The 56154-nt window shown below is 62.9% G+C and carries 53 protein-coding genes, 1 pseudogene and 1 riboswitch (1 of these 55 cut by a window edge); of the genes and pseudogenes, 30 read left to right on the forward strand and 24 right to left on the reverse strand.

What is annotated here, in order from left to right:
- Positions 1 to 766, reverse strand: a pseudogene (locus BM151_RS21520) (chemotaxis protein CheA); the annotation flags it as partial.
- Between the two features lie 154 nt (positions 767 to 920).
- Here BM151_RS21520 and BM151_RS00935 point away from each other — a divergent pair.
- Positions 921 to 1595: a thiamine diphosphokinase gene (locus BM151_RS00935; RefSeq protein ID WP_090055787.1), complete on the forward strand. Its 675-nt coding sequence runs from the start codon at positions 921 to 923 to the stop codon at positions 1593 to 1595.
- A gap of 7 nt (positions 1596 to 1602) precedes the next feature.
- On the opposite strand, the gene BM151_RS00940 is transcribed toward BM151_RS00935, so the two are convergent.
- Positions 1603 to 2550 carry a DMT family transporter gene (locus BM151_RS00940; RefSeq protein ID WP_090055790.1) on the reverse strand — a complete coding sequence of 316 codons (948 nt, stop codon included), beginning with the start codon at positions 2548 to 2550 and terminating at the stop codon, positions 1603 to 1605.
- Positions 2551 to 2653: 103 nt separating this feature from the next.
- Positions 2654 to 3022 (reverse strand): YbaN family protein, encoded by a 369-nt coding sequence (locus BM151_RS00945; RefSeq protein ID WP_090055792.1) that lies wholly within the window; start codon positions 3020 to 3022, stop codon positions 2654 to 2656.
- Positions 3023 to 3225: 203 nt separating this feature from the next.
- On the opposite strand from BM151_RS00945, the gene rpiA reads away from it, so the two are divergent.
- The 5 genes from rpiA to BM151_RS00970 all read left to right on the forward strand — a co-directional run bounded on the left by rpiA (position 3226) and on the right by BM151_RS00970 (position 9474).
- Positions 3226 to 4011 carry a ribose-5-phosphate isomerase RpiA gene (rpiA, locus tag BM151_RS00950; protein WP_090055813.1) on the forward strand — a complete coding sequence of 262 codons (786 nt, stop codon included), beginning with the start codon at positions 3226 to 3228 and terminating at the stop codon, positions 4009 to 4011.
- Between the two features lie 116 nt (positions 4012 to 4127).
- Positions 4128 to 5489: a glutathione-disulfide reductase gene (gene gor, locus BM151_RS00955; protein WP_090055817.1), complete on the forward strand. Its 1362-nt coding sequence runs from the start codon at positions 4128 to 4130 to the stop codon at positions 5487 to 5489.
- A 141-nt stretch (positions 5490 to 5630) separates the two neighbouring features.
- The gene (hflK, locus tag BM151_RS00960) at positions 5631 to 6788 is read left to right on the forward strand and encodes an FtsH protease activity modulator HflK (protein ID WP_090055821.1); all 1158 of its coding nucleotides are present in this window, start codon (positions 5631 to 5633) and stop codon (positions 6786 to 6788) included.
- Positions 6788 to 7663: a protease modulator HflC gene (gene hflC, locus BM151_RS00965; RefSeq protein ID WP_090055824.1), complete on the forward strand. Its 876-nt coding sequence runs from the start codon at positions 6788 to 6790 to the stop codon at positions 7661 to 7663. The genes hflK and hflC overlap by 1 nt, the downstream gene beginning before the upstream one ends.
- A gap of 317 nt (positions 7664 to 7980) precedes the next feature.
- Positions 7981 to 9474 (forward strand): Do family serine endopeptidase, encoded by a 1494-nt coding sequence (locus BM151_RS00970; protein ID WP_090059051.1) that lies wholly within the window; start codon positions 7981 to 7983, stop codon positions 9472 to 9474.
- A gap of 83 nt (positions 9475 to 9557) precedes the next feature.
- On the opposite strand, the gene BM151_RS00975 is transcribed toward BM151_RS00970, so the two are convergent.
- Entirely contained in the window at positions 9558 to 10088 is a 531-nt protein-coding gene (locus tag BM151_RS00975) for a peptidoglycan-binding domain-containing protein (protein WP_090055826.1), read from the reverse strand.
- Positions 10089 to 10375: 287 nt separating this feature from the next.
- On the opposite strand from BM151_RS00975, the gene BM151_RS00980 reads away from it, so the two are divergent.
- Positions 10376 to 10699, forward strand: a complete 324-nt coding sequence (locus BM151_RS00980) for a 2Fe-2S iron-sulfur cluster-binding protein (protein ID WP_090055829.1) — start codon at positions 10376 to 10378, stop codon at positions 10697 to 10699.
- Positions 10699 to 11424 carry an FG-GAP repeat domain-containing protein gene (locus BM151_RS00985; RefSeq protein WP_090055832.1) on the forward strand — a complete coding sequence of 242 codons (726 nt, stop codon included), beginning with the start codon at positions 10699 to 10701 and terminating at the stop codon, positions 11422 to 11424. The genes BM151_RS00980 and BM151_RS00985 overlap by 1 nt, the downstream gene beginning before the upstream one ends.
- Positions 11425 to 11925: 501 nt before the next feature.
- Here BM151_RS00985 and purD read toward each other — a convergent pair.
- Entirely contained in the window at positions 11926 to 13191 is a 1266-nt protein-coding gene (gene purD / locus BM151_RS00990; RefSeq protein ID WP_090055834.1) for a phosphoribosylamine--glycine ligase, read from the reverse strand.
- A gap of 75 nt (positions 13192 to 13266) precedes the next feature.
- Between purD and xseA the strand changes: the two genes are divergently transcribed.
- A complete protein-coding gene (xseA, locus tag BM151_RS00995) occupies positions 13267 to 14856 on the forward strand; it encodes an exodeoxyribonuclease VII large subunit (RefSeq protein ID WP_090055837.1) in 1590 nt (529 codons plus the stop codon).
- Between the two features lie 15 nt (positions 14857 to 14871).
- On the opposite strand, the gene BM151_RS01000 is transcribed toward xseA, so the two are convergent.
- Both BM151_RS01000 and BM151_RS01005 read right to left on the reverse strand, forming a co-directional pair.
- Positions 14872 to 15282: a hypothetical protein gene (locus BM151_RS01000; protein ID WP_090055840.1), complete on the reverse strand. Its 411-nt coding sequence runs from the start codon at positions 15280 to 15282 to the stop codon at positions 14872 to 14874.
- Between the two features lie 55 nt (positions 15283 to 15337).
- The gene (locus tag BM151_RS01005) at positions 15338 to 16402 is read right to left on the reverse strand and encodes an alkane 1-monooxygenase (RefSeq protein ID WP_090055842.1); all 1065 of its coding nucleotides are present in this window, start codon (positions 16400 to 16402) and stop codon (positions 15338 to 15340) included.
- Positions 16403 to 16493: 91 nt separating this feature from the next.
- Here BM151_RS01005 and BM151_RS01010 point away from each other — a divergent pair, with 91 nt between their 5' ends.
- From BM151_RS01010 to BM151_RS01030, 5 genes are all read left to right on the forward strand, one after another.
- Complete coding sequence (locus BM151_RS01010; RefSeq protein ID WP_090055845.1) at positions 16494 to 17153, forward strand: lysoplasmalogenase family protein; 660 nt, start codon at positions 16494 to 16496, stop codon at positions 17151 to 17153.
- 40 nt (positions 17154 to 17193) lie between these two features.
- Positions 17194 to 18609, forward strand: a complete 1416-nt coding sequence (ftsY, locus tag BM151_RS01015) for a signal recognition particle-docking protein FtsY (protein ID WP_090055847.1) — start codon at positions 17194 to 17196, stop codon at positions 18607 to 18609.
- The gene (locus BM151_RS01020; RefSeq protein ID WP_090055850.1) at positions 18609 to 19040 is read left to right on the forward strand and encodes a GNAT family N-acetyltransferase; all 432 of its coding nucleotides are present in this window, start codon (positions 18609 to 18611) and stop codon (positions 19038 to 19040) included. The genes ftsY and BM151_RS01020 overlap by 1 nt, the downstream gene beginning before the upstream one ends.
- A 202-nt stretch (positions 19041 to 19242) precedes the next feature.
- Complete coding sequence (locus tag BM151_RS01025) at positions 19243 to 20145, forward strand: DMT family transporter (RefSeq protein ID WP_090055852.1); 903 nt, start codon at positions 19243 to 19245, stop codon at positions 20143 to 20145.
- Positions 20146 to 20155: 10 nt separating this feature from the next.
- Complete coding sequence (locus BM151_RS01030; RefSeq protein WP_090055856.1) at positions 20156 to 20782, forward strand: inner membrane-spanning protein YciB; 627 nt, start codon at positions 20156 to 20158, stop codon at positions 20780 to 20782.
- A 10-nt stretch (positions 20783 to 20792) separates the two neighbouring features.
- Here the strand turns inward: BM151_RS01030 and BM151_RS01035 are convergent, their stop codons facing one another.
- From BM151_RS01035 to BM151_RS01045, 3 genes are read right to left on the reverse strand one after another with little or no spacing between them, the layout of a single operon-like run.
- Positions 20793 to 21962, reverse strand: a complete 1170-nt coding sequence (locus tag BM151_RS01035) for an alpha/beta hydrolase (RefSeq protein WP_090055858.1) — start codon at positions 21960 to 21962, stop codon at positions 20793 to 20795.
- The gene (locus BM151_RS01040) at positions 21931 to 22638 is read right to left on the reverse strand and encodes a glutathione S-transferase family protein (protein WP_090055862.1); all 708 of its coding nucleotides are present in this window, start codon (positions 22636 to 22638) and stop codon (positions 21931 to 21933) included. The genes BM151_RS01035 and BM151_RS01040 overlap by 32 nt, the downstream gene beginning before the upstream one ends.
- 53 nt (positions 22639 to 22691) lie before the next feature.
- Positions 22692 to 23615: a DUF726 domain-containing protein gene (locus BM151_RS01045; RefSeq protein WP_177212985.1), complete on the reverse strand. Its 924-nt coding sequence runs from the start codon at positions 23613 to 23615 to the stop codon at positions 22692 to 22694.
- Positions 23616 to 23780: 165 nt separating this feature from the next.
- A riboswitch (SAM riboswitch) is annotated at positions 23781 to 23859 on the forward strand.
- Between the two features lie 74 nt (positions 23860 to 23933).
- On the opposite strand from BM151_RS01045, the gene metZ reads away from it, so the two are divergent.
- The 4 genes from metZ to BM151_RS01065 all read left to right on the forward strand — a co-directional run bounded on the left by metZ (position 23934) and on the right by BM151_RS01065 (position 29532).
- Positions 23934 to 25130, forward strand: a complete 1197-nt coding sequence (gene metZ / locus BM151_RS01050) for an O-succinylhomoserine sulfhydrylase (RefSeq protein ID WP_090055870.1) — start codon at positions 23934 to 23936, stop codon at positions 25128 to 25130.
- A 263-nt stretch (positions 25131 to 25393) separates the two neighbouring features.
- Positions 25394 to 26839, forward strand: a complete 1446-nt coding sequence (locus tag BM151_RS01055; RefSeq protein ID WP_090055873.1) for an MATE family efflux transporter — start codon at positions 25394 to 25396, stop codon at positions 26837 to 26839.
- A 65-nt stretch (positions 26840 to 26904) separates the two neighbouring features.
- Positions 26905 to 28014 carry a GTP cyclohydrolase FolE2 gene (gene folE2, locus BM151_RS01060; RefSeq protein WP_090055875.1) on the forward strand — a complete coding sequence of 370 codons (1110 nt, stop codon included), beginning with the start codon at positions 26905 to 26907 and terminating at the stop codon, positions 28012 to 28014.
- Positions 28015 to 28083: 69 nt separating this feature from the next.
- A complete protein-coding gene (locus BM151_RS01065; RefSeq protein ID WP_090055878.1) occupies positions 28084 to 29532 on the forward strand; it encodes a TrkH family potassium uptake protein in 1449 nt (482 codons plus the stop codon).
- A gap of 143 nt (positions 29533 to 29675) precedes the next feature.
- Here BM151_RS01065 and BM151_RS01070 read toward each other — a convergent pair whose 3' ends face one another.
- On the reverse strand, positions 29676 to 31475 hold the full coding sequence (locus BM151_RS01070) for a serine protease (protein ID WP_177212986.1): 1800 nt from the start codon (positions 31473 to 31475) through the stop codon (positions 29676 to 29678).
- A 255-nt stretch (positions 31476 to 31730) separates the two neighbouring features.
- Here BM151_RS01070 and BM151_RS01075 point away from each other — a divergent pair, with 255 nt between their 5' ends.
- The 8 genes from BM151_RS01075 (at position 31731) to glmM (ending at position 42541) form a co-directional block, all read left to right on the forward strand.
- Positions 31731 to 32672, forward strand: coding sequence for a glycine--tRNA ligase subunit alpha (locus tag BM151_RS01075; protein WP_090059053.1), 942 nt, complete (start codon positions 31731 to 31733; stop codon positions 32670 to 32672).
- Entirely contained in the window at positions 32673 to 33200 is a 528-nt protein-coding gene (locus tag BM151_RS01080) for a DUF6446 family protein (RefSeq protein ID WP_090055883.1), read from the forward strand.
- A 2-nt stretch (positions 33201 to 33202) separates the two neighbouring features.
- Positions 33203 to 35431: a glycine--tRNA ligase subunit beta gene (gene glyS, locus BM151_RS01085; protein WP_090055886.1), complete on the forward strand. Its 2229-nt coding sequence runs from the start codon at positions 33203 to 33205 to the stop codon at positions 35429 to 35431.
- Positions 35432 to 35556: 125 nt separating this feature from the next.
- Positions 35557 to 38115 carry a putative PEP-binding protein gene (locus BM151_RS01090; RefSeq protein WP_090055888.1) on the forward strand — a complete coding sequence of 853 codons (2559 nt, stop codon included), beginning with the start codon at positions 35557 to 35559 and terminating at the stop codon, positions 38113 to 38115.
- 205 nt (positions 38116 to 38320) lie between these two features.
- Entirely contained in the window at positions 38321 to 39019 is a 699-nt protein-coding gene (locus BM151_RS01095) for a cell wall hydrolase (RefSeq protein ID WP_090055891.1), read from the forward strand.
- A 189-nt stretch (positions 39020 to 39208) separates the two neighbouring features.
- Entirely contained in the window at positions 39209 to 40138 is a 930-nt protein-coding gene (locus BM151_RS01100; protein ID WP_090055893.1) for a dihydroneopterin aldolase, read from the forward strand.
- 13 nt (positions 40139 to 40151) lie between these two features.
- Positions 40152 to 41198 (forward strand): dihydropteroate synthase, encoded by a 1047-nt coding sequence (gene folP, locus BM151_RS01105; RefSeq protein WP_090055896.1) that lies wholly within the window; start codon positions 40152 to 40154, stop codon positions 41196 to 41198.
- On the forward strand, positions 41195 to 42541 hold the full coding sequence (glmM, locus tag BM151_RS01110) for a phosphoglucosamine mutase (RefSeq protein WP_090055899.1): 1347 nt from the start codon (positions 41195 to 41197) through the stop codon (positions 42539 to 42541). The genes folP and glmM overlap by 4 nt, the downstream gene beginning before the upstream one ends.
- 23 nt (positions 42542 to 42564) lie before the next feature.
- Here glmM and BM151_RS01115 read toward each other — a convergent pair whose 3' ends face one another.
- Positions 42565 to 43488: an NADP-dependent oxidoreductase gene (locus BM151_RS01115; protein WP_090055901.1), complete on the reverse strand. Its 924-nt coding sequence runs from the start codon at positions 43486 to 43488 to the stop codon at positions 42565 to 42567.
- 101 nt (positions 43489 to 43589) lie between these two features.
- On the opposite strand from BM151_RS01115, the gene BM151_RS01120 reads away from it, so the two are divergent.
- The gene (locus BM151_RS01120) at positions 43590 to 43970 is read left to right on the forward strand and encodes a winged helix-turn-helix transcriptional regulator (RefSeq protein ID WP_218151313.1); all 381 of its coding nucleotides are present in this window, start codon (positions 43590 to 43592) and stop codon (positions 43968 to 43970) included.
- Between the two features lie 101 nt (positions 43971 to 44071).
- Here BM151_RS01120 and BM151_RS01125 read toward each other — a convergent pair whose 3' ends face one another.
- The 7 genes from BM151_RS01125 to ilvC all read right to left on the reverse strand — a co-directional run bounded on the left by BM151_RS01125 (position 44072) and on the right by ilvC (position 49063).
- On the reverse strand, positions 44072 to 44530 hold the full coding sequence (locus BM151_RS01125; RefSeq protein WP_090055910.1) for a hypothetical protein: 459 nt from the start codon (positions 44528 to 44530) through the stop codon (positions 44072 to 44074).
- A gap of 17 nt (positions 44531 to 44547) precedes the next feature.
- Complete coding sequence (locus tag BM151_RS01130) at positions 44548 to 44967, reverse strand: hypothetical protein (protein WP_090055912.1); 420 nt, start codon at positions 44965 to 44967, stop codon at positions 44548 to 44550.
- Between the two features lie 99 nt (positions 44968 to 45066).
- A complete protein-coding gene (locus BM151_RS01135) occupies positions 45067 to 45600 on the reverse strand; it encodes a hemerythrin domain-containing protein (protein ID WP_245781062.1) in 534 nt (177 codons plus the stop codon).
- 90 nt (positions 45601 to 45690) lie between these two features.
- Positions 45691 to 46623: a DMT family transporter gene (locus BM151_RS01140; RefSeq protein ID WP_090059060.1), complete on the reverse strand. Its 933-nt coding sequence runs from the start codon at positions 46621 to 46623 to the stop codon at positions 45691 to 45693.
- Positions 46613 to 47107 (reverse strand): cupin domain-containing protein, encoded by a 495-nt coding sequence (locus BM151_RS01145; protein ID WP_090059063.1) that lies wholly within the window; start codon positions 47105 to 47107, stop codon positions 46613 to 46615. The genes BM151_RS01140 and BM151_RS01145 overlap by 11 nt, the downstream gene beginning before the upstream one ends.
- Before the next feature lie 124 nt (positions 47108 to 47231).
- Positions 47232 to 47861, reverse strand: a complete 630-nt coding sequence (locus BM151_RS01150) for a VPLPA-CTERM sorting domain-containing protein (RefSeq protein WP_090055915.1) — start codon at positions 47859 to 47861, stop codon at positions 47232 to 47234.
- Positions 47862 to 48040: 179 nt separating this feature from the next.
- A complete protein-coding gene (gene ilvC / locus BM151_RS01155; protein WP_090055919.1) occupies positions 48041 to 49063 on the reverse strand; it encodes a ketol-acid reductoisomerase in 1023 nt (340 codons plus the stop codon).
- A 157-nt stretch (positions 49064 to 49220) separates the two neighbouring features.
- Here ilvC and BM151_RS01160 point away from each other — a divergent pair, with 157 nt between their 5' ends.
- The 3 genes from BM151_RS01160 (at position 49221) to BM151_RS01170 (ending at position 51200) form a co-directional block, all read left to right on the forward strand.
- Positions 49221 to 49679 carry an Lrp/AsnC family transcriptional regulator gene (locus BM151_RS01160; protein WP_090055920.1) on the forward strand — a complete coding sequence of 153 codons (459 nt, stop codon included), beginning with the start codon at positions 49221 to 49223 and terminating at the stop codon, positions 49677 to 49679.
- 135 nt (positions 49680 to 49814) lie between these two features.
- Positions 49815 to 50270: an Lrp/AsnC family transcriptional regulator gene (locus BM151_RS01165; protein WP_090055923.1), complete on the forward strand. Its 456-nt coding sequence runs from the start codon at positions 49815 to 49817 to the stop codon at positions 50268 to 50270.
- Between the two features lie 120 nt (positions 50271 to 50390).
- A complete protein-coding gene (locus BM151_RS01170) occupies positions 50391 to 51200 on the forward strand; it encodes a dioxygenase family protein (RefSeq protein ID WP_090055926.1) in 810 nt (269 codons plus the stop codon).
- Between the two features lie 84 nt (positions 51201 to 51284).
- Here the strand turns inward: BM151_RS01170 and BM151_RS01175 are convergent, their stop codons facing one another.
- The 5 genes from BM151_RS01175 to BM151_RS01195 all read right to left on the reverse strand — a co-directional run.
- Positions 51285 to 51881 (reverse strand): cytochrome b/b6 domain-containing protein, encoded by a 597-nt coding sequence (locus tag BM151_RS01175; RefSeq protein WP_090055930.1) that lies wholly within the window; start codon positions 51879 to 51881, stop codon positions 51285 to 51287.
- A 20-nt stretch (positions 51882 to 51901) separates the two neighbouring features.
- On the reverse strand, positions 51902 to 52360 hold the full coding sequence (locus BM151_RS01180; protein WP_090055933.1) for a c-type cytochrome: 459 nt from the start codon (positions 52358 to 52360) through the stop codon (positions 51902 to 51904).
- A 239-nt stretch (positions 52361 to 52599) separates the two neighbouring features.
- A complete protein-coding gene (gene pepN / locus BM151_RS01185) occupies positions 52600 to 55149 on the reverse strand; it encodes an aminopeptidase N (protein WP_090055936.1) in 2550 nt (849 codons plus the stop codon).
- A 142-nt stretch (positions 55150 to 55291) separates the two neighbouring features.
- Positions 55292 to 55744, reverse strand: a complete 453-nt coding sequence (locus BM151_RS01190) for an SRPBCC family protein (protein ID WP_090055938.1) — start codon at positions 55742 to 55744, stop codon at positions 55292 to 55294.
- Positions 55744 to 56154: the 3' portion of an SRPBCC family protein gene (locus BM151_RS01195; protein WP_090055941.1), read on the reverse strand. 57 nt of this gene lie beyond the right edge of the window; the window shows 411 of its 468 coding nt (coding positions 58–468); its start codon lies off the right edge, out of view; it ends in the stop codon at positions 55744 to 55746. The genes BM151_RS01190 and BM151_RS01195 overlap by 1 nt, the downstream gene beginning before the upstream one ends.

The raw sequence follows: 56154 nt of genomic DNA on the forward strand, positions 1-56154 counted from the left end.
CTTCGGCTTCGGCTTCGGCTTCGGCTTCGGCTTCGGCGACAGGCGATTCCGGAGTGGTCTCTACGATGTCCTCGACAGTCTCTTCGACGGCGATCTCTTCAACCGCAACCTCAACATCAACCTCGGGCTCGTCTTCGACGTCCATCGGGATCGGTTGCGATGTGGCGGCGAAGCTCATGGCTGCGCCCTGATCTTCGGTCTGATCCTCGGTGAACTCGGCCTGGTTGCGCTGTGCCACGGCGGCGCGGATGCGCTCGAGCTTGTCGGCAATCGAGTTGCCGGCGAGCGGCGCGGCGGCAGCGGCGGTTTCGGCGCGTTTCGGGGCCGTCGGCGTTGCGGTCGTTTGTTCCGGAGCGGCTTTCGCGTCCTGACGCTTCACCTTGGTGACAGGGGCCTTTTTCGGAGCCTCGGTTTCCGGGGTGTCCTGAGTCGCGGGCTGAGCGGCGGCGTGCTGAGCGGGCACATCCTGCGGCGGGGCATCTGTCACCACCGGGGCGGGCTGTTTGTCCTCGTCCAATTGACGCAACACCAGACCGTCGTCCTGCACCCGGGCCTCGACCCGGCGCTGGATCTCCTTTTCGGCGATGGAATGCAGCATCTGCGGGTCCGGGGTCGGCGGTTCCGCCCCGAAATAGCGGTCATCGGCCGCAAGGTCGCGGAAATACTCCGCGATGGATCGCATCGTGGAGAACGGGTCGTCGAACCCTTCCAACGTACAGGAGAAGGTCCCATAAGAGACCGTCAGGATTTTACTGTCACTCACCATGCCTTAACTCGCTTTCTCGCCTTGCTCAGCCTCTCTTGTTTACCATGAATTGGTTCGCAAATCGGAACAGAACAAGGATATGGTCGTGATCTTTTCCTGTCCTAAATGTGGCAAAGAGGTTAACAAAATGCGTAGCGCAGAGATTCAACCCCTTATGATTGTTGAGAAAAATGCGACTTTTCTAGGGGGCGGAAGGGCTTGCCACGAGGATTTGTTGTTGGCGCTCACTTTGGCACCGCATCTAGTTGCCGCGGATGGGGCGGCGGGCACTGCACTTTCTTTCGGGCATATGCCGGAACGGGTGATCGGGGATTTCGATTCTCTCACCGATGACATGCGTCGGGTGATTCCCCCGGACCGGCTGTGCCATGTGCCGGAACAGGACAGCACGGATTTCGAGAAATGCCTGACCCGGGTCGAGGCGCCGATGGTGCTGGCCGTGGGCTTTACCGGCGCGCGGATCGATCACGAGCTGGCGGTCTATGCCGCGCTTACCCGCCTTGCCCATCGGCGCTGTATCGTCCTCGGGGAAGAGGACATTTGTTTCATCGCCCCGCCGGTGCTCAGCCTGGCGGTCGAACCGGGGCAGCGGGTGTCGCTTTTCCCGATGCGACCGGTGCGCGGGTGCTCCGAGGGGCTTCACTGGCCGATCGACGGGTTGGATTTCGCGCCCGACAGGCGGATCGGCACCTCGAACACGGCCGATGGTGAAGAGATTCGGCTCAGGTTCGATGCGCCCGGAATGCTGATGATTCTGCCGCGCCAGATGCTGAGCGCGGATTTGATCCGGCGGCTGATCGACGCGCCGGGCTGGCCGCAGGAGGTCTGAGCGCGCCTCAAAGCGCGGTCGGATCACCGGGCAGGGCGGGTTTGCGCAGGTTCACCCGCTCGCGGTGAATGAGGTAGAGCCCCGCCGCGACGATCACCACGATGCCGAGCCAGACCATGGGGGCCGGGAAGTCGCCGAAGACGACGAAACCCACGAGGGTGGAAAAGGCCAGTTCGAGATAGGCCAGTGGCGCAAGCGTGGCCGAGGGCGCCAGCCGGAGCGCCAGGGTCAGCCCCTGATGCGACAGGGTGGCGGCAACGCCGACGCCGGCGAGCCAGAGCCACATGATGCCTTTGGGCATCACCGGATCGAGCGCACCGCCCAGGATATCGGGGCCGGAGCCGTCGAACAGGAGCAAGAGCGGCAGGGCGACGCTCAGCGCCGCCACGGCGGTGGAGGCCTGAAGCGCCACCGGTTGATAGCGTCTGAGCGCCCGGGTCACCAACATGTAGCAGGCGAAAAAGAACCCGGCGGCCAGCGGCAGAAGGGCGGCCGGGCCAAAGGCCAGAAGCCCCGGGCGAACCACGAGCAGCACACCGAGAAAGCCGACGATGGCGGCGATGATCCGGCGCGGTCCGACCTCTTCGCCGAACAGGGCCCAGCCGAGAAACAGGATGATGAAGGGTTCGACAAAGGTGATCGCCAACGCATCGGCCAGTGGCATGATCGAGACAGCCCAGACAAAGGCGAATGTGGCGGCCAGCGTCAGAATCCCGCGCAGAAAGATCAGCCCGGCGTCGCGCCAATTGGCAACGAGGTTTTGCCGCAAGACGAGCGCGATCGGCAGCAGCAAAGCCCCCTGCACGAGAAAGCGTGCGGCGGTGATCTGGCCCACCGGATGCTCGGAGGCGGCCAGTTTCGCGAAAGCGTCGATCATCGGCGCCACGGCGCAATAGACGAGCATCATGCCCATGCCAAAGAGCGGGCGATCCTGGGTGAGGGAAGGTTGCGACATGCGCCTTTGTCGCGGTCCGCTCTGGGGGATGCAAGTCTTGTGGCTGTGCAGGGATGCGGGGCGCTGTTCGCCTGCGCTCAGCCCGGTCTCATAGCCCTGTCTGTTACCCGTCCGGTCGGGTCAGGATATAGAGCGCGCCGGCGCCGATCAGGGCGGCCTGTAGCCCGAGATAGATCGGCGGCACCGCCAGCAGGAGCGTCGGGATAAAGCTCATCATCATCATCGTGATCGAGATCGCCTTGATCCGCCGTGGAATCGCCCCGGTTTTTTCCCAGGCGCGGATGCCCGGTCCGAAATGCGCATGATCCAACAGCCATTGCCGCAGGCGCGGCGAGCCCTTGGTGAAGAAGAATGCCGCCAGAATCAGGAAGATCGTGGTTGGCATCACGGGCAGGAACACACCGATGAACCCCAGCGCGACGCAGAACACGCCGAGGGTCAGGTGGATATATCTGATGATCCGGTCGGTCATGGGGCAAGCCTGACATATCTGTCTCAGGAAAACATCTACGGCAATGTGTCGCCCTGTCCAGAGGGCTTGTCGCAGAGGGTGTCGCACAGGAGCCGCACAGGGCGCCGGGATTGATTTTCCTGTTCTTCGGATGGGGTTCCGCCTATAAGCCAAGGTACCGATATTGACCATGTTTCTGCCGAATCTTCGGGGAGGACCCAGCCATGTCCGACACGCTGTCGCCGATCGATACCGCCAAATTCGTCGCCGCGAAAAAAGCGGTGGAATATGTCGAGGATGGGATGAAGCTCGGGCTTGGCACCGGCTCGACCGCGGCCTGGATGGTGCGCTGTCTGGGCGAGATGGTGCGCGAGGAAGGGCTCAACATCGTGGGGGTGCCGACCTCGACCCGCACCGCCGAACTGGCGCGCCAGCAGGGGATCAAGGTGATTTCTCTCGATGAGGCGAAATGGCTCGACCTGACCATCGACGGCGCCGACGAGTTCGACCCGGAGCTGAACCTGATCAAGGGCGGCGGCGGGGCGCTTTTGCAGGAAAAGATCGTCGCCACGGCCTCCGATCAGATGATCGTGATCTCGGATGTCTCGAAACAGGTCGACACGCTCGGGCATTTCCCGCTGCCGGTCGAGGTGATCCCCTTTGGCTGGCAGACCACCAAGGCGCTCGTTGAGGAAACGCTGGTCGCCATGGATGTGCTGGGGCAGCAGGCGACGCTCCGGATGAATGGCGAGGCCGCCTATGTCACCGATGAGGGCAATCATATCATCGACCTTCATCTGCAACGCATCGGCAATGCCCGCCAACTTGCCCTGGTGCTCAATCAGATCCCCGGCGTGGTGGAAAACGGACTTTTCATCGATATTTGCGACCGGGTGATCATCGGCCACGGTGACGGCCGGGTGACGACCAGGGACATCCTCTCCGGCGAAGAGAGCGAAGATCAGGTCGAATTTGCCGAGAGCGAGAATATTTTCGCCGATCTGGGGTGAACCGATCTTCTGGGTGAAAACCGCAAAGGCCCCTGTGCAGATGCCTGAGGGTTTTCCTTTTGCGGCAACTCCCCTACATCTACCGGCGACTTAGAATTCTTCCAAAGGCGGAACTTATGGATTTCGACTATGATCTTTTCGTGATCGGTGGTGGCTCGGGCGGCGTGCGGGCGGCGCGTCTGACGGCGGCGGGCGGCCAGAAGGTGGCGATGGCAGAGGAATACCGCATGGGCGGCACCTGTGTCATTCGCGGCTGTGTGCCGAAAAAACTGATGGTCTTTGCGTCGCAATATGCGGCGGCGGCCGATGAGGCGTGGAAATACGGCTGGGACGTCAAGCTCGGCGATTTCAACTGGTCGTCGTTTCAGGACAAGCTGAAAGCGGAACTCTCCCGGCTCGAGGGCATTTACACCAAGAACGCCGGCAATGCGGGCGTCGAGATCCTGGCGCAGCGCGCCACCGTCAAGGACCCGCACACTGTGGTTCTGGCCGATGGCAGTGAGAAGACCGCGAAGCATATCCTCATTGCCGTGGGCGGTACCCCCTTCGTGCCGGAGCACACGCCGGGGATCGAACATGCGATCACCTCGAACGAGATTTTCGACATCCCGGAACTGCCGAAACGCATCCTGATCGTCGGCGGCGGCTATATCGCCTGTGAGTTTGCCTGCATCTTCAACGGGCTCGGGTCCGAAGTGACGCAGGTCTACCGCGGCGCGCAGATCCTGCGCGGGTTCGACGACGAGGCGCGCGGCCATATCGCCGAACTGATCGAAGGGCAGGGGGTGACCCTGCACGTGGGCACCGATATCGAGCGGCTGGAAAAGCGCGACGACGGCATCTGGGTCAAGACCACCGACGGGCGCGAGGCGACCTTTGACGTGGTGCTCTACGCCACGGGGCGCAAACCCAACACCAAGGGCCTCGGTCTCGAGGAGGCCGGCGTCGCGCTCGGCCGTCATGGCGAGGTCAAGGTGGATGAGTACAGCCAGACCAACATTCCCTCGATCTTTGCCGTGGGGGACGTGACCGACCGCATCCAGTTGACGCCGGTGGCGATCCGCGAAGCGGTGGCCTTCCACGAGACCGTGTTCAAGGGCAATCCGATGAAGCCGGACCATGCCAATGTGCCTTCGGCGATCTTCACCCAGCCGGAATATGGCGCGGTCGGGCTGACCGAGGAACAGGCCCGCGACGAAGGCCCGGTCGAGGTCTATTCCGCCGCCTTCCGGCCGATGCAGAACTCGTTCATCGAAAAGAACGAGCGTGTGATGTTCAAGCTCATCGTCTGCGCCGATACCCGCAAGGTTCTGGGCTGTCACATCATCGCACCGCATGCCGGCGAGATGATCCAACTCGCGGGCGTGGCGGTGAAAATGGGCGCCACCAAGGAAGATTTCGATGCCACCGTGGCGGTGCACCCGACCATGGCCGAGGAAATCGTGCTGATGAAAGAGCCGGTGCGGGTTCACGACTGAGCAAAAAGCCGGGGGAAAAGCGGGGTGCGACAGTCGCGCACCCTTGAAACTCGGTCCTGGAACGAACAGGTTACACACGAGCCTTGACCCGACAGGTGCCGCCTGCCGGGTCAGACCCATACGAGAGAGGACTTGACCTTAATGGCCAGCAACAATGGCGGACCCTGGGGGGGAGGCGGTGGCAATCGCCCGACCGGAGGAGACGAACGCGGAAACGGGCGCGGGGGAGACCGTGACAACAACGGGCGCCGTCCCGGCGACCAGCCGCAAATCCCCGAAATCGACGAGATGCTCAACAAGGGCAACGAGTACCTGAAAGTGCTGATGGGCGGCAAAGGCGGCGGCAATGGTCGTTTCGGCGGCCCCGGTGGCGAAGGTCCCGGCGTGTCCAAGGGCATGATCGGACTGGCCGTTTTGGGCGCAGTTGCGATTTGGGCCTATTCCTCTTTCTATACCGTGAAACCGGAAGAACAGTCGGTCGAACTGTTCCTCGGCGAATTCTACAAAATCGGTCAGCCGGGTCTGAACTTTGCCCCCTGGCCCCTGGTGTCCTACGAGAAAGTCGTGGTGACCGGTGAGCGGACCGAAACGGTCGGCGGCGTCGGACAGGGCAACACCGGCATGATGCTGACAACCGACGCCAATATCGTCGACATCGATTTCCAGGTGGTCTGGAACATCAACGACCCGGCGAAATATCTGTTCAATCTGAGCGATCCGCGCCAGACGGTGCAGGCGGTGTCGGAAGCCTCGATGCGCGAGATCATCGCCGCCTCGACGCTCGCGCCGATCCTCAACCGCGATCGTGGTCTGATTGCCGACAATGCGATGACCCTGATCCAGTCGACCCTCGACAGCTATGACAGCGGCATCACCGTGATCCGCGTCAACCTCGACAAGGCCGACCCGCCCGGTGAGGTGATCGACGCCTTCCGCGACGTGCAGGCAGCAGAGCAGGAGCGTGACCGTCTTGAGCGTCAGGCCGACGCCTACGCGAATACCGTGCTCGCAGGCGCCCGCGGTTCTGCGGCACAGATCCTCGAGGAGGCCGAAGGCTATCGCGCGCAGGTGATCAATGCCGCCGAGGGTGAGGCCAGCCGTTTCACCGCCGTTCTCGAAGAATATAAAAACGCGCCGGAAGTGACGCGCAAGCGGCTCTATCTCGAAGCGATCGAAGAGGTCTATGGCGGCATGGACAAGATCATTCTCGACGACAATGCCGGTGGCGGTCAGGGCGTCGTGCCCTACCTGCCTTTGAATGAACTGAAGAAATCCACCACCACCGAGGGAGCGAACTGATGAAGAAACTTCCCATTCTTTTCGGCGTCCTGTTCCTCGCCGTGGTGCTGGTGATGTCGTCGCTGTTCATCGTCGACGAGCGCCAGAAAGCGCTTGTTCTGCAATTCGGTCAGATCAAATCGGTGAAGGAAGACCCGGGTCTCGCCTTCAAGATCCCGTTCATTCAGGAAGTGGTCTATTACGACGACCGTATCCTGTCGCTCGAGACCCCGGAGATCGAGGTCACGCCGTCGGATGACCGTCGTCTTCTGGTCGATGCTTTCGCCCGCTACCGGATTTCCGATGTGGTGCGGTTCCGCCAGGCCGTGTCCACCGGCGGTGTGCGTCTGGCCGAAGATCGTCTCAAAGGCATCCTGAACGCGCAGCTGCGCGAAGTTCTGGGTGCCGATACGGTGACCTCGAACACGATCATCTCCGCAGATCGCGGCGATCTCGCGCTGCGTATCCGCGATCAGTCCCGTGCCGAAGCGGCGTCTCTCGGCGTCGATATCGTGGACGTGCGTCTGAAACAGACCTTCCTGCCGGATCAGAACCTCGATGCCACCTTTGCCCGGATGCGGGCCGAGCGCGAACGGGAGGCCGCCGATGAGCGGGCCCGTGGTGAAGAGGCCGCACAGCGCGTGCGGGCACAGGCCGACCGGACCGTGGTCGAACTCGAATCCGACGCCCGCCGTCAGGCCGAGATCACCCGCGGTGAGGCCGATGCGGCGAAGAACAAGATCTACGCCGATGCCTATGGCGCCGACCCGGATTTCTTCCAGTTCTACCGCTCGCTCGACGCCTATCGTCAGGGTCTCAAGGGCTCCAACACCACCATGGTGATGTCGCCGGACAGCGAGTTCTTCGACTACCTGAAATCCGACGCCGGACGCTGAGCGCCACTAGGCGCGCAGAAGCTTTGACGCAGAGTATTCGACAGGGCCGGGCATCGCACCGGCCCTGTCTTTTTGCCGGCATCTGGCCGGCAGCCGGCGGATGTTTTTTCGGCAGTGAGCGCTCTGGCGCGCGGCCGGAAAATTTCCCCGCCAATGCACCGGGGTTTCTCCTTGTCACACGGCCCTCACATGCTGTTGACTGGATGCGACCGACTTTGAATTGTGCTGGGACGGGCCTAAATGTAGCCCTGTGGACAGTTGTCAGCGCCAACATGGCCTTTTGCCCAAAGGCGCATCATACGGAGGATTTTGTACCGATGACACAGGCTCGCGCCGCATCAATCGCCCTGAGGGAGCCCCTGCGAGGCGCCCGCGTGGATTTGCGCACCTTGTTCATTGCCCTGATCGGGGCGATGGCGCTCATGTTCCAGACCATGGCGGCCGAGGCGCGGGGCGCGCCGGAAAGCTTTGCCGATCTCGCCGAAAAGGTCAGCCCGGCCGTGGTCAATATCACCACCACCACCGTGGTCGAGGCTGCGACCGATCAGCAGCCGATCGTCCCCGAGGGCTCGCCCTTCGAGGATTTCTTCCGCGATTTCATGGATCGCAACGGGCAAGGCCCGCAAGGTCCGCGTCGCTCGCAGGCGCTGGGCTCCGGTTTCGTGATTTCCGAGGATGGCTATATCGTCACCAACAACCATGTCATCGAGGGCGCCGACGAGATCGAGATCGAGTTCTACGAAGGCTTCACCCTGCCGGCGAAACTCGTGGGCACCGATCCCAAGACCGATATCGCGCTTTTGAAAGTCGAAAGCGACAAGCCGCTGACCTATGTGCCCTTCGGCGACAGCGATGCCGCCCGTGTCGGCGATTGGGTCATGGCCATGGGCAACCCGCTCGGCCAGGGTTTTTCGGTCTCCGCCGGTATCGTGTCGCAACGCGGCCGGGCCTTGTCGGGGGCTTATGACGATTACATTCAGACCGACGCCGCCATCAACCGCGGCAATTCCGGCGGTCCGCTGTTCGACATGGCGGGCGAAGTGATCGGCGTGAACACCGCGATCCTGTCGCCCAACGGCGGCTCGATCGGCATCGGCTTCTCCATGGCGTCCAATGTCGTCTCGAAAGTCGTCGGCCAGCTCAAGGAATTCGGCGAGACCCGCCGCGGTTGGCTCGGCGTGCGGATTCAGGACGTCACCGCCGACGTGGCCGAGGCCATGGGGCTCGACGGTGCCAAGGGCGCGCTGGTGACCGATGTGCCGGACGGTCCGTCGAAGGACGCCGGCATCGAATCCGGTGACGTGATCCTGAGCTTTGACGGCACCGAAGTGACCGACACTCGCGCGCTGGTGCGCACGGTCGGCGAGACCGAGGTCGGCAAGGCGGTGCGCGTCGTGGTGTTCCGCGATGGCAAGACCCAAACGCTGATGGTCACTCTGGGCCGTCGTGAAGAGGCCGAGAATGTCGCCTTCCCGACCGAGGCTCCGGCCCAGCCGGAAGCCCCCGAGACCACCGAGATGCTCGGCCTGACGCTGCAGCCGCTGGATGACACGCTGCGCGAAGAGCTGGGGGTTACCGCCGGCACCACCGGTCTTGCGGTGGTCGAGGTGGACGAGAGCACCGAAGCCTTCACCAAGGGCCTGCGTGCCGGTGATGTGATCACCGAAGCCGGGCAGCAGAAGGTGGCCTCCGTCGAGGATCTGCAATCGCGGATCGATGAGGCACGCGAGGCCGGTCGCAAGACCGTGCTGCTGCTGGTGCGTCGCGCCGGCGAGCCGCGTTTCGTGGCACTGGGTGTGGCGGAGGACTGATCCCCGCACCAGAAGGTTCAGCAACGCAGAAAGGCGGCCTCCGGGCCGCCTTTTTTCTTTGCGATCGCGAGGGGCGAGGACAATCAGCCGTTGTCGCGCGGCACTTCCTTGAGACCCAGTTGACGCGCGGCGGCGAGCGAGAGGATGTCGCTGTCGACCCCCTGTTCCACCTGATAGGCACGGATTGCGCGTTTGGTGGCATGGTCCATCCGGCCATTGGCCGCACCGTTGTAATAGCCGCGCACGGCCAGGGCGCGCTGCACCGAGGCTACGAACTCCGGCGTCAGCTCTTCGGTACAGAGTGTCTCGAACCAGAGCTCCTTGCGTTCGCGCACGATCTCCTGCCGGGTTTCCGTGCGATAGACGGCCGGGTAGCTGACCGCACCGCTGGCATCGATCTGTGGCGGTTGCACCAGAACCTGTTCGGTCACGGTCTCGATGATCGCGGGGGTGACATGGCGGCCGTAACAGGCATCGGGATCTGCGCCGGGCGGCGCGCCGGGGGTCTCGGAGGCGCGCAGGATCTCGGAAGACGGCGCACTCATCTGACAGGCGCTCAGAAGCGCGATCGATAGAACCAGGGGAAAGCCCGCGCGGGCGTGCTGTCGTCTCATCTGCTCGTTTGCCTGTTGTCGCTGGCCTGTTTCATCTGGGCCTGTTTTGCACGGCCTTTGCCCAACACTACTCTCATATGGGGGATTTCCAAAGCGGCAATGCGGGAAGTTTTTCTGCGCCCCCGCGGCGCGGTGCCCAAAAATTGGGGGCGGCCCTTGGGACTGCCACAAAATAAGGCCTCGTATGGGCATCGGACGGGGAGTCGCGACGGAATGGCTCTTTTCTCCGGCGGAGCGGCAGGCTAAGCCTGTTCCCGACGCGAAAAGAGCGATGAGAAGGACAAACGATGGTCAAGATCACCTATGTCGAATTCGGCGGCACCGAGCATGTCGTGGACGTTCCCGTGGGCCGCACCGTGATGGAAGGCGCCCGTGACAATGGCATCCCCGGCATCGATGCCGATTGCGGCGGGGCCTGTGCCTGTTCCACCTGCCATGTCTATGTGGCGCCGGAGTGGGTCGAGAAACTCCCGCCCCGGGACGACATGGAAGAGGATATGCTCGACTTCGCCTTTGAACCCGATCCGGTGCGCTCGCGCCTGACCTGTCAGATCAAGGTGACCGAGGCGCTTGACGGGCTTCTGGTCAACATGCCCGAAAAGCAGATCTGATGCTGAAGCTGGCCGCAATTTTCGCAATGGTGGCCAGCCCGCTTGCCGCTGGTGAGGGCGCTGCGCGGATTACCGGGGCCTCTTATGCCGAACCGACCGAGGTCTATGGCCATGGCGCGGTGAAGGGCGGTGAAAACGCCAAGATGGTGGTGGCGCTCGATGACGGCAGCACCCGCGAGGTTTCCTTCAAGAAAAGCATTTTCGAGGACACCGCGCCACGGCTTCACGATTTCAACGGCGATGGTGCGCCGGAGATCGTCACCGTGGTCAGCGGCTTTGCCACCGGGTCCTGGGTTCAGGTCTGGTCTCTCGATGCTGAGGCCCGTCTGGTGCCGGCCAAGGCTTCGGCTCCGATCGGTCAGCGTCACCGCTGGCTCGCCATTGCCGGCATTGCCGATTTCGATGGGGACGGGGTGGACGAGATCGCCTATGTCGATCGTCCGCATCTTGCCAAGGAATTGGTGCTGATGCCGGTCGAACTGGCGCGCGAGGGCATGCTGGTGGCCTCGGCCCGTGCGCAGGGGCTGACCAATCACCATCTCGGCGCCGAGGAGATCGAGGGCGGGGTCCGGGACTGTCCGGGCGAGCTGCCGGTGATCCTGACCGCCGATGCGGAGTGGCAGAATATCGTCGAGACCCGCTATGAGGGCGGGGACTTACACGCGACCGTCGTGGCGCCCTATGCTGGCGCCGACAGTTTCTCTGCCTATCTGAGATGTGAGTGACGGTTTTCGGGACTCGATGTCTTTGGGAAGCCCGGTGTCTTTGGGAAGATCGTCGCCGACAGGTTTGAAACCTCTGGAAAATCGCCCGCGATCAAAGAGCCCGAGCAAAGGGCCTGGACACAGGATCCGGACAAAGGAAAGGCGTGCCGTTCGAGCACGCCTCATTCTGTCGCGACAGCCTCTTGAAGGATCGATCCTCCTGGGCTTTTACACCAAAGTACCAAATCGACATTTCCATGCCGGAGGGCCATTCGAGCCGATGGTGCCTTTCGCCCGTTCTTTGTCGGCGAGCAGGGTTAAAAGGCAATTAATTAAAATTGGTTTCTGAAGTGAGAAATAGGAACAATGCAGTTAAAAATCTATGTAACTCGAGGCGTGGCAAAGGGCCTTGCCTGACGGCAGCTTGAGGCCCTGATGGGGCAGAAGAAAAGCCGCTTTCGTGTCAGAGGGTTACGGGCGACACGCGCCTGTAACCAGAGCTGACATGAAGGTGCGCCCGGCTTAGGATAGCGCGCGCCAGCCGATATCGGTGCGGTTGAACCCTTCGGGCCAGTCGATTTCATTGATCATCGCATAGGCGCGGTCACGGGCGTCCTTGAGGCTGTCGCCGCGCGCCGTGACGTTCAAAACCCGCCCGCCGGTGGCGACGATCTGGCCGTCTTTCTCGGATGTGCCGGCGTGGAACACCATGTTCTTGCTGTCCTCGGGCAGGGCATCGAGGCCGCGGATCACGGAACCTTTCTCATAGGCGCCCGGATAGCCATTTGCCGCCATGACCACGGTCATCGCGTGATCGTCGGCCCAGTTGACCCGGGCCTGATCGAGCGTGCCCTCGGCGGTGGCGAGCATCAGATCCAAGGCCTGTGCGCCCAGACGCATCATCAGCACCTGACATTCCGGATCACCGAAGCGGCAATTGTATTCGACCAGCCGCGGCTGGCCGTCCTTGATCATGAAACCGGCATAGAGCACGCCTTGGTACGGCATGCCGCGCTTTGCCATTTCCGCAACCGTCGGCTTGATGATCTCACTCATCGCCTTGTCGATCACCGCATCCGTCATCACCGGCGCCGGCGAGTAAGCCCCCATGCCACCGGTGTTGAGCCCGGTGTCGCCATCGCCCACACGTTTGTGGTCCTGCGCCGTGCCCACGGGCAGCACGTTTTCACCGTCGCAGAGGATGAACCAGGAGGCCTCTTCGCCTTCCATGAACTCCTCGATCACCACCTCGGCGCCAGCTGCGCCAAATTCACCGCCGAACATGTCGTCGATGGCATCCAGAGCGGTGGCCTCATCCATGGCGACGATCACGCCCTTGCCGGCGGCCAGACCGTCGGCCTTGACCACGATCGGTGCGCCCTGTTCGCGGATGTAGGCTTTGGCCGCCTCGGCCTCGGTGAAATGCGCATAGCCCGCGGTGGGCGCGCCGGAGGCATCGCAGATGTCCTTGGTAAAGCTTTTCGAGGCCTCGAGCTGTGCCGCTGCCTTGGAGGGGCCGAAGGTCAGCACGCCGGCGGCGCGCAGATCGTCGGCAACCCCGGCGGCCAAGGGGGCTTCCGGGCCGATGATGACGAAATCGATGGCGTTCTCCTCGACGAAAGAGGCCACCGCCGCGCCGTCATTGATGTCGAAACTGGCGCATTCGGCGATCATCGCGATCCCGGCATTGCCCGGGGCGACAATCAGCTTGTCGCATTTCGGGTTCTGCATCACCGCCCAGGCGAGCGCATGTTCGCGACCGCCGCTGCCAAGGATCAGAATATTCATGATGGCTCTCCGCTTCACCTTTGCTTGCGGGCGTTCTAAGGTCAGCGCGACCCTGACACAAGCACGAGCCACCATATGTCTGAGCTTTTCGAGGATGACGGCCCTGCCGGGACCGGCAATGGCGCCTCCAACGCCCCCGAATTTTCCGTTTCCGAACTGTCGGGCGCGGTGAAAAAGCTGATCGAGGGCGAGTTCGGCTATGTCCGGGTGCGCGCGGAAGTCGGCCGGGTGTCGCGCCCGCGCTCGGGTCACATGTATTTCGATCTGAAAGACGACCGGGCGGTGATCAATGCGGTGAGCTGGAAAGGCCAGGTCGCGCGCATGGAAGTCCAGCCGGAAGAGGGGATGGAGGTGGTGGCCACGGGCCGGATGACCACCTTCCCCGGTGGCTCGCGCTATCAGCTTATCGTCGACACGGTGGAGCCGGCGGGCGCCGGTGCGCTGATGGCCATGCTCGAGAAGCGCAAGAAGGAGCTTGCCGCCGAGGGCCTGTTCGATGCGGGCCGCAAACGTCCGATCCCCTATCTGCCGGAGGTGATCGGTGTGGTGACCTCGCCCTCGGGCGCGGTGATCCGCGACATCCTGCATCGGCTGCGTGACCGCTTTCCGCGTCATGTGCTGATCTGGCCCGTGGCCGTGCAAGGCGCGAAAAGTGCCGCCGAGGTGGCAAATGGCATCAAAGGCTTCAATGCCCTGCCCGAAGGCGGGGCGATCCCACGTCCCGATCTGATCATCGTCGCGCGCGGCGGTGGCTCGGTCGAGGATCTCTGGGGCTTCAACGAAGAGGTGGTGGTGCGCGCGGCGGCAGAGTCCGCGATCCCGCTGATCTCCGCCGTGGGGCACGAGACCGACACCACGCTGATCGATTTTGCCTCTGACAAGCGGGCGCCGACGCCGACGGCGGCCGCCGAGCTGGCGGTGCCGGTGCGACGCGAGCTCTGGGTCACCATTCAGGAAATGCGCGCCCGGATGGAACGGGCGCTGACCGGCGGGGTGGAGTACCGGCGTCAGCGGCTCACCGATCTTGCCCGCGCCTTGCCGCAGAAGGAACGCCTGCTCGATGGGCCGCGCCAGCGGGTCGATCAGATGGATCTGCGGCTGACCCAGGGGCTGATCAATGGCGTGCGCAACCGGCGGCTGAAACTTTCAGAGGCCTCCTCGGTGCTCCGGCCACGGCTGTTGCAAGGCCGGCTGGAGAGCGGGGGCGAGCGGGTCGCGGCCTTGTCGGGGCGGTTGTCGCCCGCTCTGTCGCGCGGGATTGCCGATCATCGGCGCGATTTGACCCGCCTGTCAGCGCGGCTGTCGCCCACCACGGTGTCGCGCAACACGCTCGAGGCACGGGGAAGGCTGACGCAGCTTTCCGACCGGTTCGACCGGGCGGCGCAAACACAGGTCGAGCGCTGGCGCTCCGATCTCGACCGCCGGGCCAGTCTTCTCACTGCGCTGTCCTACAAGGAAACGCTCAAACGCGGCTATGCGGTGGTGCGGGATGCCTCCGGCGGGGTGGTGCGCTCGGCGCAGGACGCGGCGCGTATGCATGAGGTGGAATTCGCCGACGGCAAAGTTCAGATCGGCGGTGGGGCGGTGGCTGTTCCCGCGAAGCCCAGACCCAAGCCAAAAGCCAAACCACCGTCGGAGGACGGCGGGCAGGGCAGTCTGTTCTAAGTCGGGAAGAGGGGCTCAGACGCCCACTTGCGGTCCCATGCAGGCCAGCGGCCCGTCCGAGGTCCAGGCTTCGTAAAGCTCGGTGCCGCTGTCGCCCTGGAACACCGCCTTGAGCTTGTCGCTCTCGACGAAGAACTGCCAGCATTGCGGCTCCGTGCCGTCCTCATAGACGAAGCAGATGTTGCTCTCCTTTTCGTACCAGAACCCTTCCTTGCAGGTGTCCTGATCGAAGGCCCAACGCACCCGGTTGCCCGGCAAATATTGCTCGGCGCCATAGGGCTGGCCATCCTCGGCAAAGGTCAGCGTCTTGCCGGTGGCATAGGCGCCGAATTCCTCGCCCGAGAGCGGATCGGCCAACGCGGGCGCGGCAAGTGCCAGAAGGGCGGCACAGGGCAGAAAACGGGGGAGGACGCAGGTCTTCATCATGTGACAATCATATCCGAGCGCGGTGAGTCGCTCCACTCACATTCTTAACAGCTGGTTACCTGCCGACCGTGCCGTCCATCTGCTGCGCGGCCAGGAGCCGTTCCACGCGTTTGTCCATCACCCGGCGCCACAGCGGCGGGATGAGTGCCAGCGTCGCCATCGCCGGCAGCGAGCGCGGCAGTTGCGGCATCTCTTCGGTCAACTCGAGCGCGACATAGGGTTTCATCGGGTGGGCGTGATGATCGGAATGGCGCGGCGCGTTCAACATCAGAAAGGATGTGAACCATTGCGGGCTGTTCCAGCTGTGTGCCGGACCGACCGGCTCGAATTTCCCCTCGGAAATCTCGCGCCGTCTGAGCCCGTAATGCTGCACGTAATCCGAGAGCATCAGCTGGGCCGAGGCATAGCCCGCGAGCAGCACATATTTGATCACGCCCGTGACGCCGCCGATCAGAAAGGCCAGGATGAGACAGGCGATGGCGCCGCCGATATAGAGCGCATAGGGGTGCAGATCGGTCGATCCGGCGCGGGCGCGCATCGCGTTTTCCTCGCGCAGCCCGGCTTTGAACGAACCCAGCCAGGCCCGCGGCAAAAAGCGGTAATAGCTCATGCCGAATGGCGCGGAATTCGGGTCCGTCGCTGAGGCGGCATAGCGGTGATGCACACGGACATGCGCCGTGGCATGATGGCCGAACAGCAGTGTGATATAGACCCAGGTGCCGAGCCGGCGCAGCGTCCGGTCGGAGCGATGCACCAGCTCATGGGCGTTGGAGTTCGACACCTGTCCGAAAAACAAGCCCATGCCGAAAAAGACCAAAAGCCGCTCCCAAAAGGCGAGCTGACCATTGGAAAGCGCCCAGACCCCCAGCGGCAAAAGCGCGAAATGCGCCAAGGCCAGGACCACCGATAGCGCGTTTGCGTCCGGGAATTCCGCCTCCGGGTCGTCCGGGTCTCGCGCCAGATTGACCAGCTGGTCCAATGAGTAGGCCAGCGCGGTCATGTAGAGAAACCCGGCCAGGGCAAAGACACCGCCGAACAGGGCCCCGAGCGCCAGGAGCGCCACCGGGGCCATGGTGGAAACCGCAAAGAATCGAATGATATGAGAGGTTTTACGAGCCATGTCCGCGCCTGTCTGATAGGCAGGACTATAGGCAGCGCGGCAATATCATGCAAAAGCTAATGCCGCGACAGACACAGGTGGGGAGAGGCGGATGAGCGGGGCACAGATGGCCGTTGGAGTAACCGGGCTGGCGGGGCTTTTCGCACTGGCCTATCTGCCGCTGACATCCGCAGCCGAAAGCCTGCGGCGCACGGCGATCAAAACCGTGCCTTTGGCGCTTCTGGCCCTGTGCGGCTTTGCCTTGGGCGCGCCGCTGTTGCTCGGGGTCGGTCTGGCCCTCTCGGCACTGGGAGACCTTGCCCTGTCGCGCCCCGGTGAGCGCGCCTTTCTCATGGGGCTGGTGAGTTTCGCGCTGGCACATGTCTGTTACCTGCTGCTGTTTTGGGGTGCGGTCGAGGCGGTTTATTGGCCCGGCGCGCTCGGGCTTGCGCTGTTCGCGCTCTCGTCCGAGCGCTGGCTCAGCCCCTATACGGGGGCGCTGCGCTGGCCGGTCCGGGTCTATGTGATGCTGATCTGTGCCATGGTGATCGCGGCGCTGAGCCTGCCCGCCGGGTTGCATCTCGCCACGCTCGGCGCGGTGATGTTTCTGGTCTCCGATCTGATCCTGTCGCTGCAGCTGTTTCGGATGAAGGAGGGCACGCAAAGAGCGCGGATCGCGGGTTACGCGCTCTGGGGCCTCTATATTGCCGGGCAAATGGCGATCTTTTGGGCGTTTTTGCCACGCGGCACCGGGGCTTGGGGGCTTTCATAAGGCCGCAGAACCGATTAAGTGACGAAGGAACGGAGGCCCCATGTCGCTTTTTTCGAAACTGAAATCCCGCCTGTTGAAAACCTCGTCGAAACTCGATGAGGGGTTGGAAGCCATCGTCGAGGACGGTGGCGAGAAAAGCACGGAAGCCGAAGCTTTCGTCGAAGAGGTGATGGAGCAGGCCGCGCCCGAGCCAGAGGTGACGCCCGAGCCTGTGCCAGAGCCGGACCCTGTGCCCGCACCTGAGCCACACCCCGAGCCTGAGCCCGAGCCCGCTCCGGCCCCGCAGCCCGAGCCTGCGCCGGAACCTGTCCCGGAGCCTACACCTGAACCGCAGCCGATCCCGCAACCGACCCCCGAGCCCAGCCCGGCGGACGTGCCGGAAGCGCCCGTCGAAATTCCTGCCGAAATCCCTGCCGAGACCCCGGCGGAGATGCCCGTCGAAGCGCCGGTCGAGACCCCCGTGGATATTCCGGCAGAAATGCCCGCAGAGACCCCGGTCGAGATGCCGGCCATGCCGACACCGATGGAAATTCCGCCGGTTGAGGATGGGATCGAAGCGGCGCCGGTCAAACCGGGGTTCCTGGGCCGTCTTCTTGGTCGCAAGGAAACGAAAACTGTCACCCGCCGCACGCTTGACGACGATATGCTCGAGCAACTCGAGGAGCTGTTGATCACCGCCGATATGGGGGTCGAGACCTCGATGCGCGTGACCGCCGCCATGGCCGAAGGCCGCTATGGCAAGAAGCTCTCGGTCGAGGAAATCAAGCGCCTGATGGCGCGTGAGATCGCCCGGATCATGGAGCCGGTGGCGAAACCCATGCCGCTTTACCCCAAGACCCCGCAAGTGGTGCTGGTGGTCGGAGTCAACGGCTCCGGCAAGACCACCACCATCGGCAAACTGGCCAGCCAGTTCAAAGCCGCCGGCAAATCCGTGGTGATCGCCGCCGGCGACACGTTCCGCGCCGCCGCGGTCGAGCAGTTGCAGGTCTGGGGCGAGCGCGCCGGTGTGCCGGTGCTGACCGCGCCCGAGGGCTCTGATCCGGCCTCTCTGGCCTTTGATGCGATGACCAAGGCGCAGGAGAGCGGTGCCGATCTGTTGATGATCGACACGGCGGGGCGGTTGCAGAACCGTCAGGACCTGATGGAAGAGCTGGCGAAAATCGTCCGGGTGATCCGCAAGAAAGACGAGAGCGCGCCGCATAACACTCTGCTTGTGCTCGACGCCACAACAGGGCAGAACGCGGTTTCGCAGGTCGAGATCTTCCAGAAAATCGCGGATGTCTCCGGTCTTGTGATGACGAAACTCGATGGGACGGCGCGCGGCGGGGTGCTCGTGAGCCTGGCCGACAAGTTCGGTCTGCCGATCCATGCCATTGGCGTGGGCGAGCAGATCGACGATCTGGCGCCGTTCGATCCCGAAGAATTTGCCGCGGCCCTGACGGGTCTGGAGGTTTGATGCTCGAAATTCTACACGCCATCGGTCCCAACAGCTGGGTTGCGTCCCACGATCCGGTGGCGCGCCGCGAAGCCATGCAGGAGCTGTTCTTCGATCATCCGGTCTGTCCGGAGGAAACCGGCGAGGACTGGCCCGAGGATCGCGAGCTCTATTCCGAGATGGTCATCGTTGATGGAAACCGCCTCGTCGGCACCGCCATGCTGGTGGTCGACCCGGAGCGCGAAGATCGTCCGGCCCGGATCTGGGGCATGGGGGTTCTGCCGGAATATCGCACGGAATTCGTCATTCGCACTCTCGAGGAAGCGCTGATCACCGCCGGCTACCTCGATCCGGCCTATGCCTTTATCGAGGCGACCGACGGCATGCTGGTGCCCAATCCCTACTCCGATATGCCGGGGCTGATCCAGGTCGGAGATCCCCGCGCGGTCTGAGCGCATCGCAGGACCTGTGGCGCCTTCAGCCTTGTTCCGCGCCAGGAGGTGAATGCCCCCAAAGGGCACTTCGCGACCGCACGGCCAGGCCCGGTTGAGCTCCCCCGGGGGCAAGGCCATCTGCTCTTCGCGGGAATTTGCCAATCAGCCTGTGCAAAATCATGCTCTGGACCTTTCAGGGCGCGACAGGTAGCAGAAGCGCATGAGCGAGTTCATTCTTTCCTTGGAAGGCACCGAGACCGGCCATCAGGCGGCGCTGATTCTGGCGCTGATGGCGGCGTTTCTGCATGCGCTGTTCGGGGCCCTGCAAAAGGGGCGGCACGATCCGTGGCTGTCCCGCGGCGCCATGGATTTCTTCTACGGCATCATCGCCGCACCTTTCGCGCTCTTCGTCGTGCCCTGGCCCGAGCCGCATATGTGGATCATCTTCGCCGGCATGTTTCTCATTCATCTGGGCTACAAGATCGCCCAGGGCTACACCTACACCAAGGGCGCCTATACCGTGGTCTACCCGGTGGTGCGCGGCTCCGGTCCGCTGTTTGCGGTGATCGGTGCCGGGTTTGTCTTTGGCGAACATTTTACCCTGATCCAATGGCTGGGGGTTCTGGTGCTTCTGGCCGGCATCTTTGGCCTGGCGATCTACAATCTGCGCACCATCACCGTCGGGCGCGAGACCATGGTGCCGGCCCTGATGCTGGCCGTGCTCACCGGCGGCTTTGTCGCGCTCTACACCACCTATGACGCCTTCGGTATCCGTTCCACCGCCGATCCGTTCACCTTTCTGGCGTGGTTCTTCTTCCTCGATGGCTGGGTGATGCCGGTGGTGGCCTTCCTGCGCTACCGCCAGATGGAATTCAAACCGGAGCTTGGCCCTCTGGCCGTCAAAGGCTTCTTCGGCGGTATCGTCGCCTATTTCTCATTCGGCTGTATCATGCTGGCGACCCGTCTGGACAATGTCGGCGAGGCCGCCGTGCTGCGTGAGACCTCGACCGTTTTCGCCGCACTGATCGGCTGGATCGTCCTGGGCGAAAAGGTCGGGCCGCGCCGTTTGGGGCTGATGGCCTTGATTGCGGCGGGCGCGGTCATAGTTGAGATGGGTAGCTGAGAGGAAACGCATGTCCGAGCAACCTGAAAAACAGATGAAACCCTGGCTGAAACCGGCGCTGGAAATGGGGCCGATCCTGGCGTTTTTCGCGGGCTATATCGCGCTCCGGGACAAGATGTTCCAGATCGCCGGTACGGAATATTCCGGCTTCATCGTGATGACCGCGCTGTTCATCCCGCTTCTGGCGCTCTCGACCTTCGCGCTCTGGCGCCTGACCGGCAAGCTGTCGGCGATGCAGATCATGACGCTGGTGCTGGTGGTGGTGTTCGGCGGGCTCACGATCTGGCTCAATGACGAACGTTTCTTCAAAATGAAGCCGACGATGATTTACATCATGTTCGGTGCGATCCTTGGCCTCGGGCTTTTGCGCTCGAAAAGCTACCTGTCGCTGGTTCTGGGTGAGGTCATGCCGCTGGATGCCGACGGCTGGCGCAAGCTCGAATTCCGCATGATGCTGTTCTTCTTCGGGCTGGCGGTCGCCAATGAGGCGATCTGGCGGACGATGACCACCGATACGTGGGTGAAGTTCAAGACCTTTGGCCTGCCCATTGCCATGCTGGCATTCTTCATGTCGCAAAGCGGGCTGATGGCCCGGCATTCGACCGAAGAACCCGAGGAAAAAGACGCCACCGAATAGCGTTGCGGCCTCAGGTTCCGGTGATCGTATAGGGCAGATAGGCAATCGCCAGCGCCGCAGATCCGGTGAGGCTCAGCCCTTCGATCAGGATATCCTGACCGGGCGCGCCGGCGACGATCCGGTCGACAAAGCTGCGCGAGGCGATCATCGCCAGAAGCTCCGGCGAATGCATCAAGCCGGAATGCCCAAGCGGTCCGGGGCGGGGCGCCGTCGATGTGTCCACAACGAGCACGCCCAGCCGCCGCAACTCCTCGATGTTTTCGGCCTCGCCAATCCGCGGATGGCCGCCGGTCAGCACCGAGGAGAGTTTCAACGCCCGGTCGCGGCGTGAGGCGAAGACCGCCAGTTCGACGTCGAAAGGCTTGAGATCCGTGAGCTGCGCCCGGAACACATCGACATCGATATCGGCCTGGACCAGCACCACGCCATTGAGCCGGTCGAGCGTCTTGCGATCCCCGATCAGGGCCAGACGTTTCAATGCCTCCATGGTCAGAAGCCCGCCCATGGAATGGGCCAGAATGGTGATCTGTTCGGCTTGCGTGGCGGCCAGATCCTGCAGCGTCCGGGCCAGCGCCTTGCGGGCAAACAGCACCGAATCCCGGTCATAGGCATAGCGCGAGGCCCGCCCGGCGGAGGGCCAAGAAAACAGCACCATCGGCTGGTCGAGCTGGAAATCCGTGGCGATCTGCGCCGCCCGGAACACTGCGCCGGGGTAGGAGACATTGTAGCCATGCACGAAGAGCACCACCCCGCGTTCGCCCCTGGGCAGCCTGGAGATGCGGTGGTTGAGCACACGACCGAAATCCCTTTCCGCCTCGAAATGCGCGCTTTGCGCCACGAAAAACTGCCTTTCAGGATCGAGCGGGATGCGCGGAAAGGAGAATTCCCCGGGCTTGCGGTTCTCGGGCACGGAAATTTCGTAATCGCAGAAAAACCGGCTGTCGGACCGCAGGCTTTCGAATTCCAGTCCGGGATCCGGGGAAATCCTGCGATTGGTGACGGCGAGGATATCCCGCCGCCGCGCGATCTCGATGCCATCGACCGCGGCCGGTGAGTTGATCCGGGGCGCGGCACAACCGCTTAGGGCCATGGCCCCGCCGAGTGCCGTCGCCCCCAAGACCATATCGCGCCGGCTGAGCCGCATCGGCTCAGCGCCGTCCGAACAGGACTTTCTGGGCATCCTTGTCTTGTGCGGCGTTGGTGCGTTTTTCGGCGGCCAAGGCGCGACCGCGCTGTACCGCCGGGCGCGAGGCGATGCGCGCCAGCCAACGCGCCAGATGCGGCTTGTCGTCCAATGTCTGTTCCTGACCTTCCCACAAGGACGCCCAGGGCCAGATCGCCATATCGGCGATGGAGAAAAAGTCACCGGCGACGAATTCCTCTTCGGCCAGACGCCGATCCAGCACGCCGTAAAGTCGCGCGACCTCGCTGCGGTAGCGATCCTTGGCATAGGGCAGGTCGTTGGGCGGCTCCATATTGGGCGCGTATTTCAGGAAATGATGCGCCTGTCCGGCCATCGGCCCGAGGCCACCCATCTGCCACATCAGCCATTGGTCCACCGCCACCCGATCGCGCTCGCCACCGCCATAGAACTGGCCGGATTTGCGCGCGAGATATTGCAGGATCGCCCCCGATTCAAAGATCGAGATCTCACGCCCGCCGGGGCCCTCGGGATCGACAATGGCCGGCATGCGGTTGTTCGGTGCGATCTTGAGAAACTCCGGGTCGAACTGTTCGCCGGCGCCGATATTCACCAGCTTGACCTCATAGGGCAGGTCCATCTCCTCGAGGGCGATGGAAATTTTCCAGCCATTCGGCGTGGGCCAGTAATAAAGCGTGATCGGGGCGTCGGTCATCGGTCTGCTTTCGTGCAAGATTTCGAGGCTGTGTCCTAAGGACAGGTTCTGTCTCAAGATGATGCATTGCGCGAAAAGGGCAAGGGGGCAGGGCGCGACAGGGCCGACAAAAACCGGGTGTGGCCGCGCTCGGCGGGCTGTGGCAGCAGCTCCTGCAACAACGGGATCGGCAGACGTTCGGGATGGCGCAGCACCGTGCGGTAGATCTCGAACAGCCCGTCGCGCAGATAGGGCGACCAATGACAGATCCGGCGGTCCGGCGCCGGAATGTCATGGCCCAGATGCCGAAAGGCGGCGCGGGTGGCCGGATCGTCGATCTGCATGTCGCACCAGCCGCGCCGAATCTCGCCAAGCCCCGATCCGAGCGAACGCGAAGGGCCATGGTCGGGACGCAGCGCCAGTTCGACCATCAGATCGAAGAGATCGTTCTCCCGCGAGGTGACATTGAGGATCTGAGCGGCGCGACCGGCCTCGCTGTCGAGCGCATGGAGCGCCGTGCTGCGGAACTCTGCCGCCGCCAGCAACACCGCGCGTTCGACGGTTCCTGCGGGCAGATGCGGCAGGGCCGAGAGGATCACGCGGGCGCCGAGGCTGTGGCCGATCACTTGCACCGGCCGGTCGAGTTTCCAGATCAGCCGCGCCAGGGCCTCTCCGGTCTGGCGCGCACGGGCGTAAGCCTGCCAGATCGAGCCACGCGCCTCCCAGCCGAGGCCGATGCACAGACCTTCCTTCGCCGTGCCAGAACCGAAACCGAGCGCGCGCGGCCAGCTCCGTGCCTTTCTGCATGGACTGCCGGGGTCGAGCGCGAGGATATGATCATGCGGATCGTGACGCGGGATTTTCGGCGAGAATTTGAACCCGTGGACACAGATGATCACCGGTGCGTCACGGGGCGTGTCCCTCAGGGCCCGGCGCAGGTCGCGGCGTGCACCCGGGGGCAGAAACGGTCCATCGCTGTTGATCTTCAACTGGGGCATCGCCTGCCACCCCCGCATCGCAACTGTCGGTGTCATTCCGCGTGCTGATATGCGCGCGCAATGTCACGATGCTGCGACGGCCAGGTGAATCTTTGTTAACGCCTGCCTCCGTCATGGTCATCGGCTTGACAGAATGTCGCAGGATTTGTACCCCGCCTGTACCAAGACTGACGACGTGGCGATTTGTTCTCCGGATTGCGGGCCACGATAAACATGCCGCTAAAGAGGTCAGGACGAGACGCTGGGTTGGTCAGAACCCGCCGCGCCCCCGCTCTTGATCGAGAGGGGGCTTTTTTATTTGGCGAAAGGGATCGCACGATGGATCGCAAAAACTCGAACAGCCACTGGCAAACCCAGACGAAACTCATTCATGACGGCATTCGCCGTTCGCAATATGGCGAGGTGTCCGAGGCGCTGTTCCTGACCCAGGGCTTTGTCTATGACACCGCCGAGGCGGCCGAGGCGCGGTTTGTCAATCAGGGCGAAGACGAGTTCATCTATGCCCGCTACGGCAACCCGACAACGCGGATGTTCGAGGACCGCATGGCCGCGATCGAGGGCTGTGAAGATGCTTTTGCCACCGCCTCGGGCATGGCCGCGGTCGCCGGCGCGCTGATGTCGGTGCTGAAGGCCGGCGATCACCTCGTCTCCTCGAAAGCGCTGTTCGGCTCCTGCCTTTACATCGTCACCGAGGTGCTGCCCAAGTTCGGCGTCGAGACCACCTTGGTCGATGGCAAAGACCTCGATGAATGGAAGGCCGCGATCCGGCCCGACACCAAGGCGGTGTTCCTCGAGAGCATTTCCAACCCGACGCTTGAGGTGATCGATCTCAAGGCCGTGGCGGATCTCGCCCATGCGGTCGGCGCGCTCGTGGTGGTGGACAATGCCATGTGCACGCCGATCTTCTCCTATGCCAAGAAATGCGGTGCCGATCTGATCATCTATTCGACCACCAAACATGTGGACGGGCAGGGGCGGTGCCTCGGCGGAATCATCGCCGGTGACAAGGAGCTAATCCGCGGTCCGGTCGAGATGTATATCAAACATACCGGCGGGGCGATTTCGCCGTTCAACGCCTGGGTGCAGTTGAAATCCCTCGACACGCTCGATCTGCGCGTGCGGCGTCAGGCGGAGACGGCGATGAAGCTCTGCGCGGCAGTGGACGGCCATCCGGCGCTCACTTCCGTGCGCTACCCGGCCTACAAATCGCATCCGCAATACGAGTTGGCCGTGTCGCAATCCGAGGCCGCGGGCACGGTGATCACCGTGGATCTCAAGGGCGGCAAGGAGGCGGCGTTCAAATTCCTCAACGCGCTCCAGGTGTTTACGCTCTCGAACAATTTCGCCGATGCGAAGTCGATCGCCACACATCCCTGCACCACCACGCATAAGAACGTGCCGGTGGAGAAACGCCCGGAACTGGGCCTGACCGACGGGCTGGTGCGGCTCTCCATCGGGCTCGAGGCGCCCGAGGACATCATCGCGGATATCACCTCTGCACTGGACGCACTCTGAGGTTCGGGACACCCCGCGTCCGGGACGACCCGGTTTTGCAACCCGCCTTTCAAAGCCCTTGCGGGCGAGGGGCGGGTTGCCTATAGAGGCCATATTGGTCCGCAGCTCACCAAGTCACTGCCGTCTCCGAAACGGGGATATGCTGAACCTGCGTCTCTTCCTATTTCTGACGTTTGACATTTTCGGCGTCTTCTGGCTTCAGGCACCCGCTTGGGCAAGGGCAGTTTCCATTGCGATTACGGTGCCAATGAGGATCATTTCCCATGGACCAAAAGACCCCCGTCACGCAAGGTGACAGCTCTCCTGACGGCATGCCTGTCTCCAATCCGTTCCTGACCGCGCCGGTCACACGGCTGTTTATCGTCAACGCTCTGCCCGTTGTCTTCATGATGGTGATGCAGGGGCTGCTCTCCATCGTCGATGCGATCTTTCTCGGCCATTTCGTCGGCACCAGGGCGCTTTCCGCCGTCAGTGTCGTCTTTCCGATCCTGATCGTGACCATCGCGCTGTCGAGCCTGTTGGGCGGCGGGCTGTCGAGCCTCTATGCCCGGCATCTCGGCGCCGGAAATCGCCATCGCGCGGCGCAGGTGATGGCGAGCGCCCATGGTCTCGCCATGTTCATCGCCTTGGCGATCAACCTGCTCTATGCCGCGATCGGGCCGCGGCTCATCCTGACGCTGGCACAAGGCGATGCAGAGATTGCCGCCATGGCCGGCACTTACACGCGGCTCCTGATGCTGGCGACGCCGGTACAATTCCTATTGTCTCTGCATTCCGACGGGTTCCGAAACGAGGGCAAGGCGCCGATGATCGCGGTGACCGCCGTCGCGGTGACGCTCGCGAATATGCTGTTCGACTATGTCTTTGTCGTGCCCCTGGGCTACGGCGTTGCCGGGGTGGCGCTGGGCACGATTCTGGCGCAGCTGATCGCCGTGGTCGCGCTCGTCGTGATGCGCCTGCATCCGGAGGCCATGCTGCGCCTGCCGACGCTGTTTGCCCATCCCTGGCATCGCGGCTGGGGCAATGTGCTCAAGCTCGGCGCGCCGATGAGCCTGTCGATGATCGGGCTGGCGCTGTCCTCGGCGGTGGTGATCTCTGCCCTCGGGGCGACCGCGCTCACCGGTTATCCGGAGAAAGCCGCCGCCTATGGCATCGTGACCCGGCTCTACGGGTTTGCCTTCATGCCGCTGATGGGGCTGGCCATGGGGATGCAGAGCATTGTCGGCAACAATGTGGGCGCGCGGCTCTATCGCCGCTCGGATGCGGTGCTGCGGGTCGCGCTCGGGCTGGCCTTTGCCTATTGTCTGGCGCTCGAGCTGCTTTTTGTCGGCTTCGGCGGCGCTCTGGCGCGGATTTTCACCGATGATCCGGTGGTGATCGCCTATGCCGCGCTGATCCTGCGCAATGTTTCGCTGTTGTTTGCGGTGGTCGGGCCGACCCTGGCGCTGGCGCTCTATTTCCAGGCCATCGGCGCGCCGGGGCTCACCGCGCTTCTGAGCCTGCTCAAACCCTATGTCATCGCGCCGATGCTGGTGATCTCGGGGGCGCTCATGTTTGGCGAACATGCGATCTGGCCGGCCCAGGCGGTCGCGGATCTCGTGGTGCTCTGCGTGACGCTGGTACTGCTGCGGCGGCTCTATGTGCCGGGGCAGCCGGGGTTCGGCATTCGGGTGACGACAGATCGGGAGGATGCGCGCGACATGCCGTAAGACAGGGTTGGCCTTTTGCGCTGGCGCCTCCTATATCAGTGTGGAAACGTTGCAGGAGGCGCCACATGAATGTGCCGGACAATTTGAAACCCTCTGAGAAAGTCAGCCTGCGCAAGGCCAGCGCCGCTCTGGAGACCCTGCGCGACTGGGCGGCACAGGCGACGCCGACGGAAGTGGCGGAGCTCGATCCGGCGATTGCCCGGCTCCTGCCCGAGGCGGATGATTTCGCCAATTACCCGGCGCTGCGCCGCGCTTACCCCGAGGATTTCGAGGTTTCCGAGGGCTACAAGGACAGCCTGCCGGATCTGCAGAACGGGCCGGAGAGCCTGATCAAGGGCGCCAAGCGGCAGATCCAGCATGTCGGCATTTCGAATTTCCGCCTGCCGATCCGCTTCAAGACCCGCGATGACGGCGATCTTTCGCTCGAGACCTCGGTGACCGGCACGGTGAGCCTCGAGGCCGAGAAAAAGGGCATCAACATGTCCCGGATCATGCGGTCGTTTTACCGGCATGCCGAGCGCAGCTTTTCCTTCGATGTGATCGAGGCGGCGCTGCGCGACTATCAAAGCGATCTCGAAAGCTTCGATGCGCGCATCCAGATGCGCTTTTCCTTCCCGGTGAAACGCGCCTCCCTGCGTTCTGGCCTCGAAGGTTACCAGTATTACGACATCGCGCTCGAATTGGTGGAGCAGGGCGGGAAAATGAAAGAAATCATGCATCTGGACTATGTGTATAGCTCCACCTGCCCGTGTTCTCTTGAACTTTCCGAACATGCGCGCCGGACGCGGCATCAATTGGCGACGCCGCATTCGCAACGTTCGGTGGCGCGTATCTCGGTCGAGGTGAAACAGCGCGAAAACACGCTCTGGTTCGAGGATCTGATCGATCTCTGCCGCAAAGCGGTGCCGACCGAGACCCAGGTCATGGTCAAGCGCGAGGATGAGCAGGCCTTTGCCGAGCTGAATGCCGCCAACCCGATTTTCGTCGAGGATGCGGCAAGGCTCTTTGCCGAGGCGCTCGAGGGCGAGCCGCGTGTCGGCGATTTCCGGGTGGTGGCGAGCCATCAGGAGAGCCTGCATTCCCATGACGCGGTCTCGGTCCTGACCGAGGGCGAGACCTTTGCCGCGCAAAGTCTCGATCCGAAACTGTTTTCGACGCTTTTCCACATCGGTTGAGCCGCACCGGAACCGCTGCCGCAAAGGCGTGCTTGACTTGGCTTTCCGCGCCAGCCAAGCCTTCTCCTCATGACGGATTTGAGACCTGTTGGATATGTGATCGGCACGCTCGTCGCCCTGTTGGGGCTGACGATGGCGATCCCGATGGCGGTGGACCTGTATTTCGGGTCGGGCGAATGGCATGTGTTCTTCAGAGCCGGGGTGATCACCTTCGTGTTCGGGGCGGCTTTGACCCTGTCGACGCAGAACGCCCAGCAACAGGGGCTGTCGATCCAGCAGATGTTTCTTCTGACCACGCTGATCTGGCTGATCCTGCCGTTGTTCGGCGGTATCCCCTTCATGCTCGGGGCCACCGAGGCGAGCCTGACGGATGCGTTTTTCGAGGCGATGTCGGGGATGACCACCACCGGCTCGACGGTGTTTTCCGGGCTCGATGATCTGCCCGAGGGCGTGCTTCTGTGGCGCTCGATGCTGCAATGGTTCGGCGGTGTCGGGATCATCGTCGTGGCGATGGTGTTCCTGCCCGAACTCAAGGTCGGTGGCATGCAGGTGTTCCGCTCCGAGGCTTTCGACACCGATGGCAAGGTGCTGCCGCGCGCGGGGGAGATCGCCTCGCGCATTTCGGTGATCTACGTGGCGCTGACATTCCTGTGCTTTCTGGGCTATCTGCTTGTCGGCATGACTGTTTTCGATGCGCTGAACCATGCGCTCACGACCCTGTCAACCGGCGGATTCTCGACCCGGGATGCCTCTTTCGGGGCCTTTCAAGGGCCGGCCGAATATGTCTCGTCGCTGTTCATGATCCTCGCCAGCCTGCCGTTCGTGCGCTATGTGCAGTTGATCGCGGGCACCGCCAGACCGCTTTGGCGCGACACCCAGATCCACGCCTATCTGGCGATCATTTTCGCGCTCACCCTGTGTTTCGCCGTCTATCGTCTGCTGGTCAATCAGGACCATTTTGAACATTCCTTCCGTGAAGGCCTGTTCAATGTCACCTCGATCATCTCCGGCACCGGCTATGCCTCGGTCGATTATCAGCTCTGGGGCGCGTTTCCGGCGGTGGCGTTTTTCTTCATCGGCCTGATCGGTGGCTGTGCCGGCTCGACGGCCTGTTCGGTGAAAGTGTTCCGTTATCAGCTTTTGTGGGCCTCGATGCGGGCGCAGATCCGCAAGATCCACAGCCCCAACGGCGTCTTTACCCCGCGCTATCAGGGCCAGCCGGTGGGCGAAGACGTGCTGTCCTCGGTGATGGCGTTTTTCTCGTTCTTCATCGTGACATTGGGCATCACCTCGGTGCTTCTGGCGGCCACCGGGCTCGATTTCATCACCGCAGTGTCGGGTGCAGCGACGGCGCTGGCCTGTGTCGGGCCGGGGCTTGGCGATATCATCGGGCCCTCGGGAAATTTCGAGACGCTGAATGCTCCGGCAAAATGGATATTGGCCATCGCCATGCTGATCGGGCGGCTCGAAGTCATGTCGGTCTTCGCCCTGTTCACCATCCGGTTCTGGCGCGCCTGACGCGGTGGCGACACGGCGGCCATGCGGCGGCCAAGGGCCGGGCTGGCGGCAGGGTTGGGGCCGGCGGGAACCCAAAGAAAAACCCCGCCGGCAAGGCGGGGTTTCGGTTTTTCAGCCTGTCGTCTGGCAAGCTGTCGCCCGGATCAGTTCCAGCAATTCACCAGAACCGTCAGGTCGCGGCCGATGGTGACCAGATCGGCGTCACCGGTGCTGGCCATGTCGGAGGCGGTCGCGGTCACGCCATTGGCGGACAGAAAGCCCACGAGCTTTTCCATGTCATAGGCAAAGGCGACATCCTCGGGCAGGCTGCGGCCCTGGGCCTCGGGGATGGCGCTCGTCGGCAGGAGCATGCCGATCACCGCACCGGCAGTGTTCATCAGCGGCCCGCCGGCCTCGCCCGGCAGCGTGTTCATCGCCAGACGCAGCAGGTCCTCTTCGCCCGAAAGCCCCTTGTGCTCGGCCATCAGCCCGTAATTGAGCGTCGGCGCGTCGAGACGGTCGGCATAGGCAAAGCCGGCAACCGAAACCTCGGATTGCAGACGCGGCAGATGGCTGTCGAAGGCGGCGACGGCCAGCGGCGCCAGCGGTTCCGACGGGGTGAGAAGCGCCAGGCCATCTTCGGTGGCGGACACCGTGGCCTCGTTACCATCGGTGAGGGTGATCCGGGCGCATTGCGCCACCAGATCGGCCGAGGTCAGCACCGTGCCCGTGTCATCGACGTAAAAGCCGCTGCCGGCTTTCTCCGGGCGGCGAATGTCGAGCCCGGCCATCAGATCGATATCCTGTTCGGCACCGTCACCATAGGCATCGGGCAAGATGCCGTCGGTCGGCGCGAAGGAGGCTTTCATTGCGTCGAGGGCCATCTGGTGACGTTTCTCGTCAGAGGGACCTTTGCCGGCGGGCCAGATCAGGGTCCAGCCCTTGACCGTGCCGTTCACCAGACGCGCCTCGGTGTGCGAGGTGATCCTTGCGTTGCTGCCGGTCAGGGTAAAGCTGTTCTTGTCGCGCGACCGCGGGCCGTCCATCGGCACGATCTCGAGCGTCTGCATGATCTCGTAGAGCCCGCCGAGCGTGGCCTCGTCGCCGGTCTGGGAGATCAGCAGCACCTGGGCGTCGGAGCCATCGGTGGCGCTGTATTTGGCAAAGGGCGGGGCGTAGCTGTCGAATTTCACCAGACCCATCGGCAGTTCGATGGCGATCCCTGCCACCTCATCGACCACGGGGCGCATGCCGAGACTGTCGATCGCGTTGCGATAGGCGGCGAGCACTTCGCCGCGCTGACGGCTGGTCAAGACGCCGGTGGGCTCATAGCCCTTGAGCGTCTGCCACTCCGACATGGCGCGCCGCGTGCCGGGGCCAAACGCGCCGTCGATGCCGGAATTATAGGTCCCGGCAAAGCGCAGAGCGATCTGCAGCGCCTCGCGCTCAGAGCGGTCCAGCTGCCGTTCGGAAGCGCGCGCCTCGGCCGGGGTTTCATCCAATACGACCGGCGGCTGTTCGAGCGTTTCTCCCGGCGTCATCGCGGCTTCGGTCACCTGATCGGCGGCCTCTTCGCTCAGCGCGGCGGGGGGCGTGTCCGGCGCGGTGGTGGCGGCGCTCAACACCGCCAGATTGGCCCCCACCGGCCAGAACGGGCTCTGGAAGCGGGCGCCGTCGGTGATGTAGCTGTCGCCGGGGATCTGACGATCGGCGCGCAGGGCCTGACGGGCGCTTTCGGCCTCGACCTCGGTGGCATAGGGGCCAAGCGCGATGGCATGCCAGCGGCCGGGAAGGGCAAAGCCGACCACATTGGGCAGGCTCGCGGCATAGCCCTGAGCCGCTTCGGTGGCCTGTGTCAGCGTCGGCTGCGCTTCGATCTGAATCCATTGCTCGGCGTGAAGCGCGGTGGTGAGCAACAACGTGGCGGCAACCCCGATCGGGGCAACGGCGAGATACCTTTTCATGAAAACCCTTACTTCCTGTCGAACGGGCTTTTGCCCTTGTTCTTCGCATGTCTTTCTCATCTGGCAGAGAAAACAGGTTTCGCGCCAAGGTCAACACGGGGACGTGATCTTAGGGGCGAAATGGCGCGGTTGTGATCTAAATTCGCCGGAATGCGGCGCGCGCCGGAGCCTTTCGATTGACGCCCCTCGCGGCCTTGCCTATTGAAGTCCCGCGTTTTACTGGCTCCAGAGGCGAAAGACCCCACGATGTCCGACATGTCCCAAACCGTCGAAAAACCGCGCAGCTTTCAGGAGATCATCCTGCGGCTGCAGGCCTATTGGGCCGGCAAAGGCTGTGCCGTGCTGCAGCCCTATGACATGGAAGTGGGGGCGGGGACCTTTCACCCGGCCACGACGCTGCGCTCTCTGGGCTCGACGCCCTGGGCCGCGGCCTATGTTCAACCCTCGCGCCGCCCGACCGACGGGCGCTATGGCGAGAACCCGAACCGGTTGCAGCATTACTACCAGTATCAGGTGCTGATCAAACCCTCCCCGCCGGATCTTCAGGATCTGTACCTCGGCTCCTTGAAGGCCATCGGCATCGACACCGATCTGCACGACATCCGCTTTGTCGAGGACGACTGGGAAAGTCCGACGCTGGGGGCCTGGGGCCTCGGCTGGGAGGTCTGGTGCGATGGCATGGAAGTCAGCCAGTTCACCTATTTCCAACAGGTCGGGGGCCACGATTGCCACCCGGTCTCGGGCGAGCTGACCTATGGTCTCGAACGCCTCGCCATGTATGTCCTGGGCATCGATCACGTCATGGACATGCCGTTCAACGATCCGCAGGCGCCGATCGCGCTGAAATACGGCGATGTGTTCCAACAGACCGAGGAAGAATATTCCCGGCACAATTTCGACGTGGCCAATACCGAGAAACTGCTCTCGGATTTCGAGAATGCCGAGAAGGAATGCCACGCCATTCTCGATCAGGAGCATATCGATCCGAAAACCGGCAAACGCATCATCATGGCCCATCCGGCCTATGATCAATGCATCAAGGCCAGCCATATCTTCAACCTCTTGGACGCGCGCGGCGTGATCTCGGTCACCGAACGCCAGGCCTATATCGGCCGGGTGCGCACGCTGGCCAAGGCCTGTGCCGACGCGTTTGTTCTGACCACGGCGGGTGGCTACACGCCCGAGGCGGCAGAATAAATGAACGGCAAACTGATCGCAGGGTTTATCGTGGTACTCGCACTCGTCTTTGGCGCCGGCCTCTATTATTCGCAGGTCTATGCCTATTATGATCGGCTGGACGCCTCGGCGCCGGCTGCCGATATCCGTGCGACCACGTTCGAGGGGGTGACCGAGGACCTGCTGGCCGAGAATTTCGAGGGGATCGATGCCGAGACCTCGCCGATCCGGTTTCGCGCCTGTTTCATCACGCCGCTGTCGGTGGCGATGATGAGCGAGACCTTCCAGCCCTACGTGCGCCCCGAACCGCTGATCGCGCCGAAATGGTTCGGCTGTTTCGACGCCAAACGCATCGGCGCCGATCTCGAAGCCGGGGAGGCCGTCGCCTTTCTCGGAGAGGAAAATTTTGAATATGGCATCGACCGCGTTGTCGCCGTCTACCCGGATGGCCGCGGCTATGCCTGGAACCAGATCAACCGCTGCGGCAAGGCCGTGTTCGACGGTGATCCTGCCCCCATGGGCTGCCCGCCCGCGCCCGAAGGAAACTGACCATGTCTGATTTGCTCATTGAACTCTTTTCCGAGGAAATCCCGGCCCGGATGCAGAAACGTGCCTCCGAGGATCTGAAAAAGATGATGACCGACGGTCTGGTCGAAGCGGGTCTGACCTATGCCTCCGCCGGGGCTTTCGCGACGCCGCGGCGTCTGGCGCTGTCGGTCGAGGGCCTGCTCGACGCCTCGCCGACCACGGTCGAGGAGCGCAAGGGGCCGCGCGTTGACGCACCGGAGAAAGCCATCGAGGGCTTCCTGCGCGGGGCAGGGGTGACGAAAGACGATCTGGAAATCCGCGACGAGAAAAAGGGCCAGGTGTATTTTGCCAAGATCACCAAGCCGGGGCGCCCGGCGGCCGAGATCGTCGCCGAAGTGCTCGAGGCCACGGTGCGCAATTTCCCCTGGCCCAAATCGATGCGCTGGGGCGCCGGCAGCCTGAAATGGGTGCGCCCGCTGCATGCGATCACCTGTATTCTCACGAAAGAGGACGGTGCCGAGGTGGTGCCGCTCGAGATCGACGGGATCACCGCGGGCAACACGGTCTGGGGCCATCGCTTCATGTCCCAGGGCAGTTTCAAGGTCACGGGCTTTGAAGATTATGCCAGCAAGTTGAAGAAGAATTTCGTCATTCTCGACCCGGAGGAGCGCGCCGAACACATCTGGCACGACGCCACCAATCAGGCGTTTGCCCAGGGCCTTGAGGTGGTCGAGGACAAGGGGCTTCTCTCTGAGGTCGCCGGGCTTGTGGAATGGCCGGTCGTGCTGATGGGCAATATCGATGACGCCTTCCTCGGTCTGCCGCCGGAAGTGCTGCAAACCTCGATGAAAGAGCATCAGAAATTCTTCTCCGTGCGCAATCCGAAGACCGGGCGCATCGAGAAATTCGTCACCGTTGCCAACCGCGAGACCGCCGACAATGGCGCGACCATTCTGGCCGGCAATCAAAAGGTTCTGGCGGCGCGGCTCTCGGATGCGAAATTCTTCTGGGAAAACGATGTGCGCATGGTCGAGCGTGACGGCATGGAAGTGCTGTCGGCGCCTCTGGCCCATGTGACCTTTCACAACAAGCTCGGCAGCCAGGCGGCCCGTATCGGTCGGATCGCCAAGCTCGCGGGCGAGATCGCGCCGATCCTCGGCGCCGATGTGGAGGAGGCGGTGCTGGCGGCCAAGGTGGCCAAGGCTGACCTGTCCTCCGAAATGGTCTACGAATTCCCCGAGTTGCAGGGCATCATGGGGCGCTACTACGCCAAGAAAGCCGGGCTTTCGGATGCCGTGGCCGATGCCTGCCGTGATCACTACAGCCCGCTTGGCCCGTCGGACGATGTCCCGACCGAACCTGTGTCCGTGGCGGTGGCGCTGGCCGACAAGCTCGACACGCTGTCGGGCTTCTGGGCGATCGACGAGAAACCCACCGGCTCCAAGGACCCGTTCGCGCTGCGTCGCGCGGCGCTTGGTGTGATCCGCCTGTTGATCACCAATGATGTGCGGCTCAATCTCGACCGCTTCATCGATGCCCAGCTGCTGCGTCAGAAAATCGCCGTGGCCGATGAGAATGACGGGGTGATCGACACGCTCAAGGAGATCATCGACGAGATCGCCGAACATGGCGTCTTCGGCGCCGCCTTCGAGGCCATCGCCGACCGGCTCTCCGATGACGAGAAAGATGCGGTCAAACATGCGGCGGGCGATGTGCCCGACACCTCCGACGACCTTCTGAGCTTCTTCCACGACCGGTTGAAAGTCTTCCTGCGCGACGAGGGCATTCGTCATGATGTTATCGACGCCTGCCTCGCCATGGCGGGCTCCGACGACATCACGCTGTTGGTCAAACGCGCCCGTGCGTTGCAGGCGATGCTCGACACCGAGGACGGCACCAACCTCATTCAGGGGTTCAAGCGCGCCAACAATATCCTGACCCAAGCCGAGGAGAAGGACGGGGTCGAATACAGCTTCGGACCCGATCTGAAATTCGCCGAGACCGACGAGGAAAAGGCGCTGTTTGCCGCGCTCGACGGGGCGGAAGCCAAGATCAAACCGGCGATGGCGGAGGAGGATTTCACCGCGGCGATGGAAGCCATGGCGGAAATGCGTCCGGCGGTCGATGCCTTCTTTGAAGCGGTTCAGGTGAATGCCGAGAACGACATCGTGCGGCGCAATCGTCTCAACCTGCTGGGGCGCATTCGCGACATCTGTCTCTCTGTGGCCGATCTGACGAAAGTGGAAAGCTGAGCCTGGCCAAGGCCGGTCTCTTAGCCTTTCTGCAACTCTCTGTGGGTCATTTTCGCGGATCAGAGCTTTGAGGTTGCGCGGCTGCGCCCCCGGGGCGTAGGCTTTGGCGCAAAGGGAGTGCCGCAATGCAGCAAGAGAGCGATATCCTCGGTTTTACCCGGATCCGGCGTGTCGCGCCGATCGCGGTCAATACCCATGGCGGTCGCGCGAAATGTCTGCAGCGGCTCATTCGCCTCGACCTGCCCGTGCCCGAAACCGTGGCCCTGTCATTCGATGCGGTGCATCGTCTGGCCGAGGGGCAAAGCTTTGATAAAAAGTCGCTTTTGCGGGTGTTCGGCGAGGCGCCTCTCTTGTCGGTGCGCCCCTCGTCGGAAGACCCGGATTGGGGCGGGCCGGGGGCCATTCTCAATATCGGCATGAACGATGCCCGCCATGCGGAGCTGACCCAGACCCATGGCCCGGACGCGGCCGATCAGCTCTATCTGCGTTTTGTGCAATCTTATGCGGTACATGTCGAGCGGCTCGACCCGGAATTGTTCGAATTCGATACGGATATGCCGGTCGGCGAGGCGTTGAAAGCCGCGCTCGATGCCCATGAGGACGAAACCGGCGAAGGATTTCCGCAGGACCCCGCGCATCAGCTCGGCCAGGTGCTGCGCTCCATGGCGCGGGCCTGGGAGGGCACCACGGCGCGGCTGTTGCGGCAGGCCAAGGGGGCGCCGGCGGATGCCGGGCTCGGCCTCATCGTTCAGGCCATGTCGCTCGGTCTCGGGCCGGGCGAAAGCGGCGCCGGCGTGATTCAGCTGGTCGATCCGGGCACTGGCGCGCCGCAGGTCAAGGGCCGCTACAAACGTCAGGCGCAGGGGCGCGAGGCGCTCAGTGCCCCGACCGGGGCCGCTGCGGACGAGGTCATGTATCTGACCCGTGACGCGCGTGGCACGTCGCTGGAAGAGGCGCAGCCGAAGATTTTCGAGACCCTCGTGGAAATGTCGCGGCTCTGTCGCACACGGCTGCGCGAGGAAATGCAGGTCGAATTCACCATCGCCGGGGGCAAGCTGGCGATCTTGGATGCAGTGCGCGTGCCGCGCAGCTCACGCGCCGCATTGCGCATCGCCGTGCAACTGGCCGAGGACGGGATCATCCCGCGCGAAGAGGCGATCCTGCGGGTGCCGGCGCGCTCGCTCACGGAATTGTTGCACCAACAGGTCGACCCTTCCGGCAAGCGCGAGGTCATCGCCAAGGGCATTGCCGCCTCGCCCGGCGGGGCCATGGGGCGGATCGTGTTCAACTCCACCGTGGCGCAGAGCTACGAAGCCCGGGGTGAACCCTGCATTCTGGTGCGGCGCGAGACCACGCCCGAGGATATTCGCGGCATGCATTCTTCGGTCGGTATCCTGACCGAACGCGGCGGGGTGACCTCGCATGCGGCGGTGATCGCCCGCGGCATGGGCGTGCCCTGTGTCGTCGGCGCCTCGATCCGGATCAATATCCGCGAAAAGACGCTGGAACTCGCGGATGGGCGCAAGCTCGAAGAGGGCGAGGTGCTGACGCTGGACGGCTCGGCGGGCGAGGCGCTTCTTGGCGCGGCCAAGATGCTGCCGCCGGTCAAGGATCATTGGTATCTGCAATTGATGGACTGGGCCGATGGCATTCGTGACATCGGGGTGCGGGCCAATGCCGACACGCCGATGGATGCCGCCATGGCCCGCGATTTCAAGGCCCAGGGCATCGGGTTGTGCCGCACCGAGCACATGTTCTTCGAAGGCGACCGGCTGACGGTGATGCGCGAGATGATTTTCGCCGCGAAACAGGAAGACCGGATGGAGGCGATCGCCCGGCTCCTGCCGATGCAGCGTTCGGATTTCATCGAATTGTTCCGGATCATGGAGGGTCTGCCGGTCTGTATCCGCCTGTTCGACCCGCCCTTGCACGAATTCCTGCCCTCGACCCGCGAAGGCGCCAAGGAGCTCGCCGAGGCGCTCGACCTGCCGCTCTCCGACGTCACCCGCCGGATCGAATGGCTCTCCGAGTTTAACCCGATGCTGGGGATGCGCGGCGTGCGTCTCGGTATCACCTTCCCGGAAATCTACGCGATGCAGGCCCGGGCCATCTTTGAAGCCACGATCGAGGCCAGCAAACATGGCGATCCGGTGGTCCCCGAGATCATGATCCCGCTGGTTTCGGCGCAGCGCGAGGTCGAGCTGGTCAAGACCCAGATCGATGCGGTGGCCGCCGCCGTGCGCAACGAGACCGGCGCCAATTTCACCTATCGTCTGGGCGTCATGGTCGAGACCCCGCGTGCCGCCCTGCGCGCTGGCGACATTGCCCAGAATGCGGCGTTTCTGTCCTTCGGCACCAATGACCTGACTCAGATGGCCTACGGGCTGTCGCGTGACGATGCGGGCCGGTTCATGAACGCCTATGTGCAACAGGGCGTCTTCCCGGAAGATCCGTTCCACATGCTCGATTTCGAAGGCGTGGGGGAACTCTTGAAGATCGGGGCCGAGCGGGGCCGGGCGGCGCGCCCAGATCTGACCGTCGCGGTTTGTGGTGAACATGGCGGTAACCCCGAATCAATCGCCTTTTGTAGGGCCGCCGGCTTCGACTATGTCTCCTGTTCGCCCTTCCGGGTGCCGGTCGCCCGTCTTGCTGCGGCGCAGCTTGTTGTTGCAGATGCAAAATAATCACAGATTTATGACAAGCTGCTGAATTCAAAGGCGTTGTGAGGGTGTTTTTGCGACCGGCGCGGGCACGGTTACGCTTTCGTGTTGACGAATTGAAAACCTCTATCGGGCAGGTAGGCTGGACCTGAACGGCGTTTTGACCTATGTCCCGCCGCAACAACCACCCGTGACGCCCCGCCCCCGGGGACAATGGAGGGAAGACCCTATGATACCCCTAGCAAGGCTCAAAGCGTTCGCGCTTCTGGCTTCGCTTTGCGTTTTTTCGCTGCCGAGCCCGTCTCTGGCCGAGGTGACGCTGAGCCATTCGAATGATCCGGAGCAGGCGCTCGGTTTTGAGCTGACGGCGCTTTTGAACCAGGAGCGTGCTGGGTTTGAACATGCCGATGCCGACGCGATCGAACGTCTGCTCGCCAGCTTCAAGCCCAAACCCAAGACCTCCGCGGCCAAGGCGCCGAAAACCCTCGAGTATAGCAAAAGCTTCCTCGAGAGCCTGCCCAAGGCTTCTGGCGATGCCGAATGGCAATGCCTGTCCGAAGCCTTGTATTTCGAAGCCCGTGGTGAAAGCGTCAAAGGTCAGTTTGCTGTCGCCGAGGTGATCCTCAACCGCGTCAAGTCGGGCGCGTTCCCGAACACGATCTGCGGCGTGGTCCATCAGGGCACCGGCAAGAAATATCAGTGCCAGTTCACCTACACCTGTGATGGTCATGCCGAAGCGATCCACGAACCGGCCGCTTTCACGCAGGTCGGCAAGGTGGCGCGGCTGATGATCGATGGCGCCCCGCGCGCGCTCACCCAGGGCGCCACCCATTACCACACCCGCGCCGTGAACCCGCGCTGGGCCCGGCAATTCGCCAAGACCGCGCAGATCGGTGTGCACATGTTCTACCGGATGCCGCAGGCCTGAGTTCTGGCCTGCACTTTGGCCTGATCCGCCGCGGGGTCGCGCCCGATGATCACGGAAATGTTTCAAGCCCCGTCGTGAAAACGGCGGGGTTTTGCCATTCGCGGGAGGGCAACCCGCGCGGGACAGTTTGGCCTTGGCCCCGGGCGACCAAAGCGGTAGCTAATGCCAAACTGATCAAAAGGGGCGGAAATGTCCGAAATTCGACAGGCTTTCGAGCATCCTGAAACCCGCGCCGCCGCCACCGCTGCGGCGTTGCCGCTCGACCGGATCTCGCTCAGGGATCACGTGGTGGATGTGGAAATCGGCGCCTTTCAGGCCGAGCGCGGCACCACCCAGAGGGTGTCTTTCAACATCGTGGTGGAATTGACGCCGATCTCCGGCCCGATCGAGGACGATGTCGATCGCATCCTGTCCTATGACCGTCTCACGGAGGCGATCCATATCGAGCTGGAGGCCGAGCGGCTCAATCTGCTGGAAACGCTCGCCGAGCGGATCGCGGATCGCATTCTGCTGGAGCCGCGGGCCTTCCGGGTCTTCGTCCGGGTCGAGAAGCTCGATCGTGGCCCCGGCGCCTTGGGGGTCGAGATCGTGCGCAGTGTCGATCAGCTCGACGATCCTGCCGCGGCCGCGATGGGGGCAACGGCGATGCAGATGGCGCCCCATCCGCTGATCGTGCATTTGTCCCAAGAGGCGCTGGAGAGCCCGCAGCTCAGCGCCTGGATCGATGCGCTCGCAGATGATCCGCGCCCGGTGATCCTCACCGTCGGTCTGCCCGAGGGCGAATGGCCCAAGGCGGGCCATAAGGCGGCGCAACGCCGGATCGACCTTTTGGCGATCGAACAAAACGCCTGGACGCTCGCCGCGCGTGATCCGCGCTGTGTCGTGCGCGCCTCGCGCACCGAACTCGACTGGGCGATGAAACAGGGCGAGCTTTCGCTCTGGGCGCCGTCGAAACTGGTGCTCGACGCGGTGCATGGTCCGAGGGGCGGGATTGCCGAAATGGTCCAGTGGCTGGCCGCGGAGCTTTCTGCCGCGGCGGTGATCAGCCTTGGCAATGCCGGGATCGAGGGCGCGAAGATCTACGCCCCCGATGGTCCCGTTGATCTGGCCGGGAGCTGAGCCGAGAGAGACCATGTTGCGCAAGCCCTATTATCGTCCAATCCCGCAGTTTGATACGGCCCGCCCGGAGGGCGCGCTCTCGCTTGCTGGCGGCTGGTGCTGGTTCACCCATGTCGAGCGTCTGAGCCGCTCCGGACCACCAGAGGTGCTGCCGGTCTCGGAGCTGCCGGAGACGCTCCGGGCGCGCCTGACCCAACCGCGGGCGGAGATCGCCGGCATGGACCTGTCGCGCCCCAATCTCATGGGCATTCTCAATGTTACCCCGGACAGTTTCTCCGATGGCGGCGATTTCTCTGAAAGGGATGCCGCGCTCTCGGCCGCCCGCGAGATGATCGCGCTTGGTGTCGGGATCATCGACATCGGCGGCGAGAGCACCCGTCCGGGCGCGACCTATGTGCCGGTCGACACGGAGATCAACCGCACGGCACCGGTGATTGCCGCGATCCGGGGCGAGAGCGATGTCCCGATCTCGATCGACACGCGCAAGGCGCCGGTGGCCGAAGCCGCGCTCGAGGCCGGCGCTTCGCTGGTCAATGATGTCTACGCGTTCACCCATGATCCCGAGGTGATGCGCGTCGTGGCCAATTCCGATGCCCCGGTCTGTCTGATGCATGCCCAGGGCGATCCGGAAGACATGCAACACGATCCGCATTATGACGATGTGCTTTTGGACGTGTATGATTTTCTCGAGGTGCGTATCGCCGTGGCCGAGGCGGCGGGCATTCCGCGGTCGCGCATTCTCGTCGATCCGGGCATCGGTTTCGGCAAGTCGCAGGCGCATAATCTGGCGCTTTTGCAGCGCATGTCCTTGTTCCACAGCCTTGGATGCGGTGTGCTTCTGGGCATATCACGCAAAGGCTTCATCGGCCGGATCGGCCAGGCGTCCGAGGCAAAAGACCGGGCACCCGGTTCGATCGCGGTGACGCTCGCCGGGCTGGCACAGGGGATTCAGGTCCACCGCGTCCATGATGTCGCGGAGATGAAACAGGCGCTGGCGCTCTGGCAGGCCGTGACAGAACAGGTAGTGACAGGACAGGCGGGTACAGGAGATATGGCATGACACGGAAATTCTTTGGCACCGACGGGGTGCGCGGGCGCGCCAATTCCCATCCGATGACCGCCGAAATGGCGCTCAAACTGGGGGCCGCCGCCGGGCGCTATTTTCGCCGTGACAAGGGCCGCGAACACCGGGTGGTGATCGGCAAGGACACGCGGCTCTCTGGCTATATGTTCGAAACCGCGATGACCGCGGGTTTCACCTCGACCGGCATGAATGTCTTCCTGCTCGGTCCGGTGCCGACGCCGGCGGTGGGGATGATGACCACCTCGATGCGTGCGGATGTCGGCGTGATGATCTCCGCCTCGCACAATCCCGCCGAGGACAACGGCATCAAGTTTTTCGGCCCCGACGGGTTCAAATTGTCGGACGAGGCCGAGAGCGAGATCGAGCGGCTGATGGAAGAGGGGGTCGAGGCGGCGCAGGCCTCGAATATCGGCCGCGCCAAGCGCATCGACGACGGGCGGTTCCGCTATAACGAGCGGGTGAAATCCACCCTGCCGCGCGGCATGACGCTTCAGGGGCTGAAAGTGGTGATCGACTGTGCCAATGGCGCCGCCTATCGCACCGCGCCCGAGGTGCTCTGGGAGCTGGGGGCCGAGGTGATCCCGGTCGGCACCGCCCCGAATGGCCGTAATATCAACGATCATTGCGGCTCCACCTATGTCCAGACCGCCGCCGAGGCCGTGGTGGCCCATGGCGCCGATGTCGGGATCTGCCTCGACGGCGATGCCGATCGCGTGATGATCCTGGACGAGAACGGTCAGGTCGCCGATGGCGATCAGCTGATGGGGCTGATGGCCAAGGCCTGGGCCGATCAGGAGCGTCTCACTGGCGGGGCGCTGGTCGCCACCGTGATGTCGAACCTCGGTCTGGAGCGCTATCTCGAAGCCTCCGGCCTGCGGCTCGAACGCACCTCGGTGGGCGACCGCTATGTGGTCGAACGGATGCGCCAGGGCGGTTTCAACCTCGGTGGCGAGCAGTCCGGCCATATCGTGATGACGGACTATGCCACCACCGGCGACGGTCTGCTCGCCGGGCTGCAATTCCTGGCGGCCATGGTCGAGACCGGCAAGAAAGCCTCGGAACTGGCGCAGGTGTTCGAACCGGTGCCGCAGCTGCTGAAAAATGTCCGCTACGGCACCGGGCAGAAACCGCTCGACGATGCACAGGTGCAGGCCGCGATCCGGGACGCCGAGGCCAAGCTCATGGGCAATGGTCGTCTGCTCATCCGCAAATCCGGCACCGAGCCGCTCATCCGCGTCATGGCCGAAAGCGTCGAGGAGACCATCATGACCGGCGCGGTGGACACGGTCGTGGCGGCGGTGCAGGCGGCGACGCGCTGAGCACCGCCACCTGAAGGCCTGATCTAGGGCAGGAGCACGATCTTGCCCGCCGGGCGTTGCATCAGCGCCTCATGCGCTGCGGGGGCTTGGGCCAGCGGAAAGCTCCCGGCCACGATCGGGCGCAAGGCGCCACGTTCTGCAAGCCCGGCCAGTTCCGTGAGATCTGCGGCACTCGGCGCGACCATGATCCGGGCGACGCTTTTGCCCTCGGTTGCGGCCCGGGCCTCGGCCCCTTCCGAGAGCGGCAGGAGAGTGATCAGCCGGCCGCTTGGCGCCAAAGCCGTGACGCCGCGATCCGCCTGATCCCCGCCAGCATGATCGAAGATCAGATCGAACGGCCCGAAATCGGTGAAATCCTCGGTCTTGTAGTCGATCACGTGATCGGCGCCCAGATCGCGAGCAATCTCCGCCTTGGCCGCACTCACCGTGGTCCAGACCTCGGCGCCAAGCGCCTTGGCGATTTGTACGGCGAGATGTCCGACCCCGCCGGCACCGGCATGGATCAGCACTTTTTCCCCGGCTTTGAGGCCGCCATGGGTGACCAGCCCCTGCCAGGCGGTCAGACCGGCCAGGGGCAGGGCGCCGGCCTCGGCGTCAGAGAGCGCCTCCGGGGTTTTGGCGAGCTCATGGGCGGCGGCAAGCGCCTCTTCGGCATAGGCATTTGCCGGCGCCGGGAAGGTGGGCATGCCAAAGACCCGGTCACCGGGGGTAAAGCCGCTCACCTCGGGCCCCACGGCCAATACCGTGCCGGCGAGATCCCAGCCGATGGTGAAGGGCGGTTCGCCCAGAAGCGGCACGTCGCCGTTGCGAACCATCAGATCGACGGGGTTGATCCCCGCCGCATGGACGCGGATATGAAGCTCGCCCGGACCCGGAGCGGGCAGGGTGACGTCTTCAAGCGTCAGGACATCGGCGGGGCCGGTGGTTGATTGGGTGATGCGTTTCATTGGAGTGTCTCCATTCGATTGTGTGTATATGGCCAATCTAAGAAGTCACTATATATTGTGAAGTATGAACCTTTTTGATATATACTATCCTTATGGAAAGCATGGATCACATTTCTTACGATATGTTTCGTCGCACCTGCCCGTCGCATACGGTGCTGGAACTGTTGAGCAACAAATGGGCCTATCTGGCAGTGATGGCGCTCAAACGCGGACGGCATCGCTATTCCGAGATGCAAAGACGGCTCGAAGGCGTCAGCCCGAAAATGCTGACCCAGACCCTGCGGGCGCTGGAGCGCGACGGGCTGGTGCTGCGCGAGGTCTATCCGGTGGTGCCGCCACGGGTCGAATATGAACTGACCCCGCTGGGCGAGGAACTGGCTGCGCTGATGTCCAGCCTGCGGGACTGGGGCGAGGCGCATGTGCCGGATATTCTGGCGGCGCGGGCACGGTTCGAAGCGGAGAAGGCGGCAAGTGCCACCTGAGTTGTCTCAAGGGCGATATGTTCGAAAATGATAAGAAAGGCGGCTGATATGGCCGCCTTTTTATATTTGATATCGGATTTCTACTTGCTCTGCTGCGCGTTTTAGTGGCCCAGCGGCAGGGTGATCCCGGTCGAGACCACGCCGTAGACGCCATTGTCATAGCCATTGGCGAGATTGACGAAGAGATATTTGTAATTGAGCTGAAGCGAGGGGGCAAAGCCACGGTAGCCATCGCCGAAGGAATGGATGTAGGCGCCGACGATCCCGGCCTGCGCCTGATCTCCGATGTCCCACATCCTGGCAGCCGAGAGATGCACCGACAGGTCGGCCTCGCTGTCGCGATAGGCCCCCACGGTGTAATTCAACCCGCCCGCGCGTTCCGCCCAGGTGAGCATCAGGCCGGGATTGAATTCGTTGAACCTGTCCCCGGTCTTGTCGCCCCAATCGCCATAATGATGCGAGGCCAGCGGGATAGACAGATAGTCGGGGGCGCGCCCGTCGGCGAGCGCGGGGGGCGCCAGAGAGAGCGCCAGTGCAGTGAACAAGCTCCTGATTTGCATCGATGATGTCTCTCGTGTCAGCTGCCGCCGGTGAACGGCGTATAGGCCAGCGACATGGCGGCATTCATCAGGGTCCAGATCACGCCAAGGAGTTTCATCCCTTTGCCGGAATCGCCCTTGGGCTTGGCGAGCCAGACGGCGCGGGCCACGGCCAGAAGGTAGATGCCGAAGAGGATGAACACCACCGGGATCAGCCCGTAGAGCGGCGGGATCGCCAGGAGCAGCACATAGACCGGAACGAAGAACAGCGCGGCGAGGTAATTGCCGGCCCAGAACGTGTCGCCCAGCCCCTCGCGCCCCATCAGAAGGCTTTTCCAGAAGCCTAATGTGAACATGCGGGCGCGCTCCTCGCGGATATCGGCCTCATGTTCCGGCGTCAGATCGGCGGGGATATGCGCGTCATGTTGCGGATCTTGCGGGGCTTTCGGATCGGTCATCTGGGTCTCCTTTGGCCGCATCCTGCGCATGAAAAAGGGCGCCCCGCAAGGCACCCTTTCAGTCTTGTTGGCGGTTTCCTGTGGCATTTCAGCGCCACATCAGCCGCGCAGCTTGTGATGCAGGATGATCGGCACCACCAGATCCTCCTCATCCGCCAGGTGACGGTCAAGGATCGAGCCGATCTTGTCGACATGGGCATGGATCGCCCCGGCCTCGTCATACATGTCGGCGGGCGACAGATGCGCCAGTTGAACGATCCGGTTGGCGCCGCGCTTGAAGGTCTCGAGCGTGCCGTCGAGCGCCTCGTGATCGGTCTCCAGCATGTCGAGCCCGGCGATCAGCCGGCTTTCCGCATGCCCCAGCTCCGGGAAGAACCTGCGATCTTCCCATGTGTGGTGGCCATGCAGGCTCTGGAGCAGGATATGCCCGTATTTCGCGAGTTTCTGCGCATAGATCTGATCCTCCATCCTTTTGTCCAGAAAGGCCTCCGTGTCCTCCCGGAGATAGGAGGACAGAGCCCGGAACATGTCATGAGCGCTCATCCATTTCTGGACGGAGCGGGTGAAATTCGGGTGATCCGGCCATGTATCGCGCGGATAATCCCGAAGCAGGAGCTGCATCTCTTCGGGCAACCCCTGTCTTTTGTTTACAGGGTAGGTCATGGCGGGAATATGGGGAGCGCCGATATGGTTACAATATAACGCTCGCGCAGGGCGACCCCGCTATCCGCGCACAAAGATCCGGCGCACCACCGGCCATTGCGAGATCGCCATACCGCCCAAGATCAGCGCCAGGGCGATCAGAAGGCTCGGCGGCAAAGGTTCGCTCAGGACCAGTGCCCCCAGAACCACCGACCAGACCGGCACCTGATAATTCACCAATGTCATGAAGGTCGGCCCGGCGGAGCGGATCACCAGCACCCTGAGTTGGTTCATCGCCGCCGTAGAGATGACGCCGAGAAAGATCAGCGCGACAAAGGCCTTGAGTGGCGGCAGGCCAGGGGCGCCTTCGGCGGCGATCGAGAAGGGCAGGGTGATGAGCGCGCCGCTGGCCATCATGATCGTGGTCAATGCGGTGGAATTGATCGGCGGGATGCGCCGCACGGTGATCGAATTGAGGGCGTAGCAAAAGGCAACGGTGAGACAGGCCAGGCGACCCCAGACTTCGAGATCGGCACCGGAACTGTGCAGCGCGTCCTGACCGACCAGAAGGAAAACGCCGAAGAAGCCGAGTGTCACGCCGATCACCGAACGCAGGCTCAGCCGTTCGCCTGCCACCATGAAATGCGCCATCGGCAGCACCACCAAGGGCACGGCGGCCATCGAGGTCCCGGCAAAGCCGGAGGTGACATATTGCTGACCCCAGTTCAGCAGCAGAAAGGGAATGCCGGAGGACACCGCGCCGGCCCAGATCAGCGACAGCGGATGCGGGCGGTTGCCGGGGTCCGTGCCCATGCGAAACCCCTCGCGCCCCCAAAACACCGCCATGACCATCGCCGCGATGGTGAGCCGGAAGGTGGCGAGCCAGAAGGGCGTCACGCCCGTGAGTGCGATCTCGATCACCATGAAGGTGGAGCCCCAGACAAAGCCCAGGATGCCGACCATGACCCAGGAGGCGCGGGTGATCTCGGGGAGGGGCGAGAGTCTAGCGTTCATCGGGCGCGTCATAGGGGGAGGTCGTCGCAGGCGTGCCGTCGAGTGTGCTGTAGCGCCGTTCCGAGACCTCGGTCGCGCCGGGAGCGCGGGTGAAGCGCAGGATGCGGTCGTGATCCGGATAGGTGACCGTGTCGCCGGTCGAGCGGGTACCGATCACCAGATAGCGGATCGGGGCCGGCGTGTCGTTGCGCAGGCAGTGCCCGGTCGCGACCCCGGCCTTGAACGTGGCGGCCTCGCCCGCATGGAGCAGATAGGTCTCGTCGCCCTCGATGACCGTGGCCGTGCCCTCGATCATATAGACCATCTCGTCCTCGGCCGCGTGCCAATGTTTGATCGAAGAGGCGGAGCCGGGCGGCAGGATTTCCTCGAAAGCGCCGAATTGCGAGAGCCCCCCGCTGTCGCTGAACAAAAGTGCTTCATAGGGGCCGCAGGCGGCGGTTGCGCCGCTGTCCCTGCGCACGGTTGTCGGGGTGAATTTGGGCATGATGATCCTGAAATACGTGATCAAAAGAAAAGGCCCCGACGCGGGTCGGGGCCTCTCGTCCAGAGAGTGATAGGGGCGGGGGAGGCGTCTTGTCCAGCCACTTACCCCGTCGGAGGGGCATTGCTCAGCTGATTTTGCGACGGCGCTTGACCCCTGCGAACAGGCCGAGCGCCGCCAGGAGCAAAGGTGCACTGGCCGGGAGAGGCACGGCGGCGGCCGGGCTGTAATCGGTGAAAACGCGGACGTAATCGCCGGGGTTGCTGGCGGTCCAATCAACCCAGAGTTTGGTGTTGTCATTCGAGTCGACCCAAACGGAATCACCGCCTTCGAGCCCGAGCAGGCTGGGCGAGAGATAGGTGACGCCGGGCGCCCCGAGAAACGCGCTGGCCGAGACCAGTGCGGAAGTGGTGGCAACGCCATAGATGGCGCTGTCGAACTGGACCCAGCCGACCTGGTGCGCGGTGTTGAGCGGATCGAAGGCGAGATAATGACTGGAGATGTAGCTTCCGGCGCTGATGCCGGAGCCGATGTTCACGCTGACATCCTCGGTCAGGACAACGTTTTGCTGTTCATCGAACGCATAGAGGTTGAGGTCGTCGAAGTTGTTCTGGCCGACCGAAAAGCCGCTGGTGCCGCTCAGATTGACGAAACTGCCGCTTCCTGTCGTCACGGCGCCGGTTATGATGGTGGCGAAAGCAGGTGTTGAATACAGAAACAGGGCCGCGAACGCGGCTTTGAGCATGTTGATTTTCATCGTAGATCCCCCCGGAATGACCGCAAGACTGGTTAACAAAAGATGAAAGCAGTGTCCGAGAGGAAATTGATTCGAGTCAAGATCGCTTGGGTTTTCTCCGGCTCGGGCAACGTCCGGGACCTCTGAATGCGCATAAAAAAGCCCCGCCGAAGCGGGGCTTTTCAACCTATGCGAGACGCTTAGTTGCGCTCTTTGTCCACCATTTTGCCGGCGGTGATCCAGGGCATCATGCCGCGCAGTTTGGCGCCGGTTTCCTCGATCAGGTGCTCGTCATTGGCGCGACGCGAGGCTTTGAGGAAGGGCTGGCCAACCTGGTTTTCGAGCATGAAGTCACGCACGAATTTGCCGGCCTGGATGTCGGAGAGAACCTCTTTCATCGCTTTCTTGGTCTGCTCGTAGGGCAGGATGCGCGGGCCGGTGACGTACTGGCCATATTCGGCGGTGTTGGAGATCGAGTAATCCATGTTGGCGATGCCGCCTTCGTAGATCAGGTCGACGATGAGTTTCACCTCATGCAGACATTCGAAATAGGCCATTTCCGGGGCGTAACCGGCTTCGACCAGAGTCTCGAAACCGCAGCGGATCAGCTCGACGAGACCGCCGCAGAGCACGGCCTGTTCGCCGAAGAGGTCGGTTTCGCACTCTTCGCGGAAGTTGGTCTCGATGATGCCGGAGCGGCCGCCACCGATGGCGGAGCAATAGGACAGACCGATTTCGAGCGCTTTGCCGGTGGCGTCGGTGTCAACGGCCACGAGGCAGGGCACGCCGCCGCCTTTGGTGTATTCGCCGCGCACGGTATGGCCCGGGCCTTTCGGCGCCATCATGATCACGTCGACGCCCGGCTTCGGCTCGATCAGGCCGAAATGCACGTTGAGGCCGTGGGCGAAAGCAATCGCGGAGCCTTCTTTGAGGTTGTCGTGGACGTATTTCTTGTAGGTCTCGGCCTGCAGTTCGTCGGGCATGGTGAACATGATCACGTCACACCAGGCGGCAGCTTCGGCGATGCCCATGACCTGAAGGCCTTCGGCTTCGGCTTTCTTGGCGGACGGCGAGCCTTCGCGCAGCGCGACGACGAGGTTTTTCGCGCCGGAGTCGCGCAGGTTCAGCGCGTGGGCGTGGCCCTGCGAACCGTAGCCGAGGATGGCGACTTTTTTGTCTTTGATGATGTTCACATCGCAATCGCGATCGTAATACACGCGCATGGGGCGCTCCTTTTTGCTGTCAGCCGGACCATTTGGGCCCGAAATATGTCTGGCAGCTTTATCGCGCATGAAACCCGCGATTTGATGACAAAGTTTGACCTGAAATCAGATTTATGAGATGAAATCATTCTCTATATAATCCTAAGTTGAAAAAATCATGCAAGTTGACGACACCGATCGCCGAATACTGCGCCAGATTCAGGCGGAACCGGCGGCGCTGCCCTCCGATCTCGCCGAGCGCGCGGGTGTGACCGCAGCGACATTCGCGCGGCGGCTGGAGCGGATGCGCGCCGCCGGCGTGGTGAAAGCGATCCGCGAAGAGGTCGACTGGCGGGCGCTGGGCTATGGTGTCGAGGTGTCTCTGCGGGTGACCTTGGACAAGACCGAGCCGCGCGCCTTCGACGAATTCATCGCGGCGGCGCGCGAGGTGCCGGAGGTGATCTCGATTGGGACATTTCTGGGCCGGGTCGATGCGCGGCTGTTGGTGATCGCCCGCGACATGGCGGATTATCAGCGGATCTATCGCGAGAAGATCCTCACACTGCCGCATATGACGGATATCGAGGCGCTGATGCAGGTGGCGACGATCAAGGACAGCCAGTCGGTGCCGTTGTGAGGATGAGGTTTGGAATAGCCGCAGGATTACCTGACCGGGGGACGGGTCCTGCAATCGCATGCTTCCAGCAAGGCCGATCCTGCAGCGGCTTCGCCTTGATTCCGCAGGAGGATTTGACCGCCGGGGGAGGCAATAATGATCGATCTCGATGACATCGACCGCAAGCTCATCCGGGCGCTTTGCGAGGATGCGACGCAATCGGCGGGCGCGCTGGGGCGGGCATTCGGCCTGAGCCAGCCCGCCACCTGGCGGCGGATCAAGCGGCTTCGGGAAGCGGGCATTTTCGGTCCGCGCCGGGTCGATCTCGACCTCGAGGCCTTGGGCTTTGGCGTCACCGTGTTTCTCGGTGTAAAACTTGCCACCAAGGGTCGTGTCAGCCTCGAGGATTTCGAGCGCGCCGTGCGCGCCATTCCGGAGGTGCAGACGGTGCAGCACGTGTTGGGTCTGTTCGATTATCGCCTGCGGGTGGTGGCGCAGGATCTGCCGGATTTCGAACGCGTGCTCCGGCGCCGGATCATGACATTGCCGGGGGTCGGCAATGTCGAGGCCAATGTCGTGCTCTCCGAAGAGCGGCTGCCCGGGCCGATCTGAGAGGCCGCGCTGGCCGGAGGCGGCGGCGCTATGCTCACGCGCATGTTATGGCCTGTCATGACGGAGTTCGCGTCCCTGTGCGTTAATCTTGCAATGAAAACGCACATAAGGATCTGAGCGATGCCGCATGACCATTCCGACGACGACCACGATCTGGGATTTCAGCATGATTTGCCGAGGATGCTGGGGCGCAGACGCCTGCTCCAGCTGATGAGCGGTCTGGGGATTGCCTCGGTGGCGGGCGCGCCAGCGTTGGCGCTCGACTGTGTGGCCCTGCCATGGGAGACCGCCGGGCCGTTCCCGGCGGATGGCAGCAATCGTCGAAGCGGCACTGTCATCAATGTCTTGCGCCAATCCGGTGTGATCCGTCGCGATGTCACCGCCTCCTTTGGCGATTATCGGGGCCAGGTCGCCGGCACGGCTTTGACGCTGGAGCTGAGCTTGCAGGATCACCCGGGGTGTCAGCCGCTCCAGGGCGCGGCGATCTATATCTGGCATTGTGACGCCGACGGCGCCTATTCGATGTATAATGTTCCTGAGGCCAATTGGTTGCGCGGTCTTGGCGTGGCCGATGCCGAGGGCAGGGTGACATTCGAGACCATCGTGCCGGGCTGTTATCCCGGGCGCTGGCCGCATATCCATTTCGAAGTTTTCGAAAGCGCCGAGGCGGCGGTCTCCGGCGCAAAGCCGCTCCTGACCTCCCAGCTCGCCTTGCCAGAGGGTGAAATCGCCGCGATCTATGAGGCGGACAGGGCGCGCTATGGCGCTTCGGTGCGCAATCTCAGCCGCAGCCCCTTGTCGCGCGACGGGATCTTTCGCAACAACAGCGCCGCGGAACTGGCGCAGCAGACGATTGCGCTTTCGACGGCGCTGTCGTCCGGCGCGGCAGATGGCCTGTCGGGGCGCTGTGCCATTCCGATTGCACTCTGATCCGATCGCGGGTCCCGGGTTTAAAAAAAAGGGCGCCAGATCGGCGCCCTTTTCATTTCTGTTTTCAGCTTCGGTCTCAGCTCGTTACTCGCCCGGAACCTTTCCCGGTGGCAGATCGGCATAGCCGGTGATCATCGGTTTCACGAGGTTCTCGCCCTTGCGTTTCTTGTACCAGAAGATTGCGCCGATATGGCCCAGCACCATGATCAGGAGCAGAAACGACAGAGGCTCGTGCAGCGAGAGCGCCTTGCGGGTGATGTCCGAGGAGACATATTGCGCCAGCGGTCCGACATTGATGTAGTCTTCCGGGTCGGCAAAGAGCCCGCTCGCCACCTGCATCGCCAGAACAAGCAACACACCGACGACGAAAAGCGCGCCCACAGGGTTGTGGCCGTAGCTGCGCGACGGTGTTTGGGACGGCAGGGTCCGGGCATAGGCGATGACCTTGCCCGGACCTTTGACGAAGTTGGAAAACCGTGCCGTATAGAAGCCGAAGATCCCCCAGAGCACCCGCAGCACCACGATCCCGGCCACCGCGTAGCCGGCATAGAAATGCAAGGTCATCTGGTCCGGGCCGAATTTGCCGAGACCGAATGCGGTGAAAAACGCGATCACCAATGCCCAGTGCAGGACCCGGACAACCGGGTCCCAGAGATAGGTTTTTTCAAGCTGTTCCGACATGGTACGCCTTGATGTTCAGATCAGAAATCTTTGGCGCGGTAGTCGTCGTGGCAGGCTTTGCAGGTGCCGCCCAGCTGGCCGACGGCCGGACGCAGCGCGTCGAGACCGTTGCCAGCCACCTCGTTGAGCGCGACCACGGCTTCGTAGAAGGCCATGCCTTTTTCCTGAACGCCGGCCATGTCGGACCAGATCTCGGGCTTGGCGCGGGTCTCGCCCGGCAGATCCGCGTTCGAGGTGCCCGGGACGTAGTAATCGGCGGTGTGCAGACCGGCGAGGGTCATCAGGTCCTTGGCTGACTGGCTGGCGGCTTCGGCGTCATAGTCCATTTTGCCCTGTGCCATCGCGCCCAGAGAGGCCATTTCATAGCCGACGAGCGTGTAGAAGGCGCGGCGCGCCTTGGCGGTGTCGGATGGCGATTGTGCAAATGCGCCGGTGGCAGCCGTGGCTGCGATCACTGTCGAAATAAGAAGCTTTTTCATGGGGTGTTGTCCCTGTTTGATCGTAAAAAGTTAGGCGTGTCGCCCGCGCGATAAGAGGCATCATGACATAAGATTGCGGGGTTTGAATGTGACAATCTTTCCAGTTCGGCGGGGAAGGGGGCGAGACCGGCGAACTTGGGATCAAATCTTTGTTATTATTGCGTTATGATAGCGCCAACGGGGCGAAAGCCCCGTTGGCTCGGATCTCGGTCCGACCTTCGATCCCGACGCTGAGCGGCTCAGGCCGAGAGGATTCGTGTCACCATTTCGGTGGTGTCGCGCGACAGGCCGGGGGTGGCGAGAATGCGCTCGAGCTCGGCCCGGATCAGCTGTTGGCGATCCGCATCATAGCGTTTCCAAGTCTCGAAGGCACCGCTCATCCGCGCCGTGGTCTGCGGGTTCAGGGCGTCGAGCGTGATCAACTGATCGGCCAGAAGCCGGTAGGCGGCGCCGCTCTCATGATGGAACCCGGCATGGTTGCCCGCGAGCGCGCCAAAGACCGCCCGGAAGCGGTTCGGGTTTTTCATGGTGAAATCAGCATGTTCGGAGAGGGACTTCGCGACCGTCGCCGCCCTGTCCGGGGCCGCGGCGGCGACCTGCATCATGAACCATTTGTCCATCACCAACCGGTCGTCTTTCCAGCGTTCGGCAAAGGCGGCGAGTTCCTCTTTGCCATGGCCCGCCGCCAGCAGCGCCTGCAGCGCACCGGCCTGTTCGGTCATGTTATCGGCACGTTTGTAGAGTGCCCGCGCCGTGACGCCCTCGTCGCGCAGGCTCAGGAGCGCCAGGATCGCCAGCCGCAGGCTGCGCTTGCCGGAGCCCTCCGCATCGGGGGTAAAGGCGCCGGCATCGTTTTCGGCATAGAGCGCGGGGATCACCTCGCGCAGATGATCCGAGAGGATATGGCGCAGGCTTTCGCGCGCCTCATAGATCTTCTGCGGGTTCGGGATGATCCCGGCGTCGTGCAGCGATTGCGCCAGATCGTCCTGCGACGGCAAGCCGAGGCTCAGGGCGCGGAAGGCCGGATCGAGGCTTTCATCCGTGACCACGGATTTGATCGCGTCGAGATAGGCGTGGCTCGGGTCGGTGCCTTTGACGATCATCGCCAGAAGCGTATCCTTGGCCAGCGTCCGGCCCATCTCCCATTTCTGGAACGGGTCGGTGTCATGGGCCAGGAGGAAGGCGCGGGTCTTGGCATCGATCTCGCGCTCCAAAATCACCGGGGCGGAGAAGTCGCGCAGCACCGAGGCCACGGGGCGGGCGCCGAGGCCCTCGAAGGTGAAGCTTTGTTCCGCTTCGGTCATCTCCAGAACGGTGGTCGGCACGACCTCGTCGCCATTCGGTCCGATCAGGCCGACAGCGATCGGGATGAGCTGGGGCTTCTTCTCGCTCTGGCCCGGGGTCGGCGGGGTCGATTGCGAGAAGCTGAGGGTCAACGTTCCGTCTTCCCAGGTCTCGCTCATCTTGAGGCGCGGCGTGCCAGCCTGGCTGTACCATTGTTTGAAATGTGCAAGATCGCGGCCCGTGGCATCCTCGAAGGCCTTGAGCCAATCCTCGATGGTCACGGCCTGTCCGTCGTGGCGGGCGAAATAAAGCTCGCAGCCTTTCTTATAATCTTCGTCGCCGACAAGGCGGCGCAGCATGCCGATGATTTCGGCGCCTTTCTCATAGACGGTCGCAGTGTAGAAATTGTTGATCTCGACAAAGCTCTCGGGCCGCACCGGATGGGCCAACGGGCCATTGTCCTCGCGGAACTGGCGGGCGCGGAGCGTCAGAACTTCTTCAATCCGTTTCACCGCATGGCTGCGCATGTCGCCGGAGAACATCTGGTCGCGATAGACGGTGAGGCCTTCTTTCAGGCAGAGCTGGAACCAGTCGCGGCAGGTGATGCGGTTGCCGGTCCAGTTGTGGAAATACTCATGGGCGATGATGCCTTCGATACGTTCGAAATTGGCGTCGGTCGAGGTTTCCTTGGACGCGAGCACACAGGACGAGTTGAAAATGTTCAGCCCCTTGTTCTCCATCGCGCCCATGTTGAAATCATCGACGGCGACGATGTTGAAAATGTCCAAATCATATTCGCGCCCGTAGGTGTCCTCGTCCCATTTCATCGAGTCCTTGAGCGCCTGCATGCCAAAGGCGCATTTGCCCTCGTCACCCGGCCGGACCCAGATGTTCAGCTCGACCTCACGGCCCGACTTTGTGGTGAAAAACCCGGGGTGGTTGATCAGCTCGCCCGCCACCAGGGCAAAGAGATAGGAGGGTTTCGGCCAGGGATCGTGCCATTCGGCAAAACCGTCCCCCTTGGTCACCGGGTTGCCATTGGACAGCAGCACCGGCAAATCACCCTCGATCCGAACGGTGAAGACCGCCATGACATCGGGGCGGTCGGGATAGAAGGTGATCTTGCGGAAGCCCTCGGCCTCACACTGCGTGCAATACATGCCGTTGGACATGTAAAGCCCCTCGAGCGCGGTGTTGCTCTCCGGCGCGATCTCCACCTCGGCCTCCCAGGTGAAGGGCACGTCGGGCACATCGGCCTCGAGCCCACCTTCGACCATGCGGGGCGTGATCTCCGCCCCGTCGATCTTGGCCGAGAGCAGCTTCAGCTCCTCGCCATGCAGGAAAAAGCGTTTATCGGCTGCCGCCGGGGTCGGGGCGAACGCGATCTTTGAGATCACCCGTGTCGCCCCGGGAGCGAGCCGGAAGGTCAGATGGACGCTCTCGATCTCATAGCCGAAAGGCGTGTAATCCTTGAGATGGATGGTCTGGGGAGCTGCGTCTTTCATCGGGATGCCTTTGCGGTTGAAACCTCGTTTGGGGGAAACGTTAGTTTGCCGCCGCGGGGGCTGCAACCGGCGGTAACGCAAAGGGGATTGGGCGCAAAGCCGCAGGCACTGCGCCCCCGGGAGGTGCGTGATGTCGGGATGGTCAGTCGGCCCCAATGAAGACCGCAAGCTTGCCCAGCGTCTGCAGTCCCAGTTCGACCGCGCCAAAGCCCTTGGCCTCTTGATATTCCGCTTCGGTGACGAAAACCATTTCGAGCGTGATCCGGCAGCCGGTTCCCAGATCTTCGAATATGGCGCTGGCATCCGCGTGTTTCGGGCCGTTTTCACCCCAAAGCAAGTCGTAGTCGATCCGTTCGAGCGGGATCACGCGGGTGTAGCGGTGATGGTTGGGAAACACCGTCCCGTCCGGGCCGATCATGTCGAACACCCATTCACCGCCCTCGCGCAGATCGATCCGCGTGGTGCGACAGCTGAACCCGTCTGGCCCCCACCATTGCGGCAGGGCCTCCGGGTCGGTCCAGGCCGTCCAGGCCAGCTCAACTGGTGCGGCGATCTCGCGCGACAGCGTCATGGTGCGGCTTGCGGTGTTTTCCATCACATCAGTCCTCGAATGTATTCCACGAGCTGATCGGCGACGATGCCCCAGCCGCCGTAAAACCCCATGTCCTCATGGGTCTGTCTGGCTTCGGGCGAACGGTGCCGCGCCGTGGCGGTATAGATCGTGCCGCCTTCCGCACAGTCAGAGAGTTCGAGGATCGCGGTCATGAACGGATCGGGCGCGGGTTTCCAGCCCTCGGCGTAGCTGTCGGTGAAGACAAGCTTTTTCTCGGGGATCAGTTCGAGATAGACACCTTTGTTGTCCATCATATTGCCTTCGACCTCGAATGTGGTGTTGAACCGTCCGCCGACCCGCAAATCGATGTCGCAGCTGGTCACCCGGTGGGGCCGCGGGATGAAAAACTGCGGAATATGTTCGGGCGAGGTCCAGCATTCCCAGATCAGGGC

Source organism: Celeribacter neptunius (assembly GCF_900113955.1).
Lineage (GTDB): Bacteria > Pseudomonadota > Alphaproteobacteria > Rhodobacterales > Rhodobacteraceae > Celeribacter > Celeribacter neptunius.

Coding starts and splice junctions, on each gene's coding strand:
- pepN (WP_090055936.1), bottom strand. CDS start 55,149: ATGAAAGACGCAGCTCCCCAGACCATCCATCTCAAGGATTACACGCCT.
- BM151_RS01045 (WP_177212985.1), bottom strand. CDS start 23,615: ATGCCCCAGTTGAAGATCAACAGCGATGGACCGTTTCTGCCCCCGGGT.
- BM151_RS01025 (WP_090055852.1), top strand. CDS start 19,243: ATGAGCGAGTTCATTCTTTCCTTGGAAGGCACCGAGACCGGCCATCAG.
- BM151_RS01075 (WP_090059053.1), top strand. CDS start 31,731: ATGTCCCAAACCGTCGAAAAACCGCGCAGCTTTCAGGAGATCATCCTG.
- BM151_RS01175 (WP_090055930.1), bottom strand. CDS start 51,881: ATGTCGGAACAGCTTGAAAAAACCTATCTCTGGGACCCGGTTGTCCGG.
- BM151_RS01080 (WP_090055883.1), top strand. CDS start 32,673: ATGAACGGCAAACTGATCGCAGGGTTTATCGTGGTACTCGCACTCGTC.
- BM151_RS01130 (WP_090055912.1), bottom strand. CDS start 44,967: ATGACCGATCCGAAAGCCCCGCAAGATCCGCAACATGACGCGCATATC.
- BM151_RS01055 (WP_090055873.1), top strand. CDS start 25,394: ATGGACCAAAAGACCCCCGTCACGCAAGGTGACAGCTCTCCTGACGGC.
- BM151_RS01190 (WP_090055938.1), bottom strand. CDS start 55,744: ATGGAAAACACCGCAAGCCGCACCATGACGCTGTCGCGCGAGATCGCC.
- BM151_RS00985 (WP_090055832.1), top strand. CDS start 10,699: ATGCTGAAGCTGGCCGCAATTTTCGCAATGGTGGCCAGCCCGCTTGCC.
- BM151_RS01030 (WP_090055856.1), top strand. CDS start 20,156: ATGTCCGAGCAACCTGAAAAACAGATGAAACCCTGGCTGAAACCGGCG.
- BM151_RS01040 (WP_090055862.1), bottom strand. CDS start 22,638: ATGACCGACGCCCCGATCACGCTTTATTACTGGCCCACGCCGAATGGC.
- rpiA (WP_090055813.1), top strand. CDS start 3,226: ATGTCCGACACGCTGTCGCCGATCGATACCGCCAAATTCGTCGCCGCG.
- BM151_RS01125 (WP_090055910.1), bottom strand. CDS start 44,530: ATGCAAATCAGGAGCTTGTTCACTGCACTGGCGCTCTCTCTGGCGCCC.
- BM151_RS01145 (WP_090059063.1), bottom strand. CDS start 47,107: ATGCCCAAATTCACCCCGACAACCGTGCGCAGGGACAGCGGCGCAACC.
- BM151_RS01020 (WP_090055850.1), top strand. CDS start 18,609: ATGCTCGAAATTCTACACGCCATCGGTCCCAACAGCTGGGTTGCGTCC.
- ftsY (WP_090055847.1), top strand. CDS start 17,194: ATGTCGCTTTTTTCGAAACTGAAATCCCGCCTGTTGAAAACCTCGTCG.
- BM151_RS00935 (WP_090055787.1), top strand. CDS start 921: ATGATTGTTGAGAAAAATGCGACTTTTCTAGGGGGCGGAAGGGCTTGC.
- BM151_RS01095 (WP_090055891.1), top strand. CDS start 38,321: ATGATACCCCTAGCAAGGCTCAAAGCGTTCGCGCTTCTGGCTTCGCTT.
- BM151_RS01000 (WP_090055840.1), bottom strand. CDS start 15,282: ATGATGAAGACCTGCGTCCTCCCCCGTTTTCTGCCCTGTGCCGCCCTT.
- BM151_RS01140 (WP_090059060.1), bottom strand. CDS start 46,623: ATGAACGCTAGACTCTCGCCCCTCCCCGAGATCACCCGCGCCTCCTGG.
- hflC (WP_090055824.1), top strand. CDS start 6,788: ATGAAGAAACTTCCCATTCTTTTCGGCGTCCTGTTCCTCGCCGTGGTG.
- BM151_RS01120 (WP_218151313.1), top strand. CDS start 43,590: ATGGATCACATTTCTTACGATATGTTTCGTCGCACCTGCCCGTCGCAT.
- folE2 (WP_090055875.1), top strand. CDS start 26,905: ATGAATGTGCCGGACAATTTGAAACCCTCTGAGAAAGTCAGCCTGCGC.
- BM151_RS01180 (WP_090055933.1), bottom strand. CDS start 52,360: ATGAAAAAGCTTCTTATTTCGACAGTGATCGCAGCCACGGCTGCCACC.
- BM151_RS01160 (WP_090055920.1), top strand. CDS start 49,221: ATGCAAGTTGACGACACCGATCGCCGAATACTGCGCCAGATTCAGGCG.
- purD (WP_090055834.1), bottom strand. CDS start 13,191: ATGAATATTCTGATCCTTGGCAGCGGCGGTCGCGAACATGCGCTCGCC.
- BM151_RS00970 (WP_090059051.1), top strand. CDS start 7,981: ATGACACAGGCTCGCGCCGCATCAATCGCCCTGAGGGAGCCCCTGCGA.
- BM151_RS01035 (WP_090055858.1), bottom strand. CDS start 21,962: ATGCCCAGAAAGTCCTGTTCGGACGGCGCTGAGCCGATGCGGCTCAGC.
- gor (WP_090055817.1), top strand. CDS start 4,128: ATGGATTTCGACTATGATCTTTTCGTGATCGGTGGTGGCTCGGGCGGC.
- BM151_RS01165 (WP_090055923.1), top strand. CDS start 49,815: ATGATCGATCTCGATGACATCGACCGCAAGCTCATCCGGGCGCTTTGC.
- BM151_RS01090 (WP_090055888.1), top strand. CDS start 35,557: ATGCAGCAAGAGAGCGATATCCTCGGTTTTACCCGGATCCGGCGTGTC.
- glmM (WP_090055899.1), top strand. CDS start 41,195: ATGACACGGAAATTCTTTGGCACCGACGGGGTGCGCGGGCGCGCCAAT.
- BM151_RS00975 (WP_090055826.1), bottom strand. CDS start 10,088: ATGAGACGACAGCACGCCCGCGCGGGCTTTCCCCTGGTTCTATCGATC.
- ilvC (WP_090055919.1), bottom strand. CDS start 49,063: ATGCGCGTGTATTACGATCGCGATTGCGATGTGAACATCATCAAAGAC.
- metZ (WP_090055870.1), top strand. CDS start 23,934: ATGGATCGCAAAAACTCGAACAGCCACTGGCAAACCCAGACGAAACTC.
- BM151_RS01100 (WP_090055893.1), top strand. CDS start 39,209: ATGTCCGAAATTCGACAGGCTTTCGAGCATCCTGAAACCCGCGCCGCC.
- folP (WP_090055896.1), top strand. CDS start 40,152: ATGTTGCGCAAGCCCTATTATCGTCCAATCCCGCAGTTTGATACGGCC.
- BM151_RS01070 (WP_177212986.1), bottom strand. CDS start 31,475: ATGAAAAGGTATCTCGCCGTTGCCCCGATCGGGGTTGCCGCCACGTTG.
- BM151_RS01115 (WP_090055901.1), bottom strand. CDS start 43,488: ATGAAACGCATCACCCAATCAACCACCGGCCCCGCCGATGTCCTGACG.
- BM151_RS01170 (WP_090055926.1), top strand. CDS start 50,391: ATGCCGCATGACCATTCCGACGACGACCACGATCTGGGATTTCAGCAT.
- glyS (WP_090055886.1), top strand. CDS start 33,203: ATGTCTGATTTGCTCATTGAACTCTTTTCCGAGGAAATCCCGGCCCGG.
- BM151_RS01065 (WP_090055878.1), top strand. CDS start 28,084: ATGACGGATTTGAGACCTGTTGGATATGTGATCGGCACGCTCGTCGCC.
- BM151_RS00945 (WP_090055792.1), bottom strand. CDS start 3,022: ATGACCGACCGGATCATCAGATATATCCACCTGACCCTCGGCGTGTTC.
- BM151_RS01005 (WP_090055842.1), bottom strand. CDS start 16,402: ATGGCTCGTAAAACCTCTCATATCATTCGATTCTTTGCGGTTTCCACC.
- BM151_RS01010 (WP_090055845.1), top strand. CDS start 16,494: ATGAGCGGGGCACAGATGGCCGTTGGAGTAACCGGGCTGGCGGGGCTT.
- xseA (WP_090055837.1), top strand. CDS start 13,267: ATGTCTGAGCTTTTCGAGGATGACGGCCCTGCCGGGACCGGCAATGGC.
- BM151_RS01150 (WP_090055915.1), bottom strand. CDS start 47,861: ATGAAAATCAACATGCTCAAAGCCGCGTTCGCGGCCCTGTTTCTGTAT.
- BM151_RS00940 (WP_090055790.1), bottom strand. CDS start 2,550: ATGTCGCAACCTTCCCTCACCCAGGATCGCCCGCTCTTTGGCATGGGC.
- BM151_RS00980 (WP_090055829.1), top strand. CDS start 10,376: ATGGTCAAGATCACCTATGTCGAATTCGGCGGCACCGAGCATGTCGTG.
- hflK (WP_090055821.1), top strand. CDS start 5,631: ATGGCCAGCAACAATGGCGGACCCTGGGGGGGAGGCGGTGGCAATCGC.